Origin of the sequence: Sphingobium indicum B90A, from assembly GCF_000264945.2 — a bacterium.
GTDB lineage: Bacteria > Pseudomonadota > Alphaproteobacteria > Sphingomonadales > Sphingomonadaceae > Sphingobium > Sphingobium indicum.
This window is the reverse complement of the sequence record NZ_CP013070.1, coordinates 3,298,643-3,355,597: the sequence shown is the minus strand read 5'-3', so window position 1 is coordinate 3,355,597 and position 56,955 is coordinate 3,298,643. Positions and strand designations below refer to the sequence as shown.

The 56,955-nt window shown below is 66.6% G+C and carries 50 protein-coding genes and 1 pseudogene (2 of these 51 only partly in view); 20 read left to right on the top strand and 31 right to left on the bottom strand.

Annotation, left to right across the window (positions count from 1 at the left end; all coding sequences use genetic code 11):
• From SIDU_RS16230 to SIDU_RS16205, 6 genes are all read right to left on the bottom strand, one after another.
• Positions 1-799 carry the 5' portion of a calcium-binding protein gene (locus SIDU_RS16230; protein ID WP_007689435.1) on the bottom strand. Its footprint begins 2,939 nt before the window's first position, so 799 of the gene's 3,738 nt are visible here — the first part of the coding sequence; its start codon is at positions 797-799; its stop codon lies off the left edge, out of view.
• 127 nt (positions 800-926) lie between these two features.
• Positions 927-2,288 carry an HlyD family type I secretion periplasmic adaptor subunit gene (locus SIDU_RS16225; RefSeq protein ID WP_007689433.1) on the bottom strand — a complete coding sequence of 454 codons (1,362 nt, stop codon included), beginning with the start codon at positions 2,286-2,288 and terminating at the stop codon, positions 927-929.
• Entirely contained in the window at positions 2,288-3,976 is a 1,689-nt protein-coding gene (locus tag SIDU_RS16220; protein ID WP_007689432.1) for a type I secretion system permease/ATPase, read from the bottom strand. Before SIDU_RS16220 ends, SIDU_RS16225 begins: the two co-directional genes overlap by 1 nt.
• Complete coding sequence (locus SIDU_RS16215; RefSeq protein WP_007689430.1) at positions 3,973-5,139, bottom strand: glycosyltransferase family 4 protein; 1,167 nt, start codon at positions 5,137-5,139, stop codon at positions 3,973-3,975. The genes SIDU_RS16220 and SIDU_RS16215 overlap by 4 nt, the downstream gene beginning before the upstream one ends.
• Entirely contained in the window at positions 5,136-6,470 is a 1,335-nt protein-coding gene (locus tag SIDU_RS16210) for a pectate lyase family protein (protein WP_007689428.1), read from the bottom strand. The genes SIDU_RS16215 and SIDU_RS16210 overlap by 4 nt, the downstream gene beginning before the upstream one ends.
• Positions 6,467-7,471, bottom strand: a complete 1,005-nt coding sequence (locus tag SIDU_RS16205) for a sulfotransferase family protein (RefSeq protein ID WP_007689426.1) — start codon at positions 7,469-7,471, stop codon at positions 6,467-6,469. The genes SIDU_RS16210 and SIDU_RS16205 overlap by 4 nt, the downstream gene beginning before the upstream one ends.
• Positions 7,472-7,672: 201 nt before the next feature.
• On the opposite strand from SIDU_RS16205, the gene SIDU_RS16200 reads away from it, so the two are divergent.
• Positions 7,673-8,998 carry an O-antigen ligase family protein gene (locus SIDU_RS16200; protein WP_007689424.1) on the top strand — a complete coding sequence of 442 codons (1,326 nt, stop codon included), beginning with the start codon at positions 7,673-7,675 and terminating at the stop codon, positions 8,996-8,998.
• A 118-nt stretch (positions 8,999-9,116) separates the two neighbouring features.
• Here SIDU_RS16200 and SIDU_RS16195 read toward each other — a convergent pair whose 3' ends face one another.
• The gene (locus SIDU_RS16195) at positions 9,117-10,097 is read right to left on the bottom strand and encodes a 2OG-Fe(II) oxygenase family protein (RefSeq protein ID WP_007689422.1); all 981 of its coding nucleotides are present in this window, start codon (positions 10,095-10,097) and stop codon (positions 9,117-9,119) included.
• Between the two features lie 323 nt (positions 10,098-10,420).
• On the opposite strand from SIDU_RS16195, the gene SIDU_RS16190 reads away from it, so the two are divergent.
• A complete protein-coding gene (locus SIDU_RS16190) occupies positions 10,421-12,694 on the top strand; it encodes a GumC family protein (protein WP_007689420.1) in 2,274 nt (757 codons plus the stop codon).
• 59 nt (positions 12,695-12,753) lie between these two features.
• The gene (locus SIDU_RS16185) at positions 12,754-13,425 is read left to right on the top strand and encodes a helix-turn-helix transcriptional regulator (RefSeq protein ID WP_025772794.1); all 672 of its coding nucleotides are present in this window, start codon (positions 12,754-12,756) and stop codon (positions 13,423-13,425) included.
• Positions 13,426-13,436: 11 nt separating this feature from the next.
• On the opposite strand, the gene SIDU_RS16180 is transcribed toward SIDU_RS16185, so the two are convergent.
• Together SIDU_RS16180 and SIDU_RS16175 are read right to left on the bottom strand one after the other, a co-directional pair.
• Complete coding sequence (locus tag SIDU_RS16180) at positions 13,437-13,937, bottom strand: flavin reductase family protein (protein WP_007689416.1); 501 nt, start codon at positions 13,935-13,937, stop codon at positions 13,437-13,439.
• 337 nt (positions 13,938-14,274) lie between these two features.
• Positions 14,275-16,536: an NADP-dependent malic enzyme gene (locus SIDU_RS16175; protein ID WP_025772795.1), complete on the bottom strand. Its 2,262-nt coding sequence runs from the start codon at positions 16,534-16,536 to the stop codon at positions 14,275-14,277.
• Between the two features lie 139 nt (positions 16,537-16,675).
• On the opposite strand from SIDU_RS16175, the gene mutS reads away from it, so the two are divergent.
• Positions 16,676-19,327 (top strand): DNA mismatch repair protein MutS, encoded by a 2,652-nt coding sequence (gene mutS, locus SIDU_RS16170; RefSeq protein ID WP_020817483.1) that lies wholly within the window; start codon positions 16,676-16,678, stop codon positions 19,325-19,327.
• A gap of 9 nt (positions 19,328-19,336) precedes the next feature.
• Positions 19,337-22,096 (top strand): [protein-PII] uridylyltransferase, encoded by a 2,760-nt coding sequence (locus SIDU_RS16165; RefSeq protein WP_007689411.1) that lies wholly within the window; start codon positions 19,337-19,339, stop codon positions 22,094-22,096.
• Between the two features lie 96 nt (positions 22,097-22,192).
• Here the strand turns inward: SIDU_RS16165 and SIDU_RS16160 are convergent, their stop codons facing one another.
• The 8 genes from SIDU_RS16160 to coaBC all read right to left on the bottom strand — a co-directional run bounded on the left by SIDU_RS16160 (position 22,193) and on the right by coaBC (position 28,586).
• Positions 22,193-22,717 (bottom strand): L,D-transpeptidase family protein, encoded by a 525-nt coding sequence (locus SIDU_RS16160; protein WP_007689409.1) that lies wholly within the window; start codon positions 22,715-22,717, stop codon positions 22,193-22,195.
• A complete protein-coding gene (gene ribA / locus SIDU_RS16155) occupies positions 22,714-23,772 on the bottom strand; it encodes a GTP cyclohydrolase II (protein ID WP_007689407.1) in 1,059 nt (352 codons plus the stop codon). Before ribA ends, SIDU_RS16160 begins: the two co-directional genes overlap by 4 nt.
• Positions 23,772-24,569 (bottom strand): exodeoxyribonuclease III, encoded by a 798-nt coding sequence (gene xth / locus SIDU_RS16150; RefSeq protein ID WP_007689405.1) that lies wholly within the window; start codon positions 24,567-24,569, stop codon positions 23,772-23,774. Before xth ends, ribA begins: the two co-directional genes overlap by 1 nt.
• Before the next feature lie 392 nt (positions 24,570-24,961).
• Complete coding sequence (locus SIDU_RS16145) at positions 24,962-25,615, bottom strand: LolA family protein (protein WP_007689404.1); 654 nt, start codon at positions 25,613-25,615, stop codon at positions 24,962-24,964.
• Between the two features lie 149 nt (positions 25,616-25,764).
• Positions 25,765-26,130: a DsrE family protein gene (locus SIDU_RS16140; RefSeq protein ID WP_007689402.1), complete on the bottom strand. Its 366-nt coding sequence runs from the start codon at positions 26,128-26,130 to the stop codon at positions 25,765-25,767.
• Positions 26,118-26,894 (bottom strand): HesA/MoeB/ThiF family protein, encoded by a 777-nt coding sequence (locus SIDU_RS16135; RefSeq protein ID WP_007689400.1) that lies wholly within the window; start codon positions 26,892-26,894, stop codon positions 26,118-26,120. The genes SIDU_RS16140 and SIDU_RS16135 overlap by 13 nt, the downstream gene beginning before the upstream one ends.
• Positions 26,891-27,355, bottom strand: coding sequence for a dUTP diphosphatase (gene dut / locus SIDU_RS16130; RefSeq protein ID WP_007689398.1), 465 nt, complete (start codon positions 27,353-27,355; stop codon positions 26,891-26,893). Before dut ends, SIDU_RS16135 begins: the two co-directional genes overlap by 4 nt.
• Positions 27,330-28,586, bottom strand: coding sequence for a bifunctional phosphopantothenoylcysteine decarboxylase/phosphopantothenate--cysteine ligase CoaBC (gene coaBC, locus SIDU_RS16125; RefSeq protein ID WP_007689397.1), 1,257 nt, complete (start codon positions 28,584-28,586; stop codon positions 27,330-27,332). The genes dut and coaBC overlap by 26 nt, the downstream gene beginning before the upstream one ends.
• A gap of 151 nt (positions 28,587-28,737) precedes the next feature.
• On the opposite strand from coaBC, the pseudogene egtB reads away from it, so the two are divergent.
• A pseudogene (gene egtB / locus SIDU_RS16120) lies at positions 28,738-30,005 on the top strand (ergothioneine biosynthesis protein EgtB).
• 4 nt (positions 30,006-30,009) lie between these two features.
• A complete protein-coding gene (gene egtD / locus SIDU_RS16115) occupies positions 30,010-30,966 on the top strand; it encodes an L-histidine N(alpha)-methyltransferase (RefSeq protein ID WP_007689386.1) in 957 nt (318 codons plus the stop codon).
• A gap of 318 nt (positions 30,967-31,284) precedes the next feature.
• On the opposite strand, the gene SIDU_RS16110 is transcribed toward egtD, so the two are convergent.
• From SIDU_RS16110 to SIDU_RS16065, 10 genes are all read right to left on the bottom strand, one after another.
• Positions 31,285-32,334 carry a DUF1176 domain-containing protein gene (locus SIDU_RS16110; protein ID WP_007689385.1) on the bottom strand — a complete coding sequence of 350 codons (1,050 nt, stop codon included), beginning with the start codon at positions 32,332-32,334 and terminating at the stop codon, positions 31,285-31,287.
• A gap of 61 nt (positions 32,335-32,395) precedes the next feature.
• Positions 32,396-33,718 (bottom strand): NupC/NupG family nucleoside CNT transporter, encoded by a 1,323-nt coding sequence (locus SIDU_RS16105; protein ID WP_007689384.1) that lies wholly within the window; start codon positions 33,716-33,718, stop codon positions 32,396-32,398.
• 250 nt (positions 33,719-33,968) lie between these two features.
• Positions 33,969-36,290, bottom strand: a complete 2,322-nt coding sequence (locus SIDU_RS16100; RefSeq protein WP_025772796.1) for an FtsK/SpoIIIE family DNA translocase — start codon at positions 36,288-36,290, stop codon at positions 33,969-33,971.
• Between the two features lie 230 nt (positions 36,291-36,520).
• Entirely contained in the window at positions 36,521-37,012 is a 492-nt protein-coding gene (locus SIDU_RS16095; protein WP_007689381.1) for a GNAT family N-acetyltransferase, read from the bottom strand.
• 10 nt (positions 37,013-37,022) lie between these two features.
• A complete protein-coding gene (locus tag SIDU_RS16090) occupies positions 37,023-37,931 on the bottom strand; it encodes a DMT family transporter (RefSeq protein WP_020817473.1) in 909 nt (302 codons plus the stop codon).
• A 16-nt stretch (positions 37,932-37,947) separates the two neighbouring features.
• A complete protein-coding gene (gene ispG / locus SIDU_RS16085) occupies positions 37,948-39,108 on the bottom strand; it encodes a flavodoxin-dependent (E)-4-hydroxy-3-methylbut-2-enyl-diphosphate synthase (protein ID WP_007689379.1) in 1,161 nt (386 codons plus the stop codon).
• 180 nt (positions 39,109-39,288) lie between these two features.
• The gene (locus SIDU_RS16080; RefSeq protein WP_037509243.1) at positions 39,289-40,593 is read right to left on the bottom strand and encodes an OmpP1/FadL family transporter; all 1,305 of its coding nucleotides are present in this window, start codon (positions 40,591-40,593) and stop codon (positions 39,289-39,291) included.
• A 396-nt stretch (positions 40,594-40,989) separates the two neighbouring features.
• Positions 40,990-42,399, bottom strand: a complete 1,410-nt coding sequence (gene pgmG / locus SIDU_RS16075; protein ID WP_007689375.1) for a phosphoglucomutase/phosphomannomutase PgmG — start codon at positions 42,397-42,399, stop codon at positions 40,990-40,992.
• A 19-nt stretch (positions 42,400-42,418) separates the two neighbouring features.
• Positions 42,419-42,856: a DnaJ domain-containing protein gene (locus SIDU_RS16070; protein ID WP_007689373.1), complete on the bottom strand. Its 438-nt coding sequence runs from the start codon at positions 42,854-42,856 to the stop codon at positions 42,419-42,421.
• Positions 42,856-43,662 carry a division plane positioning ATPase MipZ gene (locus SIDU_RS16065; protein ID WP_007689372.1) on the bottom strand — a complete coding sequence of 269 codons (807 nt, stop codon included), beginning with the start codon at positions 43,660-43,662 and terminating at the stop codon, positions 42,856-42,858. Before SIDU_RS16065 ends, SIDU_RS16070 begins: the two co-directional genes overlap by 1 nt.
• Positions 43,663-43,771: 109 nt before the next feature.
• Between SIDU_RS16065 and panC the strand changes: the two genes are divergently transcribed.
• Complete coding sequence (panC, locus tag SIDU_RS16060; protein ID WP_007689371.1) at positions 43,772-44,617, top strand: pantoate--beta-alanine ligase; 846 nt, start codon at positions 43,772-43,774, stop codon at positions 44,615-44,617.
• A gap of 93 nt (positions 44,618-44,710) precedes the next feature.
• On the opposite strand, the gene SIDU_RS16055 is transcribed toward panC, so the two are convergent.
• Positions 44,711-45,151, bottom strand: a complete 441-nt coding sequence (locus SIDU_RS16055) for a CopD family protein (protein WP_007689370.1) — start codon at positions 45,149-45,151, stop codon at positions 44,711-44,713.
• A gap of 2 nt (positions 45,152-45,153) precedes the next feature.
• A complete protein-coding gene (gene hemE, locus SIDU_RS16050; RefSeq protein WP_007689369.1) occupies positions 45,154-46,215 on the bottom strand; it encodes a uroporphyrinogen decarboxylase in 1,062 nt (353 codons plus the stop codon).
• A gap of 285 nt (positions 46,216-46,500) precedes the next feature.
• On the opposite strand from hemE, the gene SIDU_RS16045 reads away from it, so the two are divergent.
• From SIDU_RS16045 to SIDU_RS15995, 11 genes are all read left to right on the top strand, one after another.
• Entirely contained in the window at positions 46,501-47,322 is an 822-nt protein-coding gene (locus SIDU_RS16045; RefSeq protein WP_037510008.1) for a pyruvate, water dikinase regulatory protein, read from the top strand.
• Positions 47,323-47,326: 4 nt separating this feature from the next.
• Positions 47,327-47,920 (top strand): Maf family protein, encoded by a 594-nt coding sequence (locus tag SIDU_RS16040; RefSeq protein ID WP_007689366.1) that lies wholly within the window; start codon positions 47,327-47,329, stop codon positions 47,918-47,920.
• Complete coding sequence (gene aroE / locus SIDU_RS16035) at positions 47,917-48,738, top strand: shikimate dehydrogenase (RefSeq protein WP_007689364.1); 822 nt, start codon at positions 47,917-47,919, stop codon at positions 48,736-48,738. The genes SIDU_RS16040 and aroE overlap by 4 nt, the downstream gene beginning before the upstream one ends.
• Positions 48,739-48,757: 19 nt before the next feature.
• Positions 48,758-49,351, top strand: a complete 594-nt coding sequence (coaE, locus tag SIDU_RS16030) for a dephospho-CoA kinase (protein WP_007689362.1) — start codon at positions 48,758-48,760, stop codon at positions 49,349-49,351.
• A gap of 31 nt (positions 49,352-49,382) precedes the next feature.
• The gene (gene dnaQ / locus SIDU_RS16025; protein ID WP_007689360.1) at positions 49,383-50,075 is read left to right on the top strand and encodes a DNA polymerase III subunit epsilon; all 693 of its coding nucleotides are present in this window, start codon (positions 49,383-49,385) and stop codon (positions 50,073-50,075) included.
• A 95-nt stretch (positions 50,076-50,170) separates the two neighbouring features.
• Entirely contained in the window at positions 50,171-50,767 is a 597-nt protein-coding gene (gene hpf, locus SIDU_RS16020) for a ribosome hibernation-promoting factor, HPF/YfiA family (RefSeq protein ID WP_007689358.1), read from the top strand.
• A 120-nt stretch (positions 50,768-50,887) separates the two neighbouring features.
• A complete protein-coding gene (locus tag SIDU_RS16015) occupies positions 50,888-51,355 on the top strand; it encodes a PTS sugar transporter subunit IIA (RefSeq protein ID WP_037510010.1) in 468 nt (155 codons plus the stop codon).
• Positions 51,315-51,824, top strand: coding sequence for a PaaI family thioesterase (locus SIDU_RS16010; protein ID WP_007689356.1), 510 nt, complete (start codon positions 51,315-51,317; stop codon positions 51,822-51,824). Before SIDU_RS16015 ends, SIDU_RS16010 begins: the two co-directional genes overlap by 41 nt.
• Positions 51,814-52,164: a DUF1491 family protein gene (locus SIDU_RS16005; RefSeq protein WP_020817459.1), complete on the top strand. Its 351-nt coding sequence runs from the start codon at positions 51,814-51,816 to the stop codon at positions 52,162-52,164. Before SIDU_RS16010 ends, SIDU_RS16005 begins: the two co-directional genes overlap by 11 nt.
• Before the next feature lie 177 nt (positions 52,165-52,341).
• Complete coding sequence (locus SIDU_RS16000; protein WP_007689352.1) at positions 52,342-52,989, top strand: cell wall hydrolase; 648 nt, start codon at positions 52,342-52,344, stop codon at positions 52,987-52,989.
• A 101-nt stretch (positions 52,990-53,090) separates the two neighbouring features.
• On the top strand, positions 53,091-53,585 hold the full coding sequence (locus SIDU_RS15995; protein ID WP_007689351.1) for an MmcB family DNA repair protein: 495 nt from the start codon (positions 53,091-53,093) through the stop codon (positions 53,583-53,585).
• Positions 53,586-53,623: 38 nt separating this feature from the next.
• On the opposite strand, the gene SIDU_RS15990 is transcribed toward SIDU_RS15995, so the two are convergent.
• Positions 53,624-54,187 carry a thiamine phosphate synthase gene (locus tag SIDU_RS15990; RefSeq protein WP_007689347.1) on the bottom strand — a complete coding sequence of 188 codons (564 nt, stop codon included), beginning with the start codon at positions 54,185-54,187 and terminating at the stop codon, positions 53,624-53,626.
• A 17-nt stretch (positions 54,188-54,204) separates the two neighbouring features.
• On the opposite strand from SIDU_RS15990, the gene SIDU_RS15985 reads away from it, so the two are divergent.
• Positions 54,205-54,951, top strand: coding sequence for a YggS family pyridoxal phosphate-dependent enzyme (locus SIDU_RS15985; RefSeq protein ID WP_007689345.1), 747 nt, complete (start codon positions 54,205-54,207; stop codon positions 54,949-54,951).
• Here SIDU_RS15985 and SIDU_RS15980 read toward each other — a convergent pair.
• Positions 54,929-56,955: the 3' portion of a TonB-dependent receptor gene (locus tag SIDU_RS15980; protein ID WP_007689343.1), read on the bottom strand. 739 nt of this gene lie beyond the right edge of the window; only the last 2,027 of its 2,766 coding nucleotides appear in the window; its start codon lies off the right edge, out of view; its stop codon occupies positions 54,929-54,931. The genes SIDU_RS15985 and SIDU_RS15980 overlap by 23 nt on opposite strands.

Below are 56,955 nucleotides of genomic sequence, written 5' to 3'. Positions count from 1 at the left end.
CGCCATAAAGCTGGTCATTGCCCGCATCGCCGTTCAGCGTGTCGTTGCTGTTGGTGTCGGCATCGTCGCCATGGAGAATGTCATTGCCCGACCCGCCCGACATGTTGTCGCCGCCGGCCTGGCCGTAGAGGATGTCGTCATCGTCTCCGCCGGTCATCCTGTCGCTGCCGCGGCCGCCATAGAGGATGTCGTTGCCCGTGCCGCCGTCGATGGTATCGTCGCCAGAGATGTTGTTGAAGCCCAGATCGTCGCCGTAGAGCAGGTCGTCCCCCGCGCCGCCGGCTATCGTGTCGCTGCCGCGCCAGCCGAAGATGATGTCGTTGCCGCCGTCGCCCTGAAGATTGTCCTTGCCCGCGCCGCCGATGACGATGTCGTTGCCAAGGCCCGCCTGGACCAGCACGTCCTTGGCATAGTCTATCCCGCCCGCGCCATGCGCCGTCAGGTCGATGATGTCGTCCCCGTCGCCCAGCCAGAACTGCTCGATATTGTCGAAGCTGCCGAAGCCGCCGGAAATCACGCCATTATTGTAGAAGATCGCGTCGGACAGGTTGGACCCATAGATGACGTCCGTGCCGGTGCCGCCCATCAGCAGGTCCATGGAAATCTGGATGTTGCTGGCGGCCATTTGATAGGCCGCGCCGCTGCCGGTCAGGATCGCGGAGTTCCAGACCAGTTGCGCCAGCACCGCGTCGGGGCGCACCGTGTCGAGATTGGCAAGCCGGGTGAAGGCGAAGAACTGGTCCTTCTCACTACCTGCCGTGATGGTCTGGCTTCCCACCACGTTAAAGAAATTCGCCATGCCCGCCCCCTATCCAGCGTCCTTGTGAAAGGTCCGGAATCCTTAGCGGCAAATCGCATCGCGGCGGTGGGGTCTTAGGGATAGCGCCTACACCTTCGGGAGTGCGCCAATGGGTGTAGGCGCGCGCCTATTGCTCCCGGAAGGAACGCCACATGCTGTCGGTCAGCGGGTCGACCATATATTGCAGCGCCGTCCGCCGCCGCAGCGGCACGACAACCTCCACCGGCATGCCCGGCTTCATCGCGAAATCGCCTTCCCGATACCGCCGGATCAGCGCGATCTGATCGGGCGCGATGGTCACCTCTCCCGCGAAATAGGCGATGCCCGTCTTCTCCTCGACAAAGCTGTCCGCCGATATGCGGGTCACCTTGCCCTCGATGATCGGCAGGCTGCGCCCCGGAAAGCCGGCGAAGCGTATCTCCGCCTTCTGCCCCACGGCCAGGTCGTCGACGTCGGTGGGGGAGAATCTCGCCTCGATCACCACGGCGGAATGGCGCGGCACGATGTCCATCAGCGTCTGACCGGCCGCGATCACCCCGCCCACCGTATGCACGCCAAGGCCGACGACCGTCCCGCTCACCGGCGCGCGCACCTGCGTCCGGGCGAGTTCGTCCCGCGCCGCGCCCCATTTGGGCAGCACGTCGCCCAGCAGCGCCTGGGTATCGCGCAGTTCCGACGCGATCTTCTCCTCAAGGTTCTGCTTCGCCTCCAGCGCCTTCAGCCGCGCCTCCCCCACCATGTTGGCGGCGCTGTCGCGGGCAGCGCGCAGGCGCCCGCGCTGGCCGATCAGGTCCGCCTTGGCCCGCTCCAGCGCGCGGATGCGCGTCTTGCTGACAAAGCCCTTCTCCGCCACGGTGCGCAGGCTCTCCAGCTCGTCGGTGATCAGCCGTTCCTGCTCGATCACCGACGCGACCTGCTCGCGATAGCCCGCCGCCTGAGACCCTGCCTGGCTCCCCTCATGCATCGCCACGCCCTGCTGCGTGCCGAGCAGCGCCGACCGCGCCGCCATCTGCGCCCGCTGCGCCCGCATCGCCGCTTGCGCATCGGCGCGGTCGTCCCCGGTCAGGTTGCGGAACTCGACCGGCGTCTCCAGGCCCACGCCCGCCTGTTCGGCGCGCAGGCGGGCGCGTTGCGCGATCAGCCAGATCGCCTGCGACGCCAGCACCCTCTCCTGCGCGGCCACGGCTGGCGCGGCGAGCCGGACCAGCACTTCGCCCTGCCGGACCGTCTGGCCTTCCTTCACCAGGATCGCCGCGACGATGCCGCCGTCGCGATGCTGCACGCTCTGCCTCTGCCCCGCCACGGTGGTGCGCCCCGGCGCCAGCGCCGCCGCGTCCAGCCGGGCAAAGGCCGCCCAGCCCAGGAACAGCAGGAAAAAGGCGGCCGCCACCAGCAATCCGCCGCGCACCTCCGGCCTGGGGTCGACCGCAACGGCCGGCGGCCGGCCGGGCGGCGGCAACAGCAGGGGCCGGCTTGTCCGCATCAGCATCAGGCCGCTCCCGCCACGGGCGCGGGACGGGGACGGGCCAGCGCGCCCAGCACCTGATCGCGCGGCCCGCTCATCCGCATGCGGCCATTGTCGAGGACCAATATCCGGTCCGCCGGTCCCAGCAGGCCGGTGCGGTGCGCCGTTACCATGATCGCCGCGCCCCGCGCCTTCGCGCTGGCCAGCGCCGCGATCAGTTGCGCCTCGCCATCGGAATCGAGATGCGCATTGGGTTCGTCCAGGATCAGCACCGCCGGGTCGCGGAACAGGGCGCGGGCCAGCGCGATCCGCTGCGTCTGGCCCATGGACAGCCCCATGCCGCCCCAGCCCAGCATCGTGTCATAGCCCTGCGGCAGGCGCAGGATCATCCCGTGCGCGCCGCATAGCTGCGCCGCGGCGATCACGTCGGCGTCGATCCGCTCGTCGGCGTCGGGATCGGCAAAGCGAGCGATATTGTCGCGGATCGACCCGGCGAAGAGGGACAGTTGCTGCGGCATGTAGCCGATATGGGCGGCCAGCGCGTCGCCGTCCCATTGCGACCGTTCCGCCCCGTCGATGCGGATTTCACCCTGGTCGCAGGCTATGGCGCCCGCCACCAGCCGGGCCAGCGTCGACTTGCCCGCGCCGCTGGCGCCGATCACCGCCACCATCTCGCCCGGGCCGATGGCGAAGGACAGGTTGTTGAGGATCAGCCGCTGCGAATGCGAATCCTCGACGGTCACGCGCTCCACATCGACCCGGCCCTTCGGACGGGGCAGGCTGGTCTGCGGCGCGTCATCCGTCGCGCCGTCCAGCCAGGCCATGATCTCCCCATGCGAAGCCCGCGCCGCGACGAAACTGCGCCAGCTTCCCACAAGCTGGTCGACCGGCGCCACCGCCCGCCCCAGCAGGAAGGAGGAGGCGAAGATCGCACCCCCCGAAATCTGCCCGTCTATCGCCAGCAGCGCCCCCAGCCCCAGCGCGCCGGATTGCAGCATGTTGCGCAGGAAGCGGCTGATCGCCATGCGGCTGCCGGCGGCGAAGCTGGCTTCGGCCTGCCAGCCGAGCATGTCCTCCCGCTCGGCCAGGTGCCGCCGGACCATCGCGCCCCGCATGCCCAGCGCGCGCACCGCCTCTGCCCCCTGCATCGTCTGTTCCTGGCTGCCATAGGACAGGTTCGCCGCGGCGCTGGCCTGCAACAGGGGTTGGCGCGTCGCCCGGTCGCTTGCCCAGGCGACGGCGACCAGAACCAGGCTGCCCGCCAGCGCCATCAGCCCGATCAGCGGGTGGATGAGCGCGCAGACCAGGATGTAGATCGGCGTCCACGGCGCGTCGAACAGAGCGAACATGGCCGGGCCGGTCAGCGTCTGGCGAAGCTGGTCGCATTCGCGGATCGGCTGGCGGCTCCTGCGCCCGATCCCCTCCCCCGCCTGCTGGCGCAGGGTGGCGGCGATCAGCGTCCGCGCCAGCCGCCGGTCCAGCCCGATGCTGGCCCGCACCAATATGCGCGAGCGGACATGTTCCAGCAGCGAGAGGGTGGCGAAGGCCAGCAGCAGCGCCAGCGTCAGGAAGGCCAGCGTGGTCCCGCCCCGCGTCGGCACCACCCGGTCGTAGATTTGCAGCATGTAGAGCGTCGGCGCCAGGAACAGCAGATTGGCGAGCGCGCTGAACAGCGCCGCCCACAGGAAATGCCGCTTCACCGCCCCGATCATGACCGCAACGCTTCGTAAACGGCGCAGACCCTGGCGCAATGGGCCGCCTCGCCGAAGCGGGCGCGGGCATCGGCCTGGGCGTGCAGGGCCATGGCGCGGGCGTCGCCCGGATCGATGCAGGCCCGGGCCAGCGCCCCGGCGTCGTCCGGCTCCACCAGCAGGCCGATGCCGCCCTCCAGCGCCTCGATATTGCCGCCGGAGCGGGCGGCGACGATGGGCGTGCCGACCAGCATCGCCTCCACCAATGTCCGCCCGAACGGCTCGCCCACGGCGGGCACGACCAGCCGGTCGCAGGCCGCGATCCAGAAGGGGCCGGGCGTGCGATAGCCCATCGGCTTCACCCTGTCCTCCACGCCCTTTTCCGCGATCCGCCTGCGCAGGGCGATGTCCATGGCGGGCACCCGCGCCTCCCCGAACATCAGGCCCATGACCGGGCGCGGGCTCATCTCCGCCAGCCGGGCGACCATGTCGACGAACAGCAGGGGCCGCTTCCTAGGCACGAAGGCGCCGAAATAGCCCAGCAACACCGTATCGGGCGGCACGCCCAATTCGCGGATCAGCGCCTCCCTCGCCCTGGCGCGGTCCACCTCCAGGCTGGTGTCGAAGGGGCTGTGGATCACCGACGCCCGACCGCGCGCCGACCAGATGCCGGCGGGCGGCAGGGCGAAGGAGGACACCGCAAGCACCCGATGCGCCAGCGCGGGCGCGAGCAGGCGCAGGCCCAGCGCCCCCGGATCGCCGCGATGGTGCCAGATCAGCTTCGCCCCGGCCAGCCGCGCCGGCAAGGCCCAGTTGGCGCTGCTCCGCCCGTCATTGACATGAACGATGTCGATCCGGTTGCGCCGCAGGAAACGGGCGCGGGGCAGAACGCCGCCCAGCGTCCGTCCGAATTTCCGCAGGGTGAAGGCCTCGCCCGGCACGAACGGCCCCTGGGCGGCGGGGTCGTCCATCCGCTCATGCCCGGCGAAGAAACTGGCGATCATGCCGCCGGGCACCTCCGTCACCACCATGGGACGGTAGAGCGCCGGGTCGAGATGCTCGATCAGCCCGCGCACCGAAATATGGCTGCCGCCGATGCTGTCCCCGGAAAAGGGGAAGCAGATGCGCAGGCGATCGTCCCGCGCCGCATCCGCGGGCTTCAGCCGGGGCAGGGGCGCGTTCATGGCGCAACCCCGTCCATCAGGTCGCGCGCCCGCTGGTCCAGGAACTGGTCGAGATTGGCCAGGCCGTCCCCGTCGGCATCGGCCCAGGGATCGGCCTTGCGCGGATCGGCGCCATGCTCCGCCTCCCACAGGTCGTCCATGCCGTCGCCGTCCGCATCGGCATAGGGCGCTCCCGGTTCCGGATCGTCGATCAGGCCGGGCTGCTTCACGATATGCCCCTTGCGTTCGCGCACCTGTTTGACGATTCGCCGGTCGAAAGGGTCGCGGGGAAAGGCGCCCGCATCGCTCAGCACCGCTCTATAGGCCGCTTCCGCCGGTTCGGCGGCGACGGTCGGCGGGCAGGGCGGCCGGTCCACCTCCGCCTCCTTCAACAGGGGGGAGAGATGGACGAAATCCCCGTCGAAGCGGTTGTCGGCAAGATAGACCCTCGCCATCCCCTTCGACCCCATGACGTTGCGCGCGACCCCGACCGTGTCCGGCCGGGTGTTCCGCCCCGCGATGAAGCTGTTGCCGATCAGCGAGACGGGAACGCCGCCGAAGCTCTCCCAGATCTCCGCGAATTCCGACTGGCCGTTATAGAGGATGTTGTTGATCACCTCCGCGCAGGAGCCGGGGGGGAAGTTGAGGTCCGGATTGCGGTCGCCATTATGGGCGCAGATATTGCCGATGAAGCTCAAATGCTGCGGCCCCTTCGGGTCGCTCGCCAGCAGCGCGCATTTGTCGTGGCGCGGAATGCCCTCCGCAAAGATCGAGTTGCTGATCGTGATCCAGTCATTGTCGCCATAGCCGTTGATCAGTTCGTCCCGCGCCCAGCTTGCGCTGACATGGTCGATGATCACCTGGCGGCTATTCTCTATGGTGAAGCTGTCCTCCGACCCGCGATGGGTGCCGGTGCGGTCGTTGCGCACGCGGACATGGCGGATGACGATGTCGTGCGTGTTCTTGATGAGGATCGGCGTGCGCCCTTCCGCGCCGCCCGCATGGGCGATGACGATGCCGCCGCCCGGCGCCGTTTGCCCCGCTATGGTGAGATAGGGATTGGCGATCACCGGCGGGCGCGTGGTGAAGCGGATCGTGCCGCTCACCCGGAATATGCAGACGCGGGGTCCGGTGGCGTCGATGCAGGCGCGAAGCGACCCAGGCCCGCCGTCGGCCAGCGTGTCGACGCCCAGGATACGCCCGCCGCGCCCGCCCTTGGCCGCCGCGCCATAGCCGACCGCGCCGGGAAAGGCGGGGTCGCCCTTCACCGGCTGCGCCCGCGATTCGCTGCCCGCGCCGGAACAGCCCGCGATCACGACGGGCAGCAGCATGCCGGCCAGCAGACGCCTCATGCCGCGCCCCCGCGGCGCAAGGCATAGCCGTATCGCCGCAGCAAGGGCGCGCACAACAGGGTGAACAGCCGCCGCTTCCACCCCGGCATCTCCCGCTTCCACCGATCATCGCCCCTGATGCTGAGCGATTTCTGCATGCGATGGCGGCTGCCCGCGACCTGGTGCTGCGGGGCGAAGGGGGCAAGGTCGGCGGCGGGCAGATGCGGCGCCTCCCCCACCAGCGCGACGATCCGCCCGATGGTGCCGCGCGGGTCGTCGACGAAATCCTCGTAGCGCACGCGGATGCTGCGCCCCGGCCCGACCCGGCGGCACAGCAGTTCCGCCGCGACATTCACCATCGCCCAGCGCAGGGCGGTGTAGAGCAGCGGCTTGGGCCGCAATTCGCGCTGCACCCCCTTTTCGACGCTGCGGCTGTGCCCCTTCATCAGCGACCAGGCGACGCCGCGCCCGTCGCGCACCACATGCACGACATGCAGGTCGACGCCCGGCATCGCCGCCAGCGCGAAGGCCCGTCCCGGCAGTTTCGAGGAATCGACCAGTATCGGCCGTCCCGACACCAGCGCCATGCCGCGCAGCAATTTGACGGTTCGGCGAACATGGTCGCGCCATCCCGGCAGGCGCAGCAGCCGCGCCGGGGCCAGGAGCGCCTCCGTCCGTTCCTGCGCGCGGCGATAGCGGGCCAGGAACCCGTCCGGTTCGCCCTGCGTCCAGCGCGTGACGATGGCATTCCATTGCGGGCAGTCCCGCACCCGCGCCCCGCAGGCGCAATATTCGCCGCGGTCCCAGACATGCCGCGCCAGCGTCGTCACCTCGCCCGCGCCCATGATCGCCGGATGCTCGCCCAGCGCGATGTCGAGCAGGGTCGTCCCGCTCCGCCCATAGCCGGCCACATAGATCAGCCTGACCGATCCCTGCCGCGCGGCGGAGGGCGAAAGGTCGACGGCCTGCTCCACCGTCGCCGGCGGTTCGCTGTTGCGCAGGGGCAGGATCGCATCGGTCACCGGGTCATCCTCGTCGTGCTAGACGCCCTGCCGGTCCGGCGGCGCTCGGCTGCCGTTATCCCGTCAGTCGCAAGGGCATTTCAACGGATCACAAGGCTGATCCTCCGGCAAATTCGGATAGGCGGGCTGGCTGGAATCGCCCCATGCCCTGCCCCGAAGGGCGTTTGCGCGGGAACGGCGCGAGGCGCAGCTTCCAAGGCCGTGACGATTCTCGCCAGCCCTGCCCCACACGGTCCAGCATCGGCCGCCGCGCCGCATGTTCCGGCCGCGCATGAGGAAATCTGGGACAGGATCGCGCGCGGCTGCCTGCTGATCGCGATCTTCCTCAGCGGTTGGGGCCTGCTGCGCGTCGGCCAGATCAATCTCACCTTTTCCGACCTCTTCTTCCTCATCAGCTTCTCCATTTCCGCGTTGCGCGGCCGGCTGAGCGTCACGCCCTTCCGCTCGCTCACGCCCTTCTGGCTCGCGGGGCTGGTGATGATGCTGGGCGGGCTGTTCATCGGGTCGATCATCAACGGCGATCCGCTGCGCTGGGTAAACATCGCCCTGCAATATACCGTCGCCTTCCTCTGCATCCCGATCCTGCTGATGCAGCAGGAGGAAGGCACGATCCGCAAGGCGCCGCTGGTCTTCATGCTGGGCATCGCCTGTTCCGAAGCGGTGGGCATCGCCGCCAGTTCCTTCCTCACCTATAGCGACACGCTGCACTGGCTGGGCGACGGCTTCATCACCGGCAATGGGCGGCTGGGGTCCATGGCGGGCCAGCCCAATCCCAATGGGGCGGTCGTCGCCTTCTCGCTGCCGATGCTGCTCTATTCGATGCGCCACCGGCTGATCGGGGGCGTGGCCGGGCTCGCCTGCCTGGTCCTGCTGCTCTGGGGCCTGATGCTGAGCGCGTCCTTCACCGGATTTTCAGCCTCGCTGCTGGCGATCTTCGCGACGTTGCTGCTGATGGGCGTGCGCTACATCTTCCGCCTGGGGCTGGCGGTGGCGGTGGCGGCCGGGCTGTTCCTCGCCAGCGGCGCCCCGCTGCCCAAGGCGTTCCAGGAGCGCGTCGGCAATGCCGTGGAGAGCGGCGACATCAACCAGGCGGGGACGTTCCTCAACCGATCGCAGCTCATGGAGGAAGCCTGGGGATTTGCCGAGGACTATACCGTCATCGGCATGGGCGTGGACCGCTATCGCGAACTCAGCGCCTATGACAATCCGGTGCACAACCTGTTCCTGCTGATCTGGAACGAGGGTGGCGCGATCGCCTTTTGCGGGCTGATCGTCCTGCTGGGGCTGATCGTCCTGCTGGCGGCGAACGGGCTACGCGTCAGCCGCGACAAGGGCGCGATGGCGGTGGCGGTGGTGTTGGTGTTCCTGATCTACACCCTGTCCTATCCGCACATGTATTCGCGCATGTGGGTGATGCCGGTGATGGTGGCGCTGGCGACCATCTATGTCCCCCGCAAGGCCTTTCCGGAAGCGGCGCGGCTGATCTATGCGCGGCCGGTAGGGCCGCAGCCCTTGCCGGCATTATAGGCGGGGCGGCGATACCGTCGGTTTGCCCATCGAAACGCGACGTGCTCCTGCCTTCGCAGGAGCACGATTCAATCTGGGGCGGACATTAACGTCCGCCCTCCACCCTCTTTCCCCTTCCTCAAGCCGACCCGATCAGCAGCGTCACATTGTCCGTGCGTGGATCGCCGCCGCCGGTCTGGCCCGGCTTTTCCACATGCAGCACGCGGTGCAGCACGTGCCGCACGCCATAGGCCTGCGTCGCCATGCTGCCGGGAATGACCGCGAGCGTCCCGCGATCGATCGGCAGGTCGATCCATCGCCCGCCGGCGAAGACCTGCGTCAGCATCTGCGCCCGTTCGCCGCACAGGGCGGAAAAATAGCGATGGTCGAAATGCGCGCCCTCTATCAGCTTCTGGCCCGGCGCGATGTCCCTGCTGCGGTCGCGGCGCAGCAACAGCCGGTTGACGCCCCGCAGCAGCCGTCCCAGGACAGGCGCATCGGCCAGCAGCCCATACAGGTCGGACAGGCCGCGCGGGCTGAGCGCGCCCGCCGCCTGCCACCGCCTTTCGTCCAGCGCGCAGCCCGCCCGGCCCCATCGCCCCAGCGAATTGCGGGCCAGCGCGCCCAGCCGGTCGAAATCGCCCGCGTTTTCCTGATATTTCAGCCTTTGCACCACGACCTGGAAATGGCGGGGCGGCGTCCCCTCCGGCGCGAGCGCCGCCATCAGCCGGTAGCCAACCGCCCAGCATTGGTCCAGCAGCGCCTGCCGGGGCGCATAATGCTGCGCACCCTGCACGAAATAGGGGGGATACATGGTGGCATGATCCTCCCCCTCATCATGGGAAAGGGCCATTTTCCGGGCGATATAGCCGTGGCGCCCAGGCTGGAAGTAGAAGAGGTCGCCCAGGCTGGCGGTGATGTCGCCGCTGCCGTGATAGTTGCGCGCCATGTCGACCAGCGGCGCTTCCCAGGGCATCTGCTCCGCCCTGTCCTCCAGCAATCCGCGCCACAGCCCGGCGACGACGTCCGGGCAGCGCACCAGCACCGCGGCGCAGCCCGCGCCGAACAGCCGGGCGAGCGAGCCCGGTTCCAGTTCCTGATATGCCAACTCCGCGATCATGTGGCCAACCCCTGATGCGGAGCGTTCTTATCCTCGCTCAACTTTCGCACAATGGCGCGGAATGGGACGATCCGGAATAGTCAGACACGCATCAGAAATGTTTAGGCCGTAAACGCATGCATGGCGCGTTCGGGGCGTCATGGATCGGTATCCGGTCCGGGCGGGGCATGGGGCCGCGCCTCGATCCGAAGGGTTAGCACCTATGCGCATCGCCGGTCCCCGATGCGCTTTTGCTCTCTTGCGCCGCAACCCGCACTATCGCCTCGTTGGGACAGCCCTGACGGCGGGGCGCGTCCGCGCGCCGATGCGAGCGGGAGATTATCATGGCGTCTGCACAGCTCACCCTGATCGATGGCGCCGCTGCGGGCGGCGGCGCGGAAAAGCCGCGCGACCTGTCCTTCGAGTTGCAGCAGATGTCGGCGCGGCAGATCTGGTTCCTGCTCCGCCGCCACATGAAGCTGGTCGCCAGCATCGTCATCGCCTGCGTCCTGGTGGTGCTGATCGTCCAGTTGCAACTGCCCAACCGCTACGAAGCGACGGCGACCGTGCAGGTGGAACTGAACGATTCCACCGGCTCCAACCAGGCCGACGCCACCCGCAACCAGCAGCGCGTCGCCAATGAAGCGCGCATATACCGCTCGCAGGCGCTGGCGGAGCAGGTGGTGCGCGACCTCAACCTCAACCGCAACCAGGCCTTCACGCACGGCGTCCAGATGACGGTGCAGCAGGCCGCCGCGCAGCTTACCAAGACCACCCGCGTGGTCAGCTCCACCGATTCCGACTTCATCGACATCACCGTCCAGTCGCGCAAGGCGGAACTGGCGGCGCGGATCGCCAACCGTTTCGTCGACAGCCTTCAGAAGATGCGATCGCAGCGCCGCCAGACCTGGCGCAACGGCCTCAGCACGGCGCTCGACAAGGAGACCAAGCGCCTGGCCCATGAGGTGGAACTGGCCGAGCGCGCCGTTGCCGATTTCCGCCGCCAACACCTGATGCCGATGGGCGCGGGCAGCGCGGAGGACTATCAGCAGATGAACCGCATCGCCGTGGAGGCCGCCTCCACCGCCGCGATGAGCAGCGCGATGCAGGCGCAGGCGGCCGGCGTCAGCCGCGCCGCCAGCATGCGGACAGTGGCGGGCGCGTCCTCCCCAGCGCTCGACAATCTGCAGAAGCAGTATGACGACCTGGTTCGCCAGCGCTCCGAAATTTCCGTCCAGATGGGCGCGAACCATCCGCAGATGCAGGCGCTGTCGGCCCAGATCGTGCAGGTCAGCAGGGCGCTGGTGCAGGAGCGCGCGTCCGTCGTCGCAACCCAGCAGACGAAGAACGACACCGATGCCGGGCGCGAACGGGCGATGGCGCTGGCGGAGGCGAACGCCGCCTCCGCCCGGGCGGGCCAGTTGCAGGCGAAGCTCAACGCCATGACCGGCGCCGCCTTCCGCAACAATGCCAATCTGGTCGACCTTTCCATTCTCGACCGCCGGGCGGAGGTGGCGCGGCAGGCCTATCTCACCACGGCGCAGCGCGCCCAGACGGTGCAGTCGGAACTCCAGACCACCGGCGTCAACTCGACCATGGTGTCGGCCGCCGCCGTGCCGCTCCAGCCCGTCGCGCCCGCGCCCAAGAAAATGGCGCTGGCCGCGTTCGTCGGCTCCTCCGTCCTCGCCTTCCTGATCGTGCTGGGGATGGAGATGTTCGACAACCGGCTGCGCAGCGGCGACCAGCTTCGCCGTCTCTTCGGCCTGCGGACCCTGGCGATGCTGCCGAAGCTGGAGGAACCGATCCCCGCGACGATCGAGGACAATCCGGTGACGACGGAGCCGCAATCGTTGTTCACGGAGATCGCCCGCAATCTTGCCAGCGAGATCGAGGAACTGCCCCACCAGGGGACGAGCCAGCGGGTGCTGGTGACGTCGCCCCTGCCGGGCGACGGCAAGTCCAGCGTGGCGCTGACGCTGGCGGCGGCCGCCGCGTCGATGGGCCGCCGCGCCATCGTGGTCGACCTCGACCTGCGCCGCCCCGGCCCCAGCATCCTGCGTTCGATCCAGGACGGTTCCGACACGCCGGACCTGATCGAGGTGCTGACCCACGCGGGCGAAAGCCGCCGCCTGATCCCGCAGGCCGAGCGCCATGTGGACCATGACGCCGCCGAGGGCGCGGCGCCCGTCGCGCTGATGCCTGTGGTGCTCAGCACCCGGGAGCAGATCCGCAATCCGGCCGCCGTGGTGCAGGGCTGGCAGGTCGGCCGCCTGCTGGACGACCTGCGCGATCGGTTCGACCTGGTGGTCATCAACGCGCCCGCCATATTGGCCGTGCGCGATGCGCGTACCCTGTCCTCCCTGGCGGATTCGACGCTGATGGTCGTGCGATGGGGGCATACGACGGTCGAACAGTTGCGCGCTTCGCTCCAGATGGTGAACAACCAGGTGGTCGGCGCCGTGTTCAACCAGGTCGATTATGAGGAACATGCCCGCCGCGGCTATGGCGACGCCGTCCAGTTCTACATGGGGTCGGCCGCCTATTATTCCGACAGCTTCCCCGTCCGGCGGAGCTGGGCGGACCGTGTCCGCCACGCCTTTACGCGCAAGGCGGCATGAGCCGCCTCCCGCCCTTGAAGCAGGCGGCTTCGCCTCCCATTCGTTTCGAAAGCGTAATAGTGGAAGAGGATGCCCCCCGTCTCACCTTGCTGATCCTGGACGGGAGCCCGCTTCGCCGGGCCTGCATCGCCGTCGCGCTGGAGGCGGCGGGCGTCCGCATAATGCAGCAGTCCAGCCTGGACCAGTCCAAGGCCGGGGAGCCGCCCGACATCATCCTGTTCCAGACGGGGGATTCCGAACTGGAAAGCGCCGCCCTGCCGCTGCAGATCGCGCAGGCGAAGCAGCTATGGCCGGCCGCCGCCATCCTGGTGATCGCCGACCATGGCAATGAAGCGCTGATGCAGGCGGCCGTCGCCGCAGGGACGCAGGCCCTGCTGCGGTCCAGCACCGGCATCGTCACCATGCAGCGGGTGCTGTTCCTGTTGAAGGAGGGGCTTGCGGTCTATCCGGCACCGCTCGCCGCCGCGCTGCACATGCGCCCGCCCGACAGGGCCGGCGGCCTCAACGAGCGGATCGCGCTGGCGGTGGACAAGTCCAAGCTGCTGACCAAGCGGCAGCGCGACGTGCTGCGCCTGCTCGCGCAGGGCGCCTCCAACAAGGACATCGCCCAGCGGCTGAACATCAGCGAAAGCACGGTGAAGGTCCATGTGCGGGCGATCATGGCGGTGAACGGCGCGTCCAACCGCACGCAGATCGTCGCGCATCTGTTGAAGGGCGGCGGCCAGGATTAAGGGCTGGACGCTCAGCTCAGATGCGCGAACTCGCCATAGTCGCCCTGGAAGAAAAGCAGCGGCTTGCCGGGCGTTTCCACCTCCAGCGCGATGACCCGGCCCAGCACGATATAATGGTCGCCCGCTTCATGCACGGCTTCGAGCCGGCAGTCGATCCAGGCCACCACCCCGTCCAGTATCGGGGAGCCATTGGCCGACACCCGATGCGTCACGCCCGCGAACTTGTCGTTCGCGCCCTTGCTCGAAAATTGCTGGCAGAGCGGCTTCTGGTCGCTGGCGAGGATGTTGACGCAGAATTTCCCCGCCTTTTCGATGCGGGGCCAACTGTGCGAATTCTTGGCCGGGAAGAATGCGACCAGGGGCGGATCGAGCGAGACGGAGGTGAAGGAGCCGACCACCATGCCGGTCGGCGCATCGTCGCCTGCCACTGCCGTCACCACGCAGACGCCGGTCGGATAATGGCCCAGCACCCGGCGGAAAGTGCCGCTGTCGAAGGCGACGGCCTCGCTCATGCCGGCGCGTCCCGCAGGAAGGAAATATCGTCACTGATCTTCATCGTCCCCTCTCTTCTAGACTCGGCGGGGCATGGCAAGCAAATCCGGCTGATAAGCTGATGAGTTTCCCTTTTTCCGAATCTCGCAGCGCCACCTTAAGCGACCATTGCGCGTACGGCACGGCACGATCACGCATCATCCGCCATGCGATATTGCCGGAATCCAGGCCGGCCAATATTGGCGGCGGCGCTGCGCGGCAGGGCATGGCGGCTGCCGCGACGCGGGCGGCGGTTTTCAACGGCCAAGCCGGAAGCGCGCCGCCGCCTCCAGCCAAGATCACATCCGCCAGAGGCGGTCAGACCGCCACGCCGGCCGAAGCCAGCACCGCCAGCGTCAGCAATTCCGACGCGTTGGACGCCATGGTGGCGATCTGCACCGACTTGTCCATGCCGACCAGCATCGGCCCGATCATGGTCGCGCCGCCCAGTTCGCGCAGCAGCTTGGCAGAGATATTGGCCGACTGAAGCCCCGGCATCACCAATATATTGGCCGGGCCGGACAGGCGGCTGAAGGGATAATTCTTCATCACCGTCGGGTTGAGCGCCGCATCGGCGGTCATCTCCCCTTCGAATTCGAAGTCGACCTCGCGGTCTTCCAGCACCTTCACCGCGTCGCGGACATTTTCCAGGAAGCCGCCCGGCGGGTTGCCGAAATTGGAATAGGACAGGAATGCGACGCGCGGATCATGGCCCATGCGCCGGGCGACCGCCACCGTGCCCTCCGCGATGTCGGCCAGTTCCTGGGCCGTGGGACGCTCGTTCACCGTGGTGTCGGCCAGGAACACGGTCTTGTCCTTCGTCACCAGCACATGGATGCCGAAGGGGGTGCGGCCCGCCGCCGGGTCCAGCACCCGCTTCACTTCGCGCAGCGTCTGGCCGAAGGGACGGGTCATGCCGGTCAGCATCGCGTCGGCATGGCCCATCTTCACCAGCAGCGAGCCGAAGATGTTGCGGTCGCGATTGACCATCCGCTCGCAATCGCGGCGCAGATAGCCCCGGCGCTGGAGCCGCTTGTAGAGCGTGTCCACCATTTCCGGCACCAGCGGCGAGTTGACGCTGTTGTGCAGTTCGTAGCTTTCCGGATCCTCCACGCCCAGTTCCTTGAGCTTGTCATAGACATGGGCGCGCCCGACCAGCACGGGGATGCCATAGCCAAGGGTGCGGAACTGGATGGCGGCGCGCAGCACCACTTCCTCTTCCGCCTCGGCGAAGACGACGCGCTTGGGATTGGCCTTCGCCACCTCATAGGCGGTGGTGAGGACGGAGGTGGTCGGGTTGAGCCGACCCTTGAGCGACTGGCGATAGGCGGCCATGTCCGCGATGGGCCGCTGCGCGACGCCGGTCTCCATCGCCGCCTGCGCGACGGCGGAGGGCACGACCTCCATCAGGCGCGGGTCGAAGGGCGCGGGGATGATATAGTCCGGGCCGAAGCTGTGCGAGCGGCCATAGGCCTTGGCGACTTCCTCCGGCACCTGTTCCCGCGCCAGTTCGGCGATGGCCTTGGCAGCGGCCAGCTTCATCGCCTCGTTGATCCCGGTCGCCCGCACGTCCAGCGCGCCGCGGAAGATGAAGGGGAAGCCCAGCACATTGTTGACCTGGTTGGGATAGTCCGACCGGCCCGTGGCGACGATGGCGTCCGGGCGCACCGCCTTGGCGTCGGGCGGCGCGATTTCCGGGTCGGGGTTCGCCATGGCGAAGATGATCGGCTTGTCCGCCATGGACTTCACCATGTCCTGCGTCATCGCCCCAGCGACGGAGAGGCCCAGGAACACGTCCGCGCCCTTCACCGCCTCGGCCAGCGAACGGGCGTCGGTCTTCACCGCATGGGCCGACTTCCACTGGTTCATGCCCTCGGTGCGGCCCTGGTAGATCACGCCCTTGCTGTCGCACATGATCACATTGTCATGCTGCACGCCCAGCGCCTTGATCAGTTCGGTGCAGGAGATGGACGCCGCGCCCGCGCCGTTCACCACCACCTTCATGTCCTTCATGTCGCGCCCGGTCAGCATCGCCGCGTTGATGACGCCCGCCGCCGCGATGATCGCGGTGCCGTGCTGGTCGTCATGGAAGACCGGAATGTTCATCCGCTCCTTCAGCGTCTGTTCGATGATGAAGCATTCCGGGGCCTTGATGTCCTCCAGATTGATGCCGCCGAAGGTCGGCTCCATCAGCTCGACCGCGTCGATGAACTTGTCGACATCCTCGGTCTTGAGTTCGATGTCGATGCTGTCGACGTCGGCGAAGCGCTTGAAGAGGACCGACTTGCCCTCCATCACCGGCTTGGACGCCAACGCGCCCAGATTGCCCAGCCCCAGGATCGCCGTGCCGTTGGAGATCACCGCGACCAGATTGCCCTTCGCGGTATAGTCATAGGCGGTCGCCGGGTCTTCCGCGATGGCGCGCACCGGCACCGCGACGCCGGGCGAATAGGCGAGGCTGAGGTCGCGCTGGGTCGCCATCGGCTTCGAGGCGATGATCTCGATCTTGCCGGGGCGTCCCGTCGAGTGGAAGAACAGCGCCTCGCGCTCGGAAAATTCCACATTCGACTTGTCGGTCATGGCTGCACCCACCCCTTGTTTGGAAAGATGAGGTGGCCCTAGCGGCAAGAATATCCTGTGGGCAAGTGCGAGAAGCGCAATTTTCCTGCTGCTCTTGCAGCACTGGCATGAGGCCGGGCTTCACGCTATCCGCTTTGCCATGGCGCGAACGATCGATACATCCACGCAACAGGCGACGCCCATGATGGCGCAATATCTCGCGCTGAAGGCGGAGGCGCAGGACTGCCTGCTCTTCTACCGCATGGGCGATTTCTTCGAACTGTTCTTCGAGGATGCGAAGGCGGCGGCGGCGACGCTGGACATCGCGCTCACCAGCCGGGGCGAGCATGGCGGCGCGCCGATCCCGATGTGCGGCGTGCCGGTGCACAGCGCGGAATCCTATCTGGCGCGGCTGATCAAGGCGGGCCATCGCGTCGCCATCGCCGAACAGACCGAAACCCCTGCCGAGGCCAAGGCGCGCGGGTCCAAGTCCCTCGTCGCCCGCGCCATCGTCCGTTACGTGACGGCAGGCACGCTGACCGAGGAAACGCTGCTCGACAGCCGGCGCGACAATATGCTGGCGGCGCTGGCGCAGGTCGGCGGCGAAGAGGCGGACGAATATGGGCTGGCCGCCGCAGACATTTCGACCGGCCGTTTCGAGACGCTGACGCTGCGGGCGGCCGATCTGCCCGCCGAACTGGCGCGCCTGCGGCCAAGCGAGATCGTGCTGCCGGACGGGTTGGACCTGGAACTGCCCGATTCCCACCCGTTCGACCGCGCCGCCTTTTCCAGCAGCCGGGCCGAAACGGCACTGAAACGCATCTTCGGCGTCGCCACGCTGGACGGATTCGGCCAGTTCAGCCGCGCCGAACTAGCGGCCATGGGGGGACTGCTCGGCTATCTCGACCATGCGGGCAAGGGCACCCTGCCCTTCCTGGCCCCGCCTGTTCGCAAGACCAGCGGCGCGCATGTCGCCATCGACGCCGCGACCCGCGAGAGCCTGGAAATCACCACCACCATGAGCGGGACGCGGGCGGGCAGCCTGCTGGGCGCGGTGGACCGGACCGTCACCGGCGCGGGCGCCCGATTGCTGGCGCAGGATCTGTCGGCGCCGCTGATGGATCAGCCCGCGATCGAGGCGCGGCTGGGACTGGTGCAACTTTTCCATGACGACGCCATGCTGCGCGACCAGTTGCGCGTGGCGCTGCGAGCCTTGCCGGACATAGGGCGCGCCCTGGGGCGTCTGGCGATGGGCCGGGGCAGTCCCCGCGATCTGGGTCAACTCCGCGACGGGCTGGGCGAAGCGCGGCTATTGCGGGAGCGGCTGGGCCGCCTGCCAGACCAGCCCCTGCTGCTGGCGCAGCTTCTTCCCTCCCTCGACGGCCATGGCGCGCTGGTCGACAGCCTGTCCCGCGCCCTCGTCCCCAGCCCGCCCACCGAAACGGCCAATGGCGGCTATATCGCCGACGGCTATGACGCGGCGCTGGACGAATTGCGTCGCCTCGCCGGGGACGGCCGCCGCGCCATCGCCGCGCTGGAGGCGAAATATCGCGAGCAGACCGGCATCGCCTCGCTCAAAATCCGGCATAATGGCGTGCTCGGCTATCATGTCGAGGTGCCCGCCCGCGCCGCCGACCAGTTGATGCAGCCCGACAGCGGCTTCACCCATCGCCAGACGCTGGCGGGCGTGGTGCGCTTCAATTCGGTGGACCTGCACGAACAGGCGAGCCGCGTCGCGCAGGCCGGTGCCCACGCGTTGGTCGCCGAAGCCGCGCATCTGGAAGAGCTGATCGAATCCACCCTCGCCCGCAAGGCGGAGATCGCCCGCGCCGCCGACGCCCTCGCCCGGCTCGACGTGGCGGCTGCGCTGGCCGAACGGGCGGCCGAAGGCGGCTGGCAGCGGCCCCATTTCCTGCCCGAAGACGGCGAAGGGCCATGTCTGGAAATCAGCGGCGGCCGCCATCCGGTGGTGGAGGATGCGCTGCGCCGCGACGGCCAGCCCTTCGTCGCCAACGACTGCCGGCTTGGGGCAAGCGACCGGCTCTGGCTGGTCACAGGCCCGAACATGGGCGGCAAGTCCACCTTCCTGCGGCAGAATGCAATCATCGTCATCCTGGCCCAGGCGGGCGCTTATGTCCCCGCCCAGTCCGCTACCCTGACTCTGGTCGACCGCCTGTTCAGCCGCGTCGGCGCGTCGGACAATCTGGCCAAGGGCCGCTCCACCTTCATGGTCGAGATGGTCGAGACCGCCGCCATATTGGCGCAAGCGACCGAGCGCAGCTTCGTCATCCTGGATGAAGTCGGGCGCGGCACGTCGACCTATGACGGGCTGGCATTGGCATGGGCGGTGGTGGAGGCGGTGCATGAGGTCAACCGCTGCCGTTGCCTGTTCGCGACCCATTATCATGAGCTGACCCGGCTGGCGGAGACGCTATCCTCCCTTTCCCTCCACCATGTCCGGGCGCGGGAGTGGAAGGGCGACCTGGTGTTGCTGCACGAAGTCGCGGAAGGGCCTGCGGACCGCAGCTACGGCCTCGCCGTGGCGAGGCTGGCCGGGCTGCCCCCCGCCGTGCTCAAGCGGGCGAAGGATGTCCTCTCCCGCCTGGAAGCGGGCAAGGCGAAGACCGGCGGCATCGCGGCGGGGCTGGACGACCTGCCTCTGTTCGCCGCCGCCGTCGCGCAGGTGGAGGAAAAGGCCGATCCGCTCCGAGCCGCGCTGGACGGCATAGACGCCGACGCGCTTTCCCCCCGCGAGGCGCTCGATCAACTCTATCGGCTCAAGCAACTGGCAGCAGCCGGTCGGGATGGCTAGATAAGCCCTATGGTCATGCAGTTTCCGAAATTGGGGTCCAGACGCGCCATCATCGACCGGCGCGCCATTTCCGACCGCATCGCCGCCCTGGCGCAGGAGCATCGGGGCGACCAGATCAAGCTGCGCGGCCTGATCGTGAAGGAATTGAAGGACGCGCTGGACGCCGGGCGGGACGATGTCGCCCGCCGCCTCAGCCAGAAGCCGACCCGGGGGCGGGAGGCGGTGACCGCCTTCGCCTTCCTGATCGACCAGATTTTGCGCCTGCTCTACGACGCGACGACCCACCATCTCTATCCGGCGGGCAACCGCAGCACTGGCGAGCGGATCGTGCTGATCGCGGTGGGCGGCTACGGCCGGGGCGAGATGGCGCCGCACAGCGACGTCGACATCGGCTTCATCACCCCATGGAAGCCCACCGGCTGGACCGAGCAGGTGATCGAATCCATGCTCTATTCGCTGTGGGACCTGGGGCTGAAGGTCGGCCATAGCAGCCGTTCCATCGATGAGACGATGCGCATGGCGAAGGTCGACCTGACCGTGCGCACCGCCCTGCTGGAGGCGCGCTACATCTGGGGCGACAGGGCGCTGTACGAGGAAACCGCAGCCCGTTTCGACAGCGAGATCATGCAGGGCACCGCCCGCGCCTTCGTCACCGAAAAGCTGGAGGAGCGCGACGAGCGGCACAAGCGGATGGGCGACAGCCGCTATGTGGTCGAACCCAATGTGAAGGAGGGGAAGGGCGGGCTGCGCGACCTACACACGCTGTTCTGGATCGGCAAATATGTGAACCGGGTGAAGTCGGTCGCCGAACTGGTCGATGTCGGCCTGCTCACCGAAAGCGAATTGCGCCAGTTCCAGAAGGCGGAGGATTTCCTCTGGGCGGTGCGCTGCCACCTGCACATGATCACCGGGCGGGCGGAGGACCGGCTGACCTTCGACCTGCAACTGGAAACCGCCACCCGCATGCATTTCACCGGGCGCGCCGGGCGGTCGGGCGTCGAGCGGTTCATGCGCTATTATTTCCTGAACGCGAAGACGGTGGGCGACCTGACCGCCGTGTTCCTCGCCCATCTGGACGACCAGATGGCGGAACGCGGGCGGCGCTATATCCCCAGCTTCTTCCGCCGCCCGAAGAAGCTGGACGGCTTCGTGCTGGATCGCGGGCGGCTGGCGCTGCCCAACGACCAGTTCTTCCAGGACGATCCGGTCCGGCTGCTGGAAATCTTCGCGCTGGCGGACAAGCACGGCCTGGCCATCCATCCCAGCGCGATGCGCGCCGCCAGCCGCGACGCCAGCCTGATCACCGCGAAGATACGCCGCGATCCCCGCGCCAACGCCGCCTTCATGGAGGTGCTGACCAGTCCCCGCGACCCGGAAACGGTGCTGCGCTGGATGAACGAATCGACCGTCTTCGGCCGCTTCGTCCCCGATTTCCGCCGCGTCGTGGCGCAGATGCAGTTCGACATGTATCATCATTATACGGTGGACGAACATACGATCCGCGCCGTCGGCCTGCTGGCGCGGATCGAGAAGGGCGAACTGAACCGGGATCATCCGCTGGCGGCGGACCTGATGGGCAAGCTGCTGTCGCGCCGGGTGCTCTATGTCGCGGTGCTGCTGCACGACATCGCCAAGGGGCGCGGCGGCGACCACAGCATATTGGGTGCGGAAGTGGCGGACCATCTCTGCCCGCGCCTGGGCCTGACCCCGGCGGAGACGGAGACCGTGTCCTGGCTGGTGCGGCACCATCTGCTGATGTCGGCCACCGCCTTCAAGCGCGACCTGGCCGATTACAAGACGATCCTCGATTTCGTCGACGTGGTGCAGAGCCTGGAGCGGCTTCGCCTGCTTCTCTGCCTGACCGTGGTCGACATTCGCGCTGTGGGACCGGGCGTCTGGAATAGCTGGAAGCGGCAGTTGCTGGGCGATCTCTACGAGGCGGCCGAAGAGGTGCTGCGCCTAGGCCACAAGCAGAAGGGCCGCAGCGAACGGGTCACGACCAAGCAGCAGACGCTGCGCCAGGCAATGGGCCTGTCGGAGGCGGATTTCGCCAAGCTCAGCAAGCGCCTGCCCGAAAGCTACTGGATCGCGGAGCCGGAGGACATCCTCATCCACAATGCGCAGCATATATTGGAGGCGGGCGATTCCCCGCTTTCCATCGCCGCGCAATATTATCCGCAGCGCGGCGCGACGCTGGTGACGGTCTATGCCGCCGACCATCCGGGGCTGTTCTACCGGATCGCGGGCGCCATCCATCTGGCGGGCGGCAACATCATCGACGCGCGCATCCACACGACCCGCGACGGCGTCGCCATCGACAATTTCCTGGTGCAGGACCCGCTGGGCGGCGCCTTCCACAGCCCCGACCAGTTGACGCGCATCCGCAAGGCGATCGAGGATTCGCTCGCCAACCGGCACCGCATGATCACCAAGCTGGAGGCGCGCCCCCTGCCCCGCACCCGCGCAGAGGCCTTCCGCATCGAACCCAATGTGCTGATCGACAACAAGGCGTCCAACCGCTTCACCGTGATCGAGGTGAATGCGCGGGACCGCCCGGCGCTGCTCTTCAGCCTGGCCAACGCCCTGTTCCAGTCGAAAGTGACGGTCCACAGCGCCCATGTCGCCACCTATGGCGAGCGGGCAGTGGATACTTTCTACGTCACCGACCTGCTGGCCGGAAAGATCGAGAGCAAGGGCCGGCTGCAAACGCTGGAGCGGCGCCTGCTGGAAGCGGCCGGCGGTGAAGTGGCGGAACTGGAGCGGGCCTGACGTGAGGAAATCAGGCTGGCTCACCCACTTCCGTTCGGGCTGAGCCTGTCGAAGCCCTTCACTTCTCTTCAAATAAAGAAAAGCCCTTCGACAAGCTCAGGGCGAACGGGGGTGGGATAGGCTGACAATCTCCATCACATCACCCGGCGCCAGCAACGGCAATAACCGCAGCATATCCGCCCGCTCCACCGCCACGCATCCGGCGGTGGGCCTCCCTTCGGAAAGGTGAAAGAAAATCGCGCTCCCCCGCCCCGGCACCGGCGGCGCGTCATTATGCCCCAGCGCCACGATCACATCATAAGCATCATCGTCCCGCAGCAGATCTTCCGCCGAAAAGGCACCCGGCAGATGCACCGGCCGGTTATAGGCCGGATCGGCGACATCGTCGGACCAGCCATCCCCCTCCCGCAACCAGCGCCACGGCAGGCGGATGCCCGCCGCCTCCACCTTGCCCGGCCGCAGCAGCACGCCCCGGATCGGCCAGACGCCCAGCGGCGTGCACCCGTCCCCTTCCCGCTTGTCCGCCGCCGCGCAGGAACCGCCACGCCCGATGGTGCAGGGCATGGCCAAGTCGCCGAAGGAAAGACGCCCCGCGTCCGCATCGACGCGGACGACGCTCATAGCTGGTGCCCGGTCCGGTCCCGCTTGGTGGCGAGATAGCGTTCATTATGCGGATTGGCGGGCAGGATGATCGGCAGCCGTTCCGCCACCTTGATTCCCGCCGCTTGCAGCCCCGTCACCTTGTTGGGATTGTTGGTGAGCAGCCGCACCTCCCCCACCCCCAGCAGGTCCAGCATCCGCGCCGCCACGGAAAAATCCCGCGCATCGATGGCGAAACCCAGCCGCACATTGGCGTCGACCGTATCGAATCCCTGATCCTGCAAGGCATAGGCGCGCAGCTTGTTGACGAGACCGATGCCCCGCCCTTCCTGCCGCAGATAGAGCAATATGCCCCAGGTGGAATCCGCGATCTGGTGCAGCGCCTCATGCAATTGCGGCCCGCAATCGCATTTCAGCGACCCCAGAACATCGCCGGTCAGGCATTCGCTGTGCAGCCGGATCACCGGCGGCGATGAATCGCGCTGGCCGACGATCAGCGCCACATGCTCGCGCGGTTCGTCCGGGCTGCGGAAGGCGACGATCTCGGCGGTTTCGCTGGCCGATACCGGCAACCTCGCCCGCGTCGCAATATCCAGATGCACGGCGTCGTCATAGGCGTCGACATCGTCGGCGCCGACCTCCGCCTCAACCTCTCCATCCACCGTCGCGAAATAGGCAGGCAATATGCCCGCCAGCCGCGCCAGCCGCAGCGCCGCCTTGGCCGCCAGCGGCGCTGCCAGCGGCTTCGCCATGAACGGCCCCTTCAGCGGCGAGGCAAGGTCCAGCACCGGATCGGAAATCGCCGTCGCCACGTCGGCATCGATCCACGGCGCCCGCGCCACCAGCACCGGCATGTCGGGATCGGCCGCCGCGATCTGGTTGGCAAGCTTCAGCGTCTGCGCCCGCGCCGCGGAGATCAGTATGTCGGCCCGGGCGCCCGGATCGAAGGCGGCAAGCGTCACCGCGTCGGCCCCTTCCACCGCCATCAGCCGCAACGCGCCGTCGGGGGCCTGCACCCGCACGGGCCAACCCCGGCGCAGCGCATCGATGGCGCGTGCGGCGTCACGAGCGCCCATCAGAAGGCGAATTCCGTGATGATCGGCACATGGTCGGACGGCCGCGACCAGCCGCGAATCGGCTCGACGACGCGGTGGCTGACCGCCTTTTCCGCGACGTCCCGCGTCATCCACATATGGTCGAGCCGCCGTCCGCGATCCGATTCCGCCCAGTCGCGCGCGCGATAGCTCCACCAGGTGTAGAGCCGCTGCGGCGCGGGGTAGAATTTGCGGCCGATGTCGACCCAATCGTTCGATTCCTGCAAGCGCGCCAGAATCTCGCATTCGATGGGCGTATGGCTGACGACGTTCAAAAGCTGCTTGTGGCTCCACACGTCGCATTCCATCGGCGCGATGTTGAAATCGCCGGTCAGGATGGTCGGCTTGTCCTCCAGCGTGGAGGACCATTGGATCATGCGCTCCAGGAAGTCGAGCTTCTGCCCGAATTTCGGATTGACCTCCCGATCCGGCACGTCGCCGCCGGCGGGCACGTAGACATTCTCGATCCTGACCCCATTGTCCAGCCGCACGCCGACATGGCGCGCCTCCCCATTGGCCTGCCAGTCGAGCCGGTCGTCCTCCCGGATCGGAATCTTCGACAGGATCGCCACGCCATGGTGCATCGGCTGTCCGTTCAGCACCTGATGATTATAGCCCCGTTGCCGGAACAGCCCCGCCGGGAAGGTGTCGTTCACCACCTTCGTTTCCTGCAGACACAATATGTCGGGCGATTCTTCCGTCAGAAAGCGCTCGACAATGTCGAGCCGGGCACGAACGCTGTTGATATTCCACGAAGCGATGCTGAGCGTCTGAGACATGCTGATCCACTAGGAGTCTCCGCCGCCCGGCGCAAGGGCGCAAGGATGTGACCGTTTGGGCCGGAATTTGGCCAGGGCGGAGCGAAAATAGTGGATTTCCAGAACCGGCGCGCAGCGACCTTGAAGGTCGTGAGCACCGGAAGCGCAGAAAGCCGCTATTGCAGCCCGGCCTGGCCAAATTCCGGCCCAAACGAAAAGGCCCCCGCTCCGGGGGCATGGAACGGGGGCCTCGATCGCGCCCTTGAAGCGCTTTGCGGCGGGAGCGGGGTTCCGGGTAACAGGGGGGAAATCCCGGTTTCGTCTCTCGCCGTGGAGTTCCTTTTAGGGTCCGGGATATGAGCCTCAGATGAACGATTCCGAAAAGTTTTCGGCCCGTCGCGCCTGTGGCCCGTTTAGCCGCCGGCCGAGCGTCCCTTGGGTCGCGGATCGGTCCAGCGGAAGGCGGAATCGGCCACCGGCACGCCATAGCGCTGGTTGCTGAGCTTCACCGCCGTCCGGTTGTTCTGCGAATCCAGCGCCACCCAGCCGTAAAGCTGAAGGCCCGCCGGGCTGCCCGCATCGCGTTTGAAGATCATGGTGATGGTGCCATATTCGGGCCGCCTGGGGTCGCGCGCCTGGACGGACAGAACGGTCGGATCGCCGGTCTGGATCACCTTGCCGAATTTCGACAGATCCTTGTTGGGATCGATCAGCGCGCCCAGCGGCGAATTGCCGATCGGCCAGCGCTGCACCTGGCGCACCTCATAATCGATCATGGTCAGCGCCTTGCCGTCGCCCACGATCAGCAAAGGCACGCCCTTCTGATATTGGAAACGGATCTTGCCCGGCTGCTTGATCGTAAGCCGGCCGGTCAGCGTCTGGCCGTTGCGGTCGGTCTGGGCGAAATCGGCGATCATGGTGGTGACGGCGCGGATATAGGCGTTGACTCTGGACAGGTCCGACTGGCCCGCCTGCGCGGCGGCCGGCATCATCGGCGCCGCAAAGGGCGCGACGGCAAGGGTCAGGGCAGCCAGCGTCAGGCCGTGGGGCGCAAACATGCGCTTCATGCGATCATCTCCGGTTGTTCAGGATGAGGAGTGTAGGTGGCAGGGCTTGAACCCGCTGTGAACCCGATCGTTCCTGCCATGCAACGAATTGGCCGTCTGTTTTGATCATGCGCCCCAAGGATCGGCGGCAGGGCGGTGGTTCCACGCCTTCAGGCAAGGATCAGTCGGGCCTCTTCGCCGGTCTGTTGCAGGAATCCGACCGGCCCGCCGACCTCGACGCCCTTGGGCAGATCATCGGCAGTCATTCCGCACAGCGCAAGTCCGCTCTGGCAGGCGAGCAGGGTGACGCCCAATCCCAGCGCCTCTTCGATCACCATCGCCAGCGAAGGCAGCCCCGCAGCCCGATGCGCTTCGTCGCGGGGCGCTTCCACGGGCATGCGCAGCAATCCCACCGCATCCAGTTGCAGGAACACCGCCGCGCCGCCGCCCAGCGCCGCCTGAGCCGCAGCGATCACCAATGCGCCGCGCAGCCGCTCGGCATCCGCCGTCGCGACGACGATCCTCAGCTCGCGCATAGTTCCACGGCGCAACACCGGCAGGCGGGATCCTTCGGCACGGCCACGGTGCGAAACCGCATCGACAACAGGTCGGCGAGCAGCAGGCGCCCCGCCATATCCTCGCCAAAGGGAACCAGGGCGCGGATCACCTCCAGCGCCGCCAGGCTGCCCATCACGCCCGTCAGCGCGCCGATCACGCCGGTTTCGGAACAGTTCCGCTCCGGCGCGTCCTCCGGCGAGCCGACGAGGCAGCGATAGCAGGGCTTGCCCGCTTCCCAGCCGCGATAGGTCGCCAACTGCCCCTCGAACGGCCCGACAGCCGCCGAGACGAGCGGAATCCGCAGCTTCTGCGTGCAATCGGCCACCGCCAGCCGGGTGGCGAAACTGTCGCAGCCGTCCAGCACGACATCGGCATCCCGCAGCATCAGCGCGGCATTGCCTGCATCGATGCGGGCGTTGATCGGGATCAGCTTCACGTCGGGATTGAGCCGCGCAACCGCCGCCATCGCGCTTTCGGCCTTCGCCGCGCCGATTTCGGCGGTGCCGAACAGAACCTGCCGCTGGAGATTGGAGAGGGCGACCGCATCGTCGTCTATCACCCGGATCGTGCCGACGCCCGCCGCCGCAAGATAGAGGATGGCCGGGCTGCCGATCCCGCCCGCGCCGATGATCGCCACATCGGCGGACAGCAGCCGCGCCTGCCCCGCGCCGCCGATCTCCTTGAGCACGATATGCCGGGCATAGCGCTCAAGCTGATCGTCCGTGAGGGGCAGGGGCGTCATCGGGCGCGCACCCCCGTCGACCCGAAGCCGCCAGCGCCCCTGACCGTCTCGTCCAGTTCCTCGACTTCGGCGAAGCGCGCCGCCTGCACCGGCGCGGCGACCAGTTGCGCGATCCGGTCGCCCCGCGCGATCACGAAGGGTTCCTCGCCCAGATTGATCAATATGACCTTCAACTCGCCCCGATAGTCCGCGTCGATCGTGCCGGGCGTGTTGGGCAGGCTGATCCCATGGTTCAGCGCCAGGCCGGAGCGCGGCCGCACCTGCACCTCATAGCCTTCCGGGATGGCCATGGCGAAACCCGTCGCGACCGCATGCCGGCCGCCCGGCGCCAGGATGACGTCCTCCGCCGACACGACGTCCATCCCCGCCGCATGCGCCGTGGCATAGGCCGGCGCCGGCAGGCCCCGGCCATGGGGCAAGCGCTTCAGGCGGATTTCAATGGGCGGAAGCGGAGAGGACATGGGCGACCTTTTCTATCAGGCGGGTGGCGACGGCATCCTTGGGCAGATGGTCCCAGCTTTCGACGCCGTCCTTCGAAACGATGTGCACGCTGTTGGAATCGCCGCCCATCACGCTTGAGCCGGGTGGGCCGGACACGTCATTGGCGACGATCCAGTCGGCCCCCTTGCGCGCCAGCTTAGCCTGCGCATGTTCGGCGATCTTCTGCGTTTCGGCGGCAAAGCCGACCAGCAGGCCGGGACGCTTCGCATGCCTGCCCAGAGTGGCGAGAATATCGGGATTTTCCACCAGGGCGAGGGGCGCCGGCTTCCCCGATCCATCCTTTTTCAGCTTCTGATCAGCCGCGTCGGCCGCGCGCCAGTCGGCCACGGCCGCCACCATGATCGCGGCATCGGCGGGCAAGGCCTGCTCTACGGCGGCCAGCATCTCCCGCGCCGTCTCCACATCCACGCGGGTGACGCCGGGCGGCGTGGGCAGATGCACAGGCCCCGCCACCAAGGTCACCCGCGCCCCGGCCCGCGCCGCCGCCGCCGCGATGGCGAAGCCCTGCTTACCGGAGGATCGGTTGGCGATGTAGCGGACCGGGTCGATCGGCTCATGCGTCGGCCCGGCCGTCACCAGCACATGCCGTCCCGCGAGCGGCGCATCGGCCGCCTCGAAATCCGGCTGCCCGGCAAGCGGATCGGCGGCGGGCGGCCGGGCGAGCAGCCGCTCCACTTCCGCCGCGATCGCCTCCGGATCGGGCAGGCGGCCCTTGCCGAATTCGCCGCAGGCCATCTCCCCGCTGTCCGGCTCCATCACATGCACGCCGTCGGCCTTGAGTTGCGCGACGTTCCGCCGGGTCGCGGCATGATGCCACATGCGCACGTTCATGGCGGGGACGGCGAGCACCGGCTTGTCGGTCGCCAGCAGCAGCGTCGTCGCCAGATCGTCGGCAATGCCGCCCGCCATCCTGGCCAGGATATTCGCCGTCGCGGGCGCGACCACCACCAGGTCGGCCTGCCGCGAAAGCTGGATATGGCCGATCTCGCGTTCTTCCTTGAGGTCGAACATGTCGCCATAGACATGATCCTCCGTCAGCACGCCCAGCGACAGCGGCGTCACCAATTTCTGCGCGCTTTCCGTCAGCACCGCCCGCACCGCGATGCCGCGCCTGCGCAGCAGCCGCACCAGTTCCAGCGACTTGTAGGCGGCGATGCCGCCCGAAACGATGAGAAGGATGCGCTTGGTCATGACAGGCTCATCATTTGGGCAAGCGGCGCCGCCTTGTCCAGCCATTCCCATCGTCCCGACAAGCAATATGGCCAAAGGCCGGGCCGGAACCGATCCGCCCCTTCATGCGATTATTCCGTGAGAGCGGCGCAACCGTATCGAAGGGGCATGCATGGCAAGAAGCCGGACAGCACCGGGCCAGATCGACCTCGTCACCCGCTATCGCGAGGTCCGGGGATTGAGCGAAGCGCTCGCCGCGCCGCTGTCGGACGCGGATGCGACGGTCCAGTCCATGCCCGACGCGTCCCCCGCCAAATGGCACCTGGCGCATGTGAGCTGGTTCTTCGAATGCTTCGTCCTGCGCGACCATGTGCCGGGCTACGCGCCCTTCGATCCGCATTACGCCTATCTGTTCAACAGCTATTATGAGGCCGAAGGCCCACGCCACGCCCGGCCGATGCGGGGCATGCTCACCCGCCCGACGCTGGAGGAAATCCGCGCCTATCGCGCCCATGTCGACAGGGCGCTGGCCGCCGCCCTGCCGATGCTGATGCCCGATGCGCAGGCGCTGGTGCTGCTGGGCCTCCACCATGAGCAGCAACATCAGGAACTGATGCTCACCGACGTGCAGCATCTGCTGTCGCTGAACCCGCTGGAACCCGCGCTCTACGACGCGCCCAACGCACTGCCCGCGCCGCTGCCGGGCCCCTCCACTGGATCGAGGGTCGGCAGGGATTGGTCGAGATCGGCGATGACGGCAAAAGCGACTTCGCCTTCGATTGCGAGACGCCCCGCCACAAGACGGTGCTGCACCCCCATGCCCTGGCGCACCGGCTGATAACCAATGGCGAGTGGATCGCCTTCATCGAGGATGGCGGCTATGCCGACGCCGCCCTTTGGCTGTCGGACGGCTGGGCCTGGGTGCAGGCCGAACGGATAGAGGCGCCGCTTTACTGGCGGCGGGGCGATCAGGGCTGGACACGCTTCGGCCTGGACGGGCGCAAGCCGGTCAATCCCGCCGCGCCGGTCAGCCATGTCAGCCTCTATGAGGCGGACGCCTATGCCCGATGGGCGGGCGCGCGCCTGCCGACCGAGGCGGAATGGGAAAGCGCCGCCCTGAACGTCGCGCCGACCAGCGGCAACCAGTTGGACGGCTCCGCCTGCCCCCGCCCCCGCGCCGCGGACGGAGGCTCCGCGCTGACGCAGATGTACGGCGACGTGTGGGAATGGACGGGCAGCGCCTATCGCCCCCATCCCGGTTTCCGCGCCGCCGAAGGCGCGGTGGGCGAATATAACGGCAAGTTCATGTCCGGGCAGTTCGTGCTGAAGGGCGGCAGTTGCGCCACGCCGCGCGGCCATATGCGGCCCAGCTACCGCAATTTCTTCTACCCCCATCAACGCTGGCAGTTCACCGGGCTGCGGCTGGCGAAGGATCTGTGACGCGATGCTGCTGACCGAGGATGTCCCGCCGGCCCTGCGCGCTCCCGATCCGGCCTTCCGCCGCGACATCGTCGAAGGCTTGTCCCGCGAGCCCAAGGCGACGCCGCCCATCTGGTTCTACGACCGGCGGGGATCGGAACTGTTCGAGGCGATCACCGACCTGCCGGAATATTATCCGACGCGCACGGAAACCGCCCTGCTGGAGCGGCATGGCGCGGATTTCGCCGCCGCCGTCGGCGCCGGTCGGGCCGTGGTGGAATTCGGCGCGGGCAGTTCGCGCAAGACACCGCATCTGCTGCGCGCCATCGATCCGGCCGCCTATGTGCCGATCGACATCAGCGGCGACTTCCTCCACGCGTCGAGCGCGGAACTGGCGTCGGCCTTTCCGGGCCTGCCCATCCTGCCGGTGGTGGGCGACTTCAACGGCGAACTGGCCTTGCCGGCGGCGATCGACGGGCTGCCGCGCCTGGGCTTCTTCCCCGGATCGACCATCGGCAATATGGAGCCGGATGCGGCGGTCGACCTGCTGCGGGCGATGCGGCGGCTGCTGGGCGGGGACGCGATGCTGCTGATCGGCATGGACCGGATCAAGGACCGCGACCGGCTGGTCGCCGCCTATGACGATGCCGCCGGGGTCACGGCCGCGTTCAACCTCAACCTGATCACGCGCATCAATCGGGAGCTGGCGGGCGACCTGCCGCTGGACGGCTTCGTCCATCGCGCCATCTGGAACGACGACAAGGCGCGCATCGAAATGCATCTGGAGGCGGTGCGGCCGCTCCATTTCCACGTCGCCGGCCAATGCTTCCGCATGGAGCAGGGGGAGACGATCCATACCGAGAGCAGCCATAAATATGGCGCCCGCGACGAAAGGCTGCTGCTGCGCGCCGGCGGGTGGGAGCCGCTGCGCGAATGGAGCGACGCGGAAGGGCTGTTCTCGCTGATCCTCGCGGGCGCTTAGAGCATCCAGCAATAACTAGGAACCGTTCACTGAACCCTTCGCAGGTGCAGGACAGGCTTGTCGAAGCGGCGCATGAAGGACCGATCCTGGCGCAGGTGCTACGATACGGGCCTTCGACTTCGCTCAGCCCCTGCTCAGCACGAACGGCGTGCATTTGATTGGATGCTTTGGGCGAATTGCAAGCGATCGAAACCCGCTCTCATGTCGAGAGAACAAAGCTGTTCCTGCGAAGGCAGGAACCCAGTTCCGCCGTCCGATCTGGGTTGCTGCCTTCGCAGGAACACGGGGTGCGCGTTGGGCGGGAAAGCCTCCGGCGGCTCAGTCGGTCACCCTGGCGGACCAGGTGGTGATCCAGTGCCATGCGCCGCGGCATTCCCCCATCGCGCTCGCCTCGACCAGGCGGAAGCGCGCGCCGTCCCAGACATAGGCCTCGCTGCCGCCGCAATCGCCGATGCCGCGTCCCTTGGCATAGCTTTGCAGGGTGGCCGTTTCCGGCGCCCAGTCCGCATTGACCAGCATTGGATGGCCTGCCTCCTCGCTCCAGCCCGGCTGATAGTCGAAGCCCGCGAAGCGGAAGACGCGTCGGCCAGGAATGCCGGTCGCGATCACGGGGACGGAGGTGTAGTTATAGGCCCCCGCACCGCAGGGCACCAGGACCAGCGTCTCCGTCTTCGACAATCGGTGCAGTTCGGGAGGAGAGGACGCGGACCTCATCTCATCCGCGCAACCCGTGAAGGTGCCTAGCGCCGTCAGTTCCTCTCGCCAGAGCGCGGGCGGCTGAGCGCCCGCGGGCACGGCGGCCCGCCGGATCGTGGGGAGTGGGGGCGCAGGACGCACGGCGCCGCGCGCAAGCAGGCCCGTTGCGACAAGGGCCGCCACCGTCCCCGCCCTGCCCTGCTTCGCGTCCATATAGCGCAGCGCGGCAGCCGAGCCGGCCAGGGACGGCCGGTCGATGCGCCTGCCGCCGGCGCGGATCTCCATGCCGCCGCCCTTCGCCATGGCGATCGCCAGCGCGGACGCCTGCGGGCCTTGGACGCTTGCCTCGCCGTTCACGCTCGTCACGCTGGCGATCTTGCGGCCGTCCACCAGGAAATCCAGCGTCTCCCGGCCCTTGGCTGCGCGGCTGACCCAGATTTCGGGATCGGCGTCCGCCCCCGCGTCTCGCACGATGCCCAGCATCACCGGCGCATCGGGCCAGTTGCCGCCTTCGGGCAGCAGCGACACGGCCTCGCATCGATTGCGATTGTCGCAGCCGATGGTCCAGTCCTTGTAGCTTTCCAGCTTGCCCGGCTTCGGCGCCTGCGCCGCGGCCGGCGCCGCCCACAGGACCGACAAGACCGTCAGCCCGAATATGCGTATCGCCCCCATGCGTTAACCATAACCGATCTTGCAGGCTGCGGGTAGAACTTTCGTTATAGTGTCGGAACGATCAGCGCAGGCTGAGCATCAGGCCCGCCAGCGCCGCGCTCATGAGGTTGGCAAGGCTGCCCGCGACCAGCGCCTTCAGGCCCAGCCGGGCGATCACCGGCCGCTGGTTGGGCGCAAGATTGCCGGTGACCGCCATCTGGATCGCGATGGAGCTGAAATTGGCGAAGCCGCACAGCGCGAAGGTGACGATGGCGACGGTCGCCGGAGACAGCGCGCCCTGCACCTGGCCGAGATTGATATAGGCGACGAATTCGTTGAGCACGACCTTGGTCCCGAACAGGCCGCCCGCCACCTGCGCCTCCGTCCAGGGAATGTTGAGCAGAACCATGAGCGGGGAAAAGGCATGGCCGAGCAGTTGCTGGAAGCTGAGGTCGGGATAGCCGAACCAGCCGCCGATGCCGCCGAGTATGCCGTTGGCCAGCGCCACCAGCGCGACGAAGGCCAGCACCATGGCGCCGACCGCGACGGCCAGCTTCACGCCGGTCTGCGCGCCCTGCGCGGCCGCCATGATGAGGTTGGCGGGCTTTTCCTCGTCATGGGTGGCGGGGGGCATCGGCTCGCCGGGGGTTCCGCCCGGCAGCAGAGCGGCAGGCCCGGTGTCGCCGATCCGGCTTTCGGGCAGGGCGATGTCGGGATGATCGCCCAGGGGGAGTTCGGGTTCGCGCTCCGGCTCGTCGGGCATCATGATCTTCGCCATCAGCAGGCCGCCGGGCGCGGACATGAAGCTCGCCGCCAGCAGATAGTCGATCTTGATCCCCATGGAGGCATAGGCGGCCAGGATCGTGCCCGCGACGCCCGCCATGCCGCTGGTCATCACGGCGAAAAGCTGCGGCGGGGTCAGGCCCGCCAGATAAGGGCGGATGACGAGCGGACTCTCGCTCTGCCCCACGAAGATGTTGGCGGCGGCGCACAGGCTCTCGACCTTGGACACGCCCGTCACCTTCTCGATCGCGCCGCCGACCCAGCGCACCACCTGCTGCATGATGCCCAGATGGTAGAGGATAGACACCAGGCTGGCGAAGAAGATGATCACCGGCAGCGCCGCGATGGCGAAGCTGGCGCCGCCGATCTCCGGCCTGGCGAGCGGACCGAAGATGAAGTCCGTCCCCGCCTGCGCATAGCCGAGCAGGTTCGACACGCCACGCGACATGCCCGCGATTACGGCGCGTCCGGCGGGCACGTAGAGCACCAGCAGCGCGATGCCCGCCTGCAACAGGAACGCCGCGCCGACGACGCGAAGGCGGATGGCGCGGCGGTCGGAGGAAAGGATGAAGGCAATGGAAAGGATCAGCGCGATACCGGCTAGGCCAATGAGAAGATGCATGAACAGCTTTCGCGGGAAGAACGAACGGCGCGACCATAAAGAGCGCGCATGATGGAGGCCAGCAGCTTTACGCCAATAGCTTTACGCCGGTAAATTTACGATTTTGCAAATGGATTCGGGTCGAGATGCCTGGGCGTTTGCTGCTCTTATCTCGTCGTCATGCTGAACTTGTTTCAGCATCCATCCCCAAAAAACCAAGGCTCGATCTGGAGAAATGCCCCCTGAAACAAGCTCAGGGTGGAAAGGGCAGCTAAAGCGGATTGCCGTTTTCGTCCCGCAGCACTTCGCGGCGGCCGACATGGTTGGGCGGCCCCACCAACCCCTGCTCCTCCATCTGCTCGATCAGGCGGGCGGCGCTGTTATAGCCGACGCGCAATTGCCGCTGGAGCCAACTGGTCGACGCCTTCTGATTTTCGAACACCAACTGGCAGGCCTTGCGGAAAAGCTGCGCGTCGGGGCTGTCGTCGCCCAGATCCACCCCGTCGAGCGCGAAGCTGCCTTCCTCCGGCTCCTCCGTGACGGCGGCGATATAGTCGGGCTGGCCCTGGGCGCGCCAATGATCCGCCACCACCCGCACCTCGTCGTCCGACACGAAGGGACCGTGGACGCGCATCAGCCCCTTGCCGCCATGCATGTAGAGCATGTCGCCCTTGCCCAGCAGTTGTTCGGCGCCCTGCTCCCCCAATATGGTGCGGCTGTCGATCTTCGACGTGACGAAGAAGCTGATGCGGGTCGGCAGGTTCGCCTTGATCACGCCGGTGATGACGTCGACCGAGGGCCGCTGCGTCGCGAGGATCAGGTGGATGCCCGCCGCGCGCGCCTTCTGCGCCAGCCGCTGGATCAGGAATTCGACTTCCTTGCCCGCCGTCATCATCAGGTCGGCCAGCTCGTCCACCACCACCACGATCTGGGGCAGCGGCTGAAAATCCAACTGCTCCTCCTCATAGATCGGCTTGCCGGTTTCGGGATCGTAGCCGGTCTGCACCCGGCGGCCGAGCGGCTTGCCCTTGGCCTTCGCGGCACGAACCTTCTCATTGTAATTGGCGAGGTTGCGGACGGAAATCGACGCCATCATGCGATAGCGGTCCTCCATCTGCTCCACCGCCCATTTGAGCGCCCGGATCGCCTTGGCAGGCTCCGTCACCACCGGCGACAGCAGATGCGGAATATCGTCATAGGTCGACAGTTCCAGCATCTTCGGATCGATCATGATCAGCCGCAACTGGTCCGGCGTCATGCGGTAGAGCAGCGACAGGATCATCGCGTTCAGCCCGACCGACTTGCCCGAACCCGTCGTGCCCGCGATCAGCAGATGCGGCATCGGCGCCAGGTCGGCGATGATCGGCTCGCCGGAAATATTCTTGCCCAGGATGATCGGCAGCGTCGCCTCCGCCCCGAACTGTTCGCTGGTGATGAGTTCGCGGAAGGACACGCCCTCCCGGTTCGCATTGGGCAGTTCGATGCCGATCACCGTGCGCCCCGGAATCGTCGCCACGCGGGCCGAAAGCGCCGACATGTTGCGAGCGATGTCGTCGGCCAGCGCGATCACCCGGCTTGCCTTGATGCCGGGCGCAGGCTCCAGCTCATACATGGTGACGACCGGGCCGGGCCGGACCTCCACGATATTGCCCTTCACATGGAAGTCGTCGAGCACGGATTCCAGCAGGCGCGCATTGCGCTCCAGCGCCGCCTTGTCGATCTTCTGCCCCTGGCTCGCGGGGATCGGGTTCAGCAGGTCGGGCGAAGGCAGGGAGCTATGGCCGAACAGGTCGTCCTGCGACACCGGCGCCATGGGGCGCTGCGCCGGCGCGGGCTTGGGCGTCTGGATGTTGATCGGCGGCTTGGGTTCGTTGGAGACGGTCTTGCGCGGCGTCGCCACGCGCTCGAAAACATCGTCTTCCTCATCCACGTCGACAGTCGGCGCGGGACCGGCCAGAGCGAATGTCGGCTTGGGCAGGCTGAGGCGCGGCAGCGAAGGCCTGCGCAAGGCGATGATCGGCTTTTCCAGCGCCAGGCTGCGATACCACAGGACAGCGCCCGCGATCAGCGTCAGCAGGATCAGGATGCCGGTGATCCATCCCTGCGCGGCGGGCAACTGCGCGGTCAGGCTGGCGATGCCCCGCGCCGTCACCAGCGCGATGATGCCGCCCCATCCGGCGGGCAGGCCCACCAGCGGATTGGTCTGAAACAGCGCCAGCGCGATGCCGATCAGCGTGATGCCCGCGAGGCATTTGCCGAACTGCCCCTTCCACCCGCTCATATCCTGGTCGCCCCAGAGGCGCCGGGCGGTGATCGCCATCAGCGGCAGCACCAAAGCCACCGGCACGCCCAGCAGCCAGAGCAGGAAATCCGCCACCCATGCGCCGGGCGCCTGCATGATATTCTGCACATGGTCGCCCGCGACCGTGTTCATCGACGGGTCGCTGGGCTGATAGCTGAGCAGCGCCAGCGCCAGGAACAGGGTCGCCAGCAACAGCGCGATCGATCCGATCAGCGCGCCGCTGCGGATCAGGCTGCGTTTCAGCATTTCGCGCCATTCCGGCGTGCGCTTGGCACCGCGGCTGACAGCCATGGCCTCCATGTCCCCCAAATGTTCCGTCCGGGGACAATGCGCCGAGCGGGGAGTCCCCGTCAAGAGTCCGGCCCCTCGGCTCGTCTCGCTGACTCCGTAACAATCCGTATGTCGGCGGGCGGGGGGTCAGCGCAAAAGTCCCCCGAAAGGAGACTACGCCATGATCGCCGCTTTCTACCCCACCCTCGTCGTCGTCGCGCTGGGGGCCTTCACCGCCGTCCTTCTGGGCGTCAGCGTGCAGGATGCGCTGAGGCGAGGGCGCTGAGCGCTTCGCCGTCGACGCGCTGCACCGTCCATTCGTCCATCGGCCGCGCGCCGAGCGAACGGTAGAAGGCGATGGACGGTTCGTTCCAGTCCAGCACCCACCATTCCAGCCTCGCGCAATCCCGTTCCAGCGCCAGTTGCGCGAGGCGGGAGAGCAGCGCCTTGCCCGCGCCCAGGCTCCGCGCTTCGGGAATGACGAACAGATCCTCCAGATAAAGTCCCGGCCGCCCTTCGAAGGTGGAGAAATTGTGGAAGAAAAGGGCGAAGCCGACGGCCTTTCCGTCATGTTCCGCGATCAGCACCTCGGCCATGGGGCGCGGGCCGAAAAGATATTTGTCCAGGCTGGCGCGGTCGGCCTTCACCTCGTGCGACAGCTTCTCATAGTCGGCCAGGGCGAGGATGAAGCCGTGAATCGCACCGATGTCGGCGGCAACGGCCTCGCGGATGGTGACGGACATGCTTTTCCTTTCAGGCGACGGACGGTTCGACATGCGATGCCTGGGCCGGCCCTGCACGGGACGCGATCAGGCATCCCACCACGATCAGCAGCGCGCCTGCCAGGGTGGTCAGGGTCAGCCGTTCGCCAAAGGCAAGCCAGCCGATGATCGCGGCCCAGAGGAAGGCGCTATATTCAACCGGGATCAACAGTTGCGCCTCCGCCCGCGCATAGGCCCAGGCCAGCGCGGCGAGCGAGGTGAAGGCCAGCGTCGCGGCCAGGGCCACCAGCGCCCATGAGGGCGGCGCCGGCACGACCGGCCTGACCTGGACGAGCGCCGCGAAAAGCACGAACAGCCCCAGCATCACCACATGCTGGAAGAAGGCGACCTCTATCGGGGAAGCAAGCTGCGCCTGCTGCCGCTGGAGGATGAGGTTCCAGGCGAACAGCACCGCCGAAACGAGGACCGCGCCCGCGCCCAACAGCGCGTCCGTATCATAATCGCCCCGCACGCGACCCGACAGGATGACCGCGACGCCGACCAGCCCCAGCAAAGACGCGCCGATGGCCCGCCGCCCGATCCTCTCCTTGAGCAGCAGCGCGGCCAGATAGAGCGCGACCAGCGGGGCGATGAAGGACAGGGCGATGGCCTCGGCCAGTGGCATCCGCATGATCGCCCAGAAGAACAGGCTGGCCATCACCGCCACCACCGCCCCGCGCAGCATATGCAGCCGCAACACCGCCCGGTCCGGCCAGCGCTGCCGCGTCAGCAGCATCAGAGCCAGCCCCAGCAGGCTGCCCGCAACGGCGCGCCAGAACAGCGCGTCGAACAGGCCGATGGAGAGGCTCAATCCCTTCATCGCCGCATCCATCACGGAAAACAGCGCGACCCCCAGGCAGCAGACGGCAAAGGGAAGGGCGAGGGAGCGGGGCGCGGTCATGGGGACGGGGAACGGCTTATTCCGCCGCTTCCGCCTTTCCGGCATCGGTGGTTTCGGCCTCCAGCTTGGCCGCCTCGATCTCCGCCGCCTTGGCCTCCACCAGGCCGACGATATGGTCGATCATGCCTTCGTCCTGCACCGTATGATCGGTCAGGCCCGACAGATAGACCATATGCTTGCCCGCGCCGCCGCCGGTCAGGCCGATGTCGGTCTCCCGCGCTTCGCCGGGGCCGTTCACCACGCAGCCCAGCACGGACAGCGACAGCGGCGTGTGGATATGCTGGAGCCGTTCCTCCAGCGCCTGCACCGTGCGGATCACGTCGAATCCCTGGCGCGCGCAACTGGGGCAGGAGATGACCTTCACGCCCCGCGTGCGGATGCCGAGCGACTTCAATATCTCGTAACCGACCCGCACTTCCTCCTCCGGCTCGGCGGAAAGGGAAACGCGGATCGTGTCGCCGATCCCGGCCCAGAGCAGGTTGCCGATGCCGATGGCGCTTTTCACCGTGCCGCCGATCAGTCCGCCCGCCTCGGTAATGCCCAGATGCAGCGGGCAATCCACCGCTTCGGCCAGTTGCATATAGGCGGCGACGGCCAGGAAGACGTCGCTCGCCTTCACCGCCACCTTATAGTCGTGAAAATCCTGGTCCTGGAGCAGCTTGATATGATCGAGCGCGCTTTCGACCAGCGCTTCCGGGCAAGGCTCGCCATATTTTTCGAGCAGATCCTTTTCCAGGCTGCCCGCATTGACGCCAATGCGGATCGAGCAACCGTTGGCCTTGGCCGCGTCGACCACTTCCTTGACCCGCGCCTCGCTGCCGATATTGCCCGGATTGATGCGCAGGCAGGCCGCGCCCGCATCGGCGGCTTCCAGAGCCCGCTTATAGTGGAAATGAATGTCCGCGACGATCGGCACGCGGGCGGCGCGGACGATCTGCTTGAGCGCCGCGGTGGACGCCTCGTCGGGGCAGGAGACGCGGATGATGTCCACGCCCGCTTCCTCGCAACGGCGGATCTGGTCGACGGTCGCCCTGACGTCATCGGTGGGCGTGTTGGTCATGGTCTGCACCGTGACCGGCGCGCCGCCGCCTACCGGAACATTGCCGACCATGATCTGGCGGCATTGCCTGCGGGCGATGTCGCGCCAGGGACGCAGGCCGGGATTATGGTCGGACATGAAAAAGGGGCTCCGTGGTGATGGAGCCCCTATAGGGATTTACCGCGAGCTTTAGAAGCGCGAGCTGTTTTGGGTTTCAGCAAAGCTGAAACGTGCGGCACCGGCCCTCACCCCCACCCGACCGCCCAGACATGGTATCCTGTGGCGGTCGGGTGGGGGTGAGGGCCGGTGCCGCTCCCATCAAAAACGCGCCGTCAAAGAAGCGCCGATCTGGTCCGCATTGCCGCTGGTCTGCGACAGGGTGGTCGCCGTCACCGTTGCGGGCGCGGGATAATAGCTGTCCGGACGGATGATGTTCGCCTTCTCCACGAAATTATGGGCATAGCTGAGGTTCAGCGCAAAGGCGGGCGAGATATTATAGGTCGCGCCGGCCGACAGCCAGGTCCGATCGCCGTCGGGCACGCGGGTCGTCAGATGCTGCGGATTGGTGGGCGAGCGGTCGAACATCGTGCCCGCCCGCAGGGTCAAAGCCGGGCTGACGTCATATTCTCCGCCCAGGCTGACGCTGTAGCTGTCCTTGTAATCCAGTTCCTTGTTGCTGGTCCCGGCGGCGGTGGTGATGGCGATGCCCTTGAACTTCGACCAATTGTACCAGCGGGCGCTGATCATGGCGCGCAGCTTCGGCGTCAGGCGATGCATGAAGCCGACCGTGACGATGTCGGGCAGGTCGAGCGGCGCGGAAGCGTCCAAAACGCCATTGGCCGAGGCGATCGGACCCAGGAGACCGGAAATGCTCTGCGTGCCGGTCACCTTGTGATTGACGCCGGAACGGTAGGAGACGCCCACATTGGTGTCGCCATTGGTGTAGAACAGGCCCGCATTCCAGCCGACCGTCCAGTCGTCGCCCTTCAACCGGGCGAAACCATCGGTCGGGGCCAGTGGCGAAAGCTGCGGCAGCGCGTTGGTGAGGGTCGCCTTCACATATTGCACGTCGACGCCGCCGCCGATGGAGAAATTGTCGTTGAGCCTATAGGCTGCGCTGGACTGGATATTATAGGTCTTGAGGTCGGTGTAGATCGAATCGTAACGGCCGAAAAAGCCGTCGTCATAATCCAGCTTCAACCCGAAGGGCGCATTGACCCCCAGGCCAAGCCACAGCCGGTCGGTCGCCTGCGCCGTGACGTAGAAGCTGGGGATGGGAATGACCTTTTCGAACGGCTGGCCGCCGTCATTGCCGGTCACCGGCACCCGCGCGCCCGGCACGGTGGGAACGGTGCGGTAGGTGCCGCGATTGGCCTGGTGGGCGGAGGCCATGAGCGCGATGCCGCCGACCGAGGTCTGGATGCCCGGCAATTGCGTCATGGCCGCGGGATTGAAATAGATGGCGGACGGATCGTCCGCCGCAGCGCCGGCGCCGGCCATTGCCCGGCCGGTTTCCTTTGGCGCCTGTTCCTGAAGGTAGAAACCACCCGCCAGAGCCGGGACGGGTGCTGCGAATGCGCCCGACAGCAGGAGACTGACGAGGATGGGGCGGCGCAATGGCATGATGAAACCTCTCTTCAAACGTGTTTGCGGCAAATGGCTTTCACCGGAAAAATGATGCCCTTAAAGCCGCGCCCTATTAGCAATATGGTTAAATTATCGTTCGAAAAGCCCTAATTTACGGGGATTTCACGCGCTGGATCGCCGAAAATGCGAAACGACGCTACGGCAGGAAGCGAAAAAAGAGAGGGCAAAAAGGCAAAAAAAAGCCGCCCCGGAGGACGGCTTGAAAGTTTTAGGAGAGGATGCCTGAAAGGCCTTTTCCTTTTGCGGTGCAGCGGCGCATTTCGCAAATGCGAAAAGCTGACCCCTGGTTGCGTTTTCTGCAACTGCCCCCTTATATCCTTGTTTCCCTAGCGTAAAAATAAGTTTCTCCTGGCGATCTGCCTGTCGCCGGGATCAGGAATCGGCTCGCGAAATCCGAATCACGCCCGAATCGGCCAGATGGGCGTCGATCTGCGCGACCAGGCGCGCCAATCCTTCCTCATCCTTCGCCTCGGCGCGGGCAACGAGCGCGTCCTGGGTGTTGGAGGCCCTGAGCAGCCACCAGCCATCGGGCGTGACGACCCGCAGGCCGTCGGTTTCGTCGACGTTCGCGCCCAGGGCCTGCAAGCGGGCGCGGACTTCCTCCACCACCGCGAACTTGCGGCTATCCGCCACTGGAAAGCGAAGTTCGGGCGTATTCGCCATGTTCGGCATTTCGTCGCGCAGGGCGGTGACGCTGCGGCCCAACCGGGTCAGACCCCGGATCAGGCGCACCGCCGCATAAAGCCCGTCGTCGAAACCGTAATAATCGTCCGCGAGGAAGATATGGCCGGTCATCTCGCCGCCCAGCGGAGCGGCAATCTCCTTCATTTTGGACTTGATCAAGCTGTGGCCCGTCTTCCACATCAGCGCCCGCCCGCCCAGCGCGGCGATGCGGTCGAACAGGGCCTGGCTGGCCTTCACATCCGCGACGATGGTGGCGTTCGGGCGGTCCTTCAGCACCAGTTCGGCGAAAATGCCCAGCAACTGGTCGCCCCAGATTACCCGCCCCTTGCCGTCCACCACGCCGATCCGGTCCCCGTCTCCGTCGAAAGCCACTCCGAAATCGAGCTTCTTGGCGCGGACAAGCGCTTTCAGGTCCGCCAGATTCGCCTCGACAGTGGGATCGGGGTGATGATGGGGAAAATGTCCGTCTATCTGGGTGAAAAGCACATGATGCTCACCTGGCAGGAGCTTGACCAGCTTGTCCACCACCGGCCCGGCGGCGCCGTTGCCCGCGTCCCAGCCAATGCGCCAGGCGGCGCCGTCGAACCCCTGCACCAGCCGGGCGACGTAGCGGTCCATGACGGCGACAGTCTCGACCTGCCCTCTGTTTCCGCTCCCCCCGTCGCTCCAGTCGCCCGCCGCCGCCATGCTCCCCAGATTCGCGATGTCCGCCCCAAAAAAGGCCTGGTGCTGAAATACCAGCTTGAAGCCGTTATGATCGGCGGGATTGTGGCTGCCGGTTATCTGCACGCCGCCGTCGACATCGAACGCCGCTTCGGCATAATAGAGCATGGGCGTCGGGCCGAGGCCTATGCGCACGACATCGGTTCCGGAATCCTGCAGGCCCTGCACGACCGCCTGTTCCAGCGCCGGGGAACTCAGCCGACCGTCATAGCCGACCGCGACCCTTGATCCGCCTGCCCGCCTGACGCCCATCCTCCTGACAATCGTGCCGAAGCTGCGGCCCACGGCATAGCCATCCGCCTCGCCCAGCGTGCGGCCCACCACGCCCCGAATGTCATATTCGCGTAGGAGCGTGGGATGAAAGCGATGGGCCATGGCATCCTCTCCCTTGGCTTCAACGGTGTTGCGCGGCTTCCTCGATCAGCAGGTCGCGGGCGGCGTTGATCTGGGCCGCCAGCGCTTCGGTGCCGCCCTTGTCCGGATGGACCGAGGCGATCAGGCGACGATGCGCGGCGCGGATGGCGCGGGCGTCGGCGTCCGGTCCCACGCCCAGCAACTTGCGCGCGTCGTTCACCGCCTGGGACGAAACGGCTTGCGGCGCGGGCGTGCCCGGCCCGGCCTTCGCCTTGCCCCGCCGGCTTCTGGCCAGGAAGAACAAGGTGGCCCCGATCAGCAGCGGCGCGCCGACCAGCGGCTTGCCCTTGGCGGCCGCGACCGCGCCGACCAGAGCGGCGCCCAGCGCCATGCCATCCTTCGCGCTCATGCGTTGCAGCCGTCCCGTCCAGATCAGCCAGGCCGCCAGCCCGATCAGAAGCAGCGCCAGCAGACCCATCAGGCCGCGCCGAGCATGTCCAGCGGCGCGGCCTCGACCCGCGAGGGCAGGGCAAGGCCCGACACCATCTCGCGCAGTTCCTGCCGCGCGGCGATATGGCTGACGCCCAGTTCGCCCAGATGCCCCTTGTCCAGCAGGGTCAGGCCCGACGGAAAAAGCTCGCGGAAGATCACTCGCTCCGAAAGGCCCGGAATCACGCGGAATCCGACGCGGCGGGAAAGCTCCATCAGCGCGTCGCCCACCCGCTTCTTGTTGCGGGCGTCATGATGCTGGACGCGGTTGCGCAGCACCACCCAGTCGATGGTGACGCCGTCCGCCTTGGCGCGGGTCTTGCGCGCCTCGAAGATCAGTTCGGAATAGAAGGACAGGCGCTTAACCTTGAATGTTTCCGCGTCCACCTGCCCGATCAGGTCGAAATCGACGAAACTGTCGTTCATCGGCGTCACCAGCGTGTTGGCGCGGGCGGCCATGTGGCGGGCATAATCATCGTCGCGACCGGGCGTGTCGATGACCAGGAAATCCTTGCCTTCGGCCATGGCGGCCGCCTGTTCCTCCAGCGCCTCGACGCTGTCGCCCTTGAACACCGCGAAGTCCGGAGTCGGCAGGTCGATGCCGCGGCGGCGCGCGGTCTCCGCCCGATTCTCCATATAGCGGGTGATGGTGCGCTGCCGCGGGTCGAGGTCGATCATGCCGACGCGATGACCCAATACCGTCAGCGCGATGGCCGTATGCACGGCGGTCGTCGACTTGCCGGTCCCGCCCTTCTCATTGGCGAAGACGATATGGTGCGTTTGGGCGTTCGCCATCGGACCTTCATTACCCCGTTGATTGTCGCATTGTCTGTTGACCGTTTCAGCCGGTCATGCCTTAGCAGGATTGACCCCTATCGCTGCCCTTATCGGAGCCGTTCCTGTCGTGCAAATCCTCCGTGACCTGCCTTCACTGCGCGCCGCCGTCGATGCGCTGAAAAGCGACGGAAAACCGCTCGCTTTGGTGCCCACCATGGGCGCGCTGCATGACGGGCATATGGCGCTGGTGGAGGAAGCGCGGCGCCATGCTGGCCATGTGGCGGTGTCGATCTTCGTCAATCCCCGCCAGTTCGGCGTGAACGAGGATCTGGACGCCTATCCCCGGCGCGAGGCCAAGGACGCGCAGATGCTGCAGGCCGCCGGAGTCGACATCCTCTGGGCGCCGACGGTCGATGTCATGTACCCTGTGGGCTATGCCACCAACATCTCCGTCTCCGGCGTGACCGAGGGGCTCGACGGCGCGGCCCGGCCCGGCCATTTCGACGGCGTGGCGACGGTCGTGACCAAGCTGTTCAACCAGATCCGCCCGGACGTCGCCCTGTTCGGGGAAAAGGATTATCAGCAGCTCGCCGTGATCCGCCGGATGGTCCGCGACCTGGACGTGCCGATCGAGATTGTCGGCGTGCCCACCCAACGGGCCGAGGACGGCCTGGCCCTGTCGTCGCGCAACGCCTATCTCAGCGAGGAGGAGCGCAAGGACGCGCTCGCCCTGCCCCGCGCCCTGGGCGAAGCGGCGCGGCAGATGGAAAAGGGCGCGACCGTGGAATCGGCCGTCGCCAAGGCCATCGCCCTGCTGGCGGCGCATGGCTTCGATCCCATCGACTATGTGACGCTGTGCGACGCGGTTACTCTGGAACCGATGACGGCGCTGGACCGCCCCGCAAGGCTGCTGGGCGCGGCGAAACTCGGCAAGACGCGCTTGATCGACAATATCCCGGTCGATCCGGCCTGAAGCACATCGTGCTCCTGCGAAGGCAGGAGCCCAGTTCGGACCGCGGGACTGGGCTCCTGCCTTCGCAGGAGCACCTCGCATCTGGTCAGGTCGTCAAAACGGCTTCACGATCACCGCGATCACGATCACCGCAGCCGCGATTCCCGGAATCTCGTTCAGCAACCGCAATTGCTTCTCGCTGAGCGGCCGCTCCCCCCTGGCCAGCTTCTTCGCATAGCCCGCGATCCAGCCATGATAGCCCGACAGACCCAGCACGAAGAGCAATTTCAGGTGGAACCAGCCGAAATGCCAGGCGCCGATCTCCACCATCAGCATCAGGCCGAAGACCCAGACCAGAAGCAGCGACGGGTTCAGGATGATCTTGAGCAGCCGCCTTTCCCGGTCGATCCACTTCCTGTCCTCGTCCGATCCCACCGGGCATTGCTGGTGATAGACGAAGAAGCGCGGCATCATGAACAGGCCCGCCATCAGGAAGATGACGAAGATGACATGCGCGGCTTTGACCCACAAATAGGCTGCTCCCAGATAAGGCATATTCAGTCTCCCGCTGCCCGCACATAGCTAAGCAGCGCTTCGACATGATCAATGGGGGTGTCGGGCAATATCCCATGCCCCAGGTTGAAGATATGGGGCCGCCCGGCAAAGGCGGCGCGGATATTGTCGACGGCCTCTTCCACCGCCTTACCCCCGGCGATCAGCGCCAGCGGATCGAGATTCCCCTGCACCGGCAACCCCTGCGGCAACACGCGGTTGGCCCAGTGCGGATCGACCGTCTCGTCCACGCCGACCGCGTCGACCCCGGTCCCCGCCGCATAATCCGCCAGCTTCGCGCCCGCGCCCTTGGGAAAGCCGATCACTGGAATATCCGGGTGGATCGCCTTCAGCTTCTCCACGATCCGCCTGTTGGGCCGGATCACCCAGCGCTCGAACTCCAGCGGGGCCAGGCTGCCCGCCCAACTGTCGAAAAGCTGCACGGCCTCGACCCCCGCCTCGATCTGGCCGGACAGATAGACCACCGTCGCATCGATGATCGCATCGATGATCGCGCCGAATTTTTTGGGTTGGCTGTAGGCCATGCGGCGGGCCGCGCCCTGGTCCTTGCTGCCCTGACCCACGACCATATAGGTGGCGATGGTCCAGGGACTGCCCGCAAAGCCCAGGAAGGTGACTTGCGGGTCCAATGCGGCCTTCACCTGCCGGACCGTCTCATAGACCGCCTCATAGCGGCTGAAATCGGGTTTCAGGGTCGACAGGTCAGTCTCCGCCAGGATCGGCGCCAGACGCGGGCCTTCCCCGGCCTCGAACCACAGATCCTGCCCCATCGCATAAGGCACGATCAAAATGTCGGAAAACAGGATCGCGCCGTCAAAACCGAAACGGCGCAGCGGCTGCACGGTCACTTCCGCCGCCGCCGCGCTGTCATAGACCAGTTCCAGGAATCCGCCCTTTTCCGCCCGCAAGGCGCGATATTCGGGCAGATAGCGCCCCGCCTGGCGCATCAGCCACATGGGCGGCACGGCAGGCAGCGCGCCTTTCAGGACCGAAAGCAACGGCTTGGGTATCGGGCCGTTCGAAAGGCCGGCATCTGGTCCCGTCATAAACTCTCTTATTTAGATTCAGAAGGATGATGGAGATAGTAGGGCGGTTGGCAGCGGGGTTTATGCGCTGTGCCCGGATTTGCCAACAACTTGACTCCCTGGAGTCGCCGATTCCGGTCCGAGTCAGTCCGCTTATCCCCCTTATCCACAGGCTGTGGATTTTAATTTCCATCTGTTGGCGGGCTGTGGACAAGATTCCCGGAATCGGGGAGGGCGACAAACGCCTGATTTTCCCCGCAACCTATCCCTTGCTTTATCCACAGCCTCCCCACAGAGATGTTCTTCATGTCGCGCATCCATCTCCACCTGCTTTCGGACTCCACTGGCGAGACGCTGGAGAATATCGCCAAGGCGGCCATCGGCGCGTTCGAGAATGTGGAGGCGGTGCGCCATTTCTGGCCGATGGTCCGGTCCGACATCCATCTCGACCGCATCATGGAGGAGATCGCCGCCAATCCGGGACTGGTGCTTTTCACCCTGTCCAACCACCAGCTCAGGCGGCGGCTGGAGACGCGCTGCCGGGCGCTCGGCCTGCCGCATGTCGCGGCGCTGGACAGCGTGACCGACGCGCTCTCCAACATATTGGGCCAGGAAACCCGCAACCGCCCCGGCCGCAAGCATATCCTGGACGAAGCCTATTTCGCCCGGATCGAGGCTATCCAGTTCACCATCGCCCATGACGACGGCGTCGGCCATGAAAATTGGGAGGAGGCGGACATCGTGCTGGCGGGCGTCTCCCGCGCCTCAAAGACGCCGACCTCCATCTATCTCGCCAATCGCGGGTACAAGACCGCCAATATTCCGCTGGTGATCCAGTCGCCGCCGCCGCCCGCCCTCTATTCGTTGAAGCATCCGATGGTGGTGGGGCTGACGGTCAGCCCGGAACGGCTGGTGCAGATCCGCCGAAATCGCCTGCTCTCGCTCAACCAGGCGCCCGAAACCAGCTATGTCGATCTGGACAAGGTGCAGGAGGAACTGGCCTTCGCCCGCCGCATGTTCGCGGACAATGGCTGGCCGGTGATCGACATGACCCGCCGCTCCATCGAGGAAGCGGCGGCCGCCATCATCAACCTGTTCAACGACCGCGTTCTGGCGGAAGGAGTATGAGACCATGATCGTGCTGGCGTCGCAAAGCGCGAGCCGCCGGGCGCTGCTGCAAGCGGCGCAAGTGCCGTTCGAGGCGCTCTCGCCCGGCGTCGACGAGGAAGCGGCCAAGGAAGCCCTGCGCGCCGACGGGCTGGACGCCCGGCAACTGGCCGACGCGCTGGCGGAACTCAAGGCGCTGCGCGTGTCGCGCCGGGTGCCGGGCGGGCTGGTGCTGGGCTGCGACCAGACGCTCAGCCTGGACGACGGCGCGATGATCGACAAGGCGGTCGACCGCAGCGATGCGGAGCGGATATTGAAGCTGCTTTCCGGGCGGGTGCATCATCTCCACAGCGCGGCGGTGATCGCGCTCAACGGCGAACCGATCTGGCGGCATATCGAGCGGGTGCGGATGACGGTGCGCCCCTTGTCCGACGCATTCATCGCGCAATATCTCGACGGCGACTGGGAGCAATGCCGCTGGTGCGTCGGCTGCTACCGGATAGAGGGGCCGGGCGCGCAGCTTTTCAGCCGGGTCGAAGGCAGCCAATTCGCGATTCAGGGCCTGCCGCTGCTGCCCCTGCTTGACTTTCTGCGCATCCGGGGCGTTCTGGAGTCATGACCGACAAGCTCCCCTATGCCGAGGTGATCGGCGATCCGATCGCGCACAGCAAGTCGCCGCTGATCCACAATTTCTGGCTGGATGCGCTGGGAATAGAGGCGGAGTATCGGAAAACCCATGTCACCAGTGAGGGTCTGGCCGCCTATTTCCTCGCCCGGCGGGCCGATCCGGACTGGCTGGGCTGCAACGTCACCATCCCGCACAAGATCGCGGTGATGGACTATACCGACGATCCGGGCGGGGTGCGCGAGCGGATCGGCGCGATGAACACCATCGCCAGCGAGACGGGCGGGCCGCTGATCGGCACCAACACCGATGCGGGCGGGTTCCTCCAGCCGCTGCTGCGCGACAAGTGGAAGGGGCAGAGCGCCGTGCTTGTGGGCGCGGGCGGCGCGGCGCGGGCGATCCTGTTCGCGCTGACCAGCCTGGGCGTGCCGGACATCACGGTCATGGCGCGGGATGCGGCGAAGGGGCAGGCGCTGCTCGACCGCGCGGGGGTAAAGGGCCGGGTGATCGGCATGACCGACGCGCTGCCCGGCGCGGACCTGATCGTCAATACCAGCTCGCTCGGCATGGCGGGCCAGCCGGTGCTGGACCTTGACCTTTCGCCCCTGAACCCGGACGCGACCGTCTACGACATCGTCTATGCGCCGCTGGAGACGCAGTTGCTCAAGGCGGCGCGCATGAACGGATTGAAGACCCTCGACGGGCTGGAGATGCTGATCGGGCAGGCGGCGCTGGCCTTCGACATCTTCTTCGATGCGCAGGCGCCGCGCGAACGGGACGAGGAATTGCGCGCCCTGCTGCTTGCCGCCTGAGATTCATGAAGATGATGGGATGAAGATCTACGGTCTCACCGGCTCCATCGGCATGGGGAAGTCCGCCGTCGCGGCCATGTTGCGGCGGGAAGGCGTCCCGCTGTTCGATGCCGATGCGGAGGTGCATCGCCTGCAGGGGCCGGGCGGCGCGCTGCTGCCGGCGATAGAGGCGCGCTTTCCCGGCACGACGGGTCCAAAGGGCGTCGACCGGGCGAAGCTGGGCGCGGCGGTCTTTGGCCATCCGCAGGAATTGAAGGCGCTGGAGACCATCGTCCATCCCGCCGTGCAACAGGGCCGCAGGGCGTTCCTGCAAAGGAACCGATCGCGCAGGTTCGTGGTGCTGGACATTCCGCTGCTGTTCGAGAGGCATGGCGATCGCAAGCTGGCGGGCGTCATCGTCGTCACGGCCCCGGCCTGGAAGCAGCGCAAGCGAGTCCTGGCCCGGCCCGGCATGACCGCTGCGAAATTCCGCCGGATTGTCCATCTGCAAACGCCCGATGCCGAAAAGCGGCGGCGGGCGGATTATATCATCCACACGGGGACGACCTTCGCGGAGACCCGCTTCCAGGTCCGCCGCCTGGTCGCTTGCCTTGGTGCGAAGACAGGCCGATAAGAGGGGTCCGGCAAGAGTCGTGTAGAGGGCAATGCGCGAGATCATTTTCGACACCGAAACGACGGGATTCGACCCAGCTTCCGGAGATCGCCTGGTCGAAATCGGATGCATCGAACTCCTCAACCGGGTTCCCACGGGCCGCACATTCCACGCTTATTACAATCCGCAACGGTCCATGCCGGCCGCGGCGGAGGCGGTGCACGGCCTGTCCGACAGCTTCCTGAGGGACAAGCCGCTGTTTTCCCATGGGGTGGAGGAACTGCTCGCCTTTCTGGAGGACAGCCATCTGGTCGCGCACAATGCGCGCTTCGACTTCGGCTTCCTCAACCACGAATTGAGGCTGTGCGGATTGCCCGAAGTGTCGATGGCGCGGATGATCGACACCGTCGCCATAGCGCGGCAGCTTCACCCCGGCGCCAAGCACAGCCTGGACGCGCTCTGCACCCGATACGGCATCGACCGCAGCCACCGCATCAAGCATGGCGCTCTGCTCGACGCCGAATTGCTGGCCCAGCTTTACATCGAGTTGACCGGCGGCCGTCAGATCGGCCTCGGTCTTGCACAGGAGGAAGAGAAACGCGTTGCAAATATGGAACTTGCGGCGGAAGTCGCGGTTCGCCCTGTTCGTCCCGCGCGCGTCTTTGCGGTAAGCGCGGAGGAGCTGGAGAGGCATGCAGCGTTCGTCGCGACGCTGGAAAAGCCGCTCTGGCTTGAGGAGGTCTGATTACAGGCATCCCGTCAGGGATGCACTGCCTTCACGCCTCCACGCCGACCGGGTCGCCAATCCCGGGCGGTCCGGCAAGAATAAGGAGAAGGCATATGGATATTCGTGTTTCCGGGCATCAGGTCGATACGGGCGACGCGCTCAAGCAGCATGTCTGGACCCGTCTGGAGGCCATGGCCGAGAAATATTTTTCCCGCGCGCTTTCCGCCCAGGTCACGTTCCGGCCGGCCCCGCACGGCGCCTTCCATTGCGACATCGTCTGCCATGTCATGACCGGCCTGATCCTCAAGGGCGCCGGAGAGGCGCAGGAGGCGCATCCCGCCTTCGATCAGGCGGCCGAGCGGATCGAGAAGCAGTTGCGCCGCTACCTCCGCCGCCTGAAGGATCGCAGCGCCCAGGCCGCCGCGGCCGAGGCGAACCGGACCAATGGTTTCAGCGTCGAGGAGCTGGACGGCGCAGGCTACACGATTTTCGCATCCCCGGCCGATGAGGAGGAACCGGCCGAAGCGCCGCTGATCGTGGCGGAAACCAAGGTCGACATTCCCGAAGCCAGCGTGTCGGATGCGGTGATGATGCTCGACCTGCGCAACACCAACGCGCTGTTGTTCGTCAATGCCGGGACCGCGGCGTACAACATGGTCTATCGCCGGCAGGACGGGACCATCGGCTGGGTCGAGCCCCGACTGGCCTGATCGTCATCCCCCGGCCGCCGGTTGACCTGCGTCGGCTGGCGGCCTATGGGGCCGGACTTTAAAGATCCGGGCATTGCGTCAATTTTTCCGAAGCTGGGCGCGGCTCGGCTGGGATTCGGCATGGTTCATTTCAACGATATCGTCGCACCGGATGCATTGGGCACCGCCCTTTCGGTGAACGGCAAGAAGCAGTTGTTTCAGAAGGTTGCGACGCTGGCTGCCCAGGCCTACGGCCTGGAAGCGGATATGGTGGCGGAAGCGCTGCTGGAGCGCGAGAAGCTGGGGTCCACCGGCTTTGGCGGCGGAGTCGCGATTCCCCATGCGAAGATTCCGGGCCTTCAGAAAATGTGCGGCGTGGTCGTCCTGCTCGACCCGGCGGTTCCCTTCGACGCGGTGGACGAAGCGCCGGTGGACATCGTCTTCGCGCTGCTCTCCCCGATCGATTCGGGCGCCGAGCATCTCAAGACGCTGGCCCGCGTCTCGCGCTACCTGCGCGACGAGGGGCAGGTCGCCCGGTTGCGCGGCGCCAAGTCGACGGCGGCGCTTCATGCCCTGCTCGCTGGTGGCGAGGCGCGTGACGCAGCCTGATCGGGAATCGGCCGCCAGCGCCCTGCCCAGCGGGGAGGAGGCGCATTTCCGGGCGCTGGAGTCTCTCTACCGCTCCGCACCGATCAACCGGCTGTTCCGGTCGCAACTGACGATCCCGGAAGAAGGCCGGTCGATCATCCATTTCGACGTGGACGAGACCCAGTTCCACGCGGCGGGGGCGGTGCACGGCACGGTCTATTTCAAGATGCTGGACGATGCGGCCTTCTACGCCGCCAACAGCCTGGTCAGCGACCGTTTCCTGCTGACGACCAGCTTCAACCTGCTGTTCACCCGCCCGATCGGGCCGGGCCGCATCAGGGCGGAAGGGCGCTGGATCAGCGGCAGGCGGCGCGTCTATGTCGCGGAAGCCAGCCTGATCGATGCCGATGGCGAGGAGGTCGGGCGCGGCACCGGCACCTTCATGCGGTCGCAATTCCCCTTGTCGTCCCTGCCCGGCTATGCCGACTGACCCACCCGATGCGCGGCTGACCAGCGCGATGCTGGTCGGCGCGCTGACGCGCCGCTGCGCCGCGGCGGGCGGCTTCGCCACGGTGCTGGTGAAGGGGGACGAGATCAGCGGAGCGATCCTGCTCCAGACGTTGGAAAAGGGGCGGGAACAGGGCCTGTTCGAGCGCGTTCCTGATTATGCGGGCGGCTACAGGCTGGTCCGCTGCGGCCCCGATACGGAAAAGGGGCAGGAGGCCATGGCCCAATATCTTGCGCGTCGGCGCGGATCGGACCCCGATCTGTGGGTCATTGAACTCGACATCGCGGATGCGGAACGGTTCGCCGCTGAAACGATCTGTTAATCGTTGACTCATTTTCCTCGCGCGGGCACAGGCCTCCGACGCTTTCAACGCGCAGGTTGCCGGTTTTCGTCCATGGGGGGCGGATGCGGTAAACACGCAGACGGGGGGCGGCCGGACGTCGGTGTTCTAGGGGTTTTTTGACGTTTCCGGCCAAGAACCGCACGATTTTGAGTTGTAATGAGTTTTCGTCTGAAGGCTGCGATCATCGCGGCATTTTCCCTTTCCGCCACCGCGGCGGTCACTGCGGCCGACATGTCGAGCGCTTCCGAAGCGGCTCCGTCGGTCCTTTCCCTTCCGGGAAGCAATGAGCTGAATGCAGCTCCGGCCGGCGCCCAGCCCGCCGTCACTTTCGCCGCGCCGCGCGAAGTCGTGCAGCCGCTGGCTCCCCTTTCCGACAGCGCCGATGTGAAGGCGGACAATCTCGCCGCCCTGGTGGACGCGCAGGGCGCGCCCGAGGATGTTTCCGGCGACATGAAGTGCCTGGCCGGCGCCGTTTATTTCGAATCCAAGGGCGAAAGCCTGGAAGGCCAGTTGGCCGTCGCTCGCGTCATCATCAACCGCGCCCGCTCCGGCCGCTTCGCCGACAGCCTGTGCGGCGTCATCTATCAGCCCGGCCAGTTCAGCTTCGTGCGCGGCAACGGCATGCCGTCGATCCGCCTGGGCAGCGAAAGCTGGCGCGAGGCCGTCGCCATCGCCCAGATCGCGATGGAGGATAGCTGGAACAGCAAGGCGGAAGGCGCGCTCTATTTCCATGCGCGCCGCGTTTCGCCGGGCTGGGGCAAGCGCCAGCTCGCCGCGATCGACAATCACGTCTTCTATCGCTGACCGTTTCGCGCCCAGCGCGCAGGGGGTGAAGAAGGGCCGGTTCGGGGGTTTTCCCGAATCGGCCCTTTCCTTTTGTTCCCTTCATGTTCTAATAACCGGATATGGACTCCGATCTTTCCGACAGTTGTTCGCCCCTGACCGACGGCACGGCGCTGGCCGTGGCGCGGGGTACGCTGCGCCTGTTCTTCCGCCACGACATGTGCGGGATATTGGAAGTGCCGCTGCCCAATGGCCGGCGCGCCGACATCATGGCGCTGGACGGGGCCGGACGGATCACCATCGTGGAGATCAAGTGCAGTCGCGCCGACCTGCTGGGCGACATGAAATGGCCCGATTATTTCGACTATTGCGACCGTTATTTCTGGGCCGTGCCGTCCGGCTTCGACCTGTCGCTGTTCGAAAGCGAGGCGCTATGGCCGGGGCGGACGGGACTGATCGTCGCGGACCGATATGACGCCGAACTGGTGCGTCCGGCGCCGATGGAGCCGCTGGCGGCGGCGCGGCGCAAAGCGGAAACGCTGCGCTTCGCCCGACGGGCCGCGCGACGGCTGACGGCGCTGGCCGACCCGGACCATGCCGCGGAACTGGGCTGGTAGGGCGGAATTTCCGACCTCTACCCATTGCACCGCCGCGACTACCCAACCGACAGGCCGTCAATCGCGCCCCAGCCGGATGCGCCCATGCCCGCCAGCATATGCCGATGCGCCGCGCGCACTCCGCCCAGGGCGATCACCGGCATGGGGGCCAACCGCGCCAGGGCCGCAAATCCCGTCCGCCCCAACACAAGCGAACCGGGATGCGAGCGCGTCGGGAAAAGCGGCGAGAGGAAGACGAAATCCGCGCCAGCGCGGGCGGCTTCCGCCATCTGCCGCTTGTCATGCACGGGCCTGCTGTGGAGCAGCATCTTTCCGCCCAGCCGTCGGTCGCGGCCATGCCAGCCATCGGCGCGCCAGGCCCGCGCCTGCGCCGCCGTGCCGCCCAGCATCAGCACCAGCCGCCGCCTTCGGGCCATCCTGGCGACCCGATCGAACAAGGCGCGGCGTTCCGCCGCCGCCGTGCGATAGTGCCGGAATATGACCCCCGCCCTGCCCTTCGGCAGGCGATCGATAGCCGCCAGCAAGGCGGACTCCCCGATGCGTTCGTCGGTCATCAACCAGATCGTCGGCAGTTTTTTGCGGTGGCGGCGTTGCATGGCCATCGCCTATAGCAGCCCCCATGACGACCGACAGCATCGAAGCCGCAGACCGGCTGGCCGCGGACAGATTGGCCGGGATACGCGCCGCCATGGGCCGCGCCGCCAGCCTGACCGGCCGCACCGCCGACGACATCACCCTGATCGCCGTGTCGAAGACGCAGGCGGCGGACGCCATCCGCCCGCTGATCGCGGCGGGCCAGCGGGTCTTCGGCGAGAACCGCGTGCAGGAAGCGGAAAGCAAATGGCCTGCCCTGCGAGATGAGCATGATGGCCTTCAACTGCATCTGGTCGGTCAGCTCCAGTCGAACAAGGCGGCCGATGCGGTCGCGCTGTTCGACGTCATTCATTCGCTCGACCGCCGGTCGCTGCTGACGGCGCTTGCCAGGGCGATGGATGCGGCGGACAGGCGCGTGCCCTGCTTCGTTCAGGTCAATATCGGCGCGGAACCGCAAAAGGGCGGCTGTCCGATCGCGGATGTGCCCGCGCTGATCCGCTCGGCGCGGGATGCGGGCATTCCGCTGCTGGGCCTGATGTGCGTGCCGCCGGCCGACATCGAACCCGCGCCCTTCTTCGCGCTGCTCGCCAAGATGGCGCGCGAAGAGGGGTTGGAGGGACTCTCCATGGGAATGTCGGGGGACTATGAAACCGCGATCATGTTGGGCGCTACGCACATCCGCGTCGGCACGGCCCTGTTCGGGGAGCGCCCTGCCGCCCGCCCGACGCCGGGGAGCGGCAGGGGCATGATCAGAAACTCCCGCGCAAAGTGATGCCGTAGGTGCGGGGTTCGGCAAGATAGGCGGAGATGAGCTGGTTCGCCATCGGTGCGCCCAGGGCGAACTGGCCGGTGGTCGAGGTGGACGGGCTGCTCGACTGCAGCGGGGTGCTGAAGGCGACCTGGCTATAGTCCTGGTTGAAGATATTTTGACCCCAGAATTCAACCGCCCAACGTTGCTGCGGTCCCCGGATGCCGACACGGGCGTTGAACACCGCATAGCCGTCCTGCCGCTTTTCGGGGAACAGGTCGGACCCGGTGTTGAAGTCGCTGCTCATGCGCCCATCGACATAGAAGAGCGCCGACAGGCCGTTGGAACCAAGCGAAGGCGTCCAGGCCGCGCTGACTGTCGTCACGACTTCGGGCGCCTGGGAGTTGATCGATCCCGGCAGCAGGAACAGCGCCGGATCGAGCGGCACCGTTCCGTTGCTGCTGCCGACCAGGCGGTTGGCGAACTTGGCGCGGGCATAGGTGAAGCCCCCGGCCACCCGCACGTTCCGCGCCGGCGTTGCCGACAGTTCCAGTTCCACGCCCTGGCTGATCAAGCCCGGTCCCACATCACCGCCAGCGCAGGTCCGCGCCGCCGTCAGCGCCCCGTCGCAGCCATTGATGTTTTGCACGACGAAGCTGGTGCCGTTGAAGGTGTTTAACTGGAAATTCTTGAACTCCTGCCGGAAGGCGGCGATGTTCGCGCTCCATTTGGGCTGGGTATATTTCAGGCCCACTTCGAACGCGTCCACCTTTTCCGCGGCGAAGCGCAGGCTGGTCACGTCGGCGTTGGTGCGCGGCGCGAACACGGCCGGCACCGCGTTCAGGCCCGTCGATCCGAGCTGGAAGCGGTCGAGATTGTAGCCGCCTGCCTTATAGCCCTTCGAATAGCTGCCATAGACCAGCAATTCCTGGATCGGCTTCCACGACAGGACGGCGGTGCCGGAAAATTCCCCGTCGCTGATCTTGTCGTTGAGGTCGAGCGCGTTCAGCCCCGTCGACCCGTTGCCGAGACAACCCAGGGTCAGGATTCCGCCCGCCAGGGCCGCCGCGCTGCCGAGCTGCGCATTGGTTGCGATGGCGGGAAGGCTGGACGCTTGCAAGGCCGCACAGGTGGCGTTGTTATTGTTGAAATCGGCCGAGAAACGCTTGCTTTCATGGGTGTAGCGCAGGCCCAGCGTCAGATCGAGCTGGCTGGTGATGTGGACGATATTATGGGTGAACAGCGCCCAATTCTCGCTTTTCTGATGGTAGAGCGAGGCGACATCGCCGGTGCCAGATGGGATCGCCGCCAGCGCGCGGAGACCGTTGCCCAGGCCGGTGGAAATCGCCCCGGCCTGCAAGACTGGAACGCCGGCAAGGATGAGGCCGCCGTTAAGCTGCGCCTGCGTGCCGGTGATCAGCGCCTGCGTCGCAAGCCCGCTGCCACAAGCGGCAAGCTGCGCCGCCGTCAAATTGCTGTTGACGCTCGCTCCCGCCATCAGGCGACAGGCGGCAAAGCGGCCATAGTCCGCGCCGAAGACGATATTATCCTCCAGCGTCAGCTTTTCATGCGCATAATAGCCGCCGACCAGCCAGTCGAGCACATCGTTGAAGGCCGATCCCTGCGCCCTGAGTTCCTGGGTGAAGGTCTTGAACTGACGATGGGTGTTGGGATCGCGGTAGAGCAGGTCGGCCCCGCCATAATCGTAATCGCCATAATCCTGGCTCTTGTAATGGCGATAGGCGGTTATGCTGGTCAGCTTGGTCCCGCCCAGGTCATAGTTGATCTCCCCCGAAACGCCCCAATCCTTGAGCTTGCTCACATAATTCCGGCCGGCCGTGATGGTGAGGTCGCGATCATAGGGATCGGCGCCAAAGACGCTGCCTTGCCCCGCCAGGATGGCGGCGATCCGGTTGAAGGGCGCCGTGCTGTAGCCGCCGCCCGCGACCGGGCGGCGTTCCCGCGTCTCGATATAGGGGGCGCCGCAGCAGCTTTCGTCGCGATGCGTATAATCCCCGATGAGGCGGA

Excerpts from the sequence above, each read along its gene's own strand:
- SIDU_RS16225 (WP_007689433.1), bottom strand. The coding sequence starts at position 2,288 with ATGCTGATGCGGACAAGCCGGCCCCTGCTGTTGCCGCCGCCCGGCCGG.
- SIDU_RS16220 (WP_007689432.1), bottom strand. The coding sequence starts at position 3,976 with ATGATCGGGGCGGTGAAGCGGCATTTCCTGTGGGCGGCGCTGTTCAGC.
- SIDU_RS16215 (WP_007689430.1), bottom strand. The coding sequence starts at position 5,139 with ATGAACGCGCCCCTGCCCCGGCTGAAGCCCGCGGATGCGGCGCGGGAC.
- SIDU_RS16210 (WP_007689428.1), bottom strand. The coding sequence starts at position 6,470 with ATGAGGCGTCTGCTGGCCGGCATGCTGCTGCCCGTCGTGATCGCGGGC.
- SIDU_RS16195 (WP_007689422.1), bottom strand. The coding sequence starts at position 10,097 with ATGATCGCGGAGTTGGCATATCAGGAACTGGAACCGGGCTCGCTCGCC.
- SIDU_RS16190 (WP_007689420.1), top strand. The coding sequence starts at position 10,421 with ATGGCGTCTGCACAGCTCACCCTGATCGATGGCGCCGCTGCGGGCGGC.
- SIDU_RS16180 (WP_007689416.1), bottom strand. The coding sequence starts at position 13,937 with ATGAGCGAGGCCGTCGCCTTCGACAGCGGCACTTTCCGCCGGGTGCTG.
- SIDU_RS16175 (WP_025772795.1), bottom strand. The coding sequence starts at position 16,536 with ATGACCGACAAGTCGAATGTGGAATTTTCCGAGCGCGAGGCGCTGTTC.
- mutS (WP_020817483.1), top strand. The coding sequence starts at position 16,676 with ATGGCGCGAACGATCGATACATCCACGCAACAGGCGACGCCCATGATG.
- SIDU_RS16165 (WP_007689411.1), top strand. The coding sequence starts at position 19,337 with ATGGTCATGCAGTTTCCGAAATTGGGGTCCAGACGCGCCATCATCGAC.
- SIDU_RS16160 (WP_007689409.1), bottom strand. The coding sequence starts at position 22,717 with ATGAGCGTCGTCCGCGTCGATGCGGACGCGGGGCGTCTTTCCTTCGGC.
- ribA (WP_007689407.1), bottom strand. The coding sequence starts at position 23,772 with ATGGGCGCTCGTGACGCCGCACGCGCCATCGATGCGCTGCGCCGGGGT.
- xth (WP_007689405.1), bottom strand. The coding sequence starts at position 24,569 with ATGTCTCAGACGCTCAGCATCGCTTCGTGGAATATCAACAGCGTTCGT.
- SIDU_RS16145 (WP_007689404.1), bottom strand. The coding sequence starts at position 25,615 with ATGAAGCGCATGTTTGCGCCCCACGGCCTGACGCTGGCTGCCCTGACC.
- SIDU_RS16140 (WP_007689402.1), bottom strand. The coding sequence starts at position 26,130 with ATGCGCGAGCTGAGGATCGTCGTCGCGACGGCGGATGCCGAGCGGCTG.
- SIDU_RS16135 (WP_007689400.1), bottom strand. The coding sequence starts at position 26,894 with ATGACGCCCCTGCCCCTCACGGACGATCAGCTTGAGCGCTATGCCCGG.
- dut (WP_007689398.1), bottom strand. The coding sequence starts at position 27,355 with ATGTCCTCTCCGCTTCCGCCCATTGAAATCCGCCTGAAGCGCTTGCCC.
- coaBC (WP_007689397.1), bottom strand. The coding sequence starts at position 28,586 with ATGACCAAGCGCATCCTTCTCATCGTTTCGGGCGGCATCGCCGCCTAC.
- egtD (WP_007689386.1), top strand. The coding sequence starts at position 30,010 with ATGCTGCTGACCGAGGATGTCCCGCCGGCCCTGCGCGCTCCCGATCCG.
- SIDU_RS16110 (WP_007689385.1), bottom strand. The coding sequence starts at position 32,334 with ATGGGGGCGATACGCATATTCGGGCTGACGGTCTTGTCGGTCCTGTGG.
- SIDU_RS16105 (WP_007689384.1), bottom strand. The coding sequence starts at position 33,718 with ATGCATCTTCTCATTGGCCTAGCCGGTATCGCGCTGATCCTTTCCATT.
- SIDU_RS16100 (WP_025772796.1), bottom strand. The coding sequence starts at position 36,290 with ATGGCTGTCAGCCGCGGTGCCAAGCGCACGCCGGAATGGCGCGAAATG.
- SIDU_RS16095 (WP_007689381.1), bottom strand. The coding sequence starts at position 37,012 with ATGTCCGTCACCATCCGCGAGGCCGTTGCCGCCGACATCGGTGCGATT.
- SIDU_RS16090 (WP_020817473.1), bottom strand. The coding sequence starts at position 37,931 with ATGACCGCGCCCCGCTCCCTCGCCCTTCCCTTTGCCGTCTGCTGCCTG.
- ispG (WP_007689379.1), bottom strand. The coding sequence starts at position 39,108 with ATGTCCGACCATAATCCCGGCCTGCGTCCCTGGCGCGACATCGCCCGC.
- SIDU_RS16080 (WP_037509243.1), bottom strand. The coding sequence starts at position 40,593 with ATGCCATTGCGCCGCCCCATCCTCGTCAGTCTCCTGCTGTCGGGCGCA.
- pgmG (WP_007689375.1), bottom strand. The coding sequence starts at position 42,399 with ATGGCCCATCGCTTTCATCCCACGCTCCTACGCGAATATGACATTCGG.
- SIDU_RS16070 (WP_007689373.1), bottom strand. The coding sequence starts at position 42,856 with ATGGGTCTGCTGGCGCTGCTTCTGATCGGGCTGGCGGCCTGGCTGATC.
- SIDU_RS16065 (WP_007689372.1), bottom strand. The coding sequence starts at position 43,662 with ATGGCGAACGCCCAAACGCACCATATCGTCTTCGCCAATGAGAAGGGC.
- SIDU_RS16055 (WP_007689370.1), bottom strand. The coding sequence starts at position 45,151 with ATGCCTTATCTGGGAGCAGCCTATTTGTGGGTCAAAGCCGCGCATGTC.
- hemE (WP_007689369.1), bottom strand. The coding sequence starts at position 46,215 with ATGACGGGACCAGATGCCGGCCTTTCGAACGGCCCGATACCCAAGCCG.
- SIDU_RS16045 (WP_037510008.1), top strand. The coding sequence starts at position 46,501 with ATGTCGCGCATCCATCTCCACCTGCTTTCGGACTCCACTGGCGAGACG.
- SIDU_RS16040 (WP_007689366.1), top strand. The coding sequence starts at position 47,327 with ATGATCGTGCTGGCGTCGCAAAGCGCGAGCCGCCGGGCGCTGCTGCAA.
- aroE (WP_007689364.1), top strand. The coding sequence starts at position 47,917 with ATGACCGACAAGCTCCCCTATGCCGAGGTGATCGGCGATCCGATCGCG.
- coaE (WP_007689362.1), top strand. The coding sequence starts at position 48,758 with ATGAAGATCTACGGTCTCACCGGCTCCATCGGCATGGGGAAGTCCGCC.
- dnaQ (WP_007689360.1), top strand. The coding sequence starts at position 49,383 with ATGCGCGAGATCATTTTCGACACCGAAACGACGGGATTCGACCCAGCT.
- hpf (WP_007689358.1), top strand. The coding sequence starts at position 50,171 with ATGGATATTCGTGTTTCCGGGCATCAGGTCGATACGGGCGACGCGCTC.
- SIDU_RS16015 (WP_037510010.1), top strand. The coding sequence starts at position 50,888 with ATGGTTCATTTCAACGATATCGTCGCACCGGATGCATTGGGCACCGCC.
- SIDU_RS16010 (WP_007689356.1), top strand. The coding sequence starts at position 51,315 with ATGCCCTGCTCGCTGGTGGCGAGGCGCGTGACGCAGCCTGATCGGGAA.
- SIDU_RS16005 (WP_020817459.1), top strand. The coding sequence starts at position 51,814 with ATGCCGACTGACCCACCCGATGCGCGGCTGACCAGCGCGATGCTGGTC.
- SIDU_RS16000 (WP_007689352.1), top strand. The coding sequence starts at position 52,342 with ATGAGTTTTCGTCTGAAGGCTGCGATCATCGCGGCATTTTCCCTTTCC.
- SIDU_RS15995 (WP_007689351.1), top strand. The coding sequence starts at position 53,091 with ATGGACTCCGATCTTTCCGACAGTTGTTCGCCCCTGACCGACGGCACG.
- SIDU_RS15990 (WP_007689347.1), bottom strand. The coding sequence starts at position 54,187 with ATGGCCATGCAACGCCGCCACCGCAAAAAACTGCCGACGATCTGGTTG.
- SIDU_RS15985 (WP_007689345.1), top strand. The coding sequence starts at position 54,205 with ATGACGACCGACAGCATCGAAGCCGCAGACCGGCTGGCCGCGGACAGA.